This is a genomic window from Serratia sp. CY47280, assembly GCF_052168655.1.
In the GTDB taxonomy this organism is placed as follows: Bacteria; Pseudomonadota; Gammaproteobacteria; order Enterobacterales; family Enterobacteriaceae; genus Serratia; species Serratia bockelmannii.
The window spans coordinates 171,315-228,710 of the sequence record NZ_JBJNMG010000005.1; the positions used below are offsets into that span (position 1 = coordinate 171,315).

Annotated in this window: 53 protein-coding genes, 1 other RNA gene and 2 pseudogenes (1 of these 56 cut by a window edge); 21 read left to right on the forward strand and 35 right to left on the reverse strand. The window is 57.2% G+C overall.

Features of this window, described 5'->3' with window-relative positions:
• Positions 1–136 precede the first annotated feature (136 nt).
• From glnB to purL, 6 genes are all read right to left on the reverse strand, one after another.
• Entirely contained in the window at positions 137–475 is a 339-nt protein-coding gene (glnB, locus tag ACJ8J4_RS19240; protein ID WP_004847623.1) for a nitrogen regulatory protein P-II, read from the reverse strand.
• An 11-nt stretch (positions 476–486) separates the two neighbouring features.
• Positions 487–2,109, reverse strand: a complete 1,623-nt coding sequence (locus tag ACJ8J4_RS19245; RefSeq protein WP_025303930.1) for an NAD+ synthase — start codon at positions 2,107–2,109, stop codon at positions 487–489.
• Between the two features lie 130 nt (positions 2,110–2,239).
• Positions 2,240–3,580, reverse strand: a complete 1,341-nt coding sequence (gene glrR, locus ACJ8J4_RS19250) for a two-component system response regulator GlrR (protein ID WP_025303931.1) — start codon at positions 3,578–3,580, stop codon at positions 2,240–2,242.
• Positions 3,577–4,449, reverse strand: coding sequence for a two-component system QseEF-associated lipoprotein QseG (qseG, locus tag ACJ8J4_RS19255; protein WP_050505132.1), 873 nt, complete (start codon positions 4,447–4,449; stop codon positions 3,577–3,579). Before qseG ends, glrR begins: the two co-directional genes overlap by 4 nt.
• Positions 4,450–4,452: 3 nt before the next feature.
• Positions 4,453–5,889 (reverse strand): sensor histidine kinase, encoded by a 1,437-nt coding sequence (locus ACJ8J4_RS19260; RefSeq protein ID WP_025303933.1) that lies wholly within the window; start codon positions 5,887–5,889, stop codon positions 4,453–4,455.
• Between the two features lie 882 nt (positions 5,890–6,771).
• Positions 6,772–10,665 carry a phosphoribosylformylglycinamidine synthase gene (purL, locus tag ACJ8J4_RS19265; RefSeq protein ID WP_197836422.1) on the reverse strand — a complete coding sequence of 1,298 codons (3,894 nt, stop codon included), beginning with the start codon at positions 10,663–10,665 and terminating at the stop codon, positions 6,772–6,774.
• Between the two features lie 275 nt (positions 10,666–10,940).
• On the opposite strand from purL, the gene mltF reads away from it, so the two are divergent.
• Entirely contained in the window at positions 10,941–12,401 is a 1,461-nt protein-coding gene (gene mltF, locus ACJ8J4_RS19270; protein ID WP_025303935.1) for a membrane-bound lytic murein transglycosylase MltF, read from the forward strand.
• Here mltF and tadA read toward each other — a convergent pair whose 3' ends face one another.
• Positions 12,402–12,908 (reverse strand): tRNA adenosine(34) deaminase TadA, encoded by a 507-nt coding sequence (gene tadA / locus ACJ8J4_RS19275; RefSeq protein ID WP_033644114.1) that lies wholly within the window; start codon positions 12,906–12,908, stop codon positions 12,402–12,404.
• A 117-nt stretch (positions 12,909–13,025) separates the two neighbouring features.
• On the opposite strand from tadA, the gene ACJ8J4_RS19280 reads away from it, so the two are divergent.
• Positions 13,026–14,078, forward strand: coding sequence for a DUF2157 domain-containing protein (locus tag ACJ8J4_RS19280; protein WP_025303937.1), 1,053 nt, complete (start codon positions 13,026–13,028; stop codon positions 14,076–14,078).
• Positions 14,079–14,123: 45 nt separating this feature from the next.
• Here the strand turns inward: ACJ8J4_RS19280 and yfhb are convergent, their stop codons facing one another.
• The 3 genes from yfhb to murQ are packed head-to-tail and all read right to left on the reverse strand — an operon-like array spanning position 14,124 to position 17,063.
• A complete protein-coding gene (gene yfhb / locus ACJ8J4_RS19285) occupies positions 14,124–14,780 on the reverse strand; it encodes a phosphatidylglycerophosphatase C (protein ID WP_043138142.1) in 657 nt (218 codons plus the stop codon).
• A 3-nt stretch (positions 14,781–14,783) separates the two neighbouring features.
• Positions 14,784–16,151, reverse strand: a complete 1,368-nt coding sequence (locus tag ACJ8J4_RS19290; protein ID WP_197836398.1) for a PTS transporter subunit EIIC — start codon at positions 16,149–16,151, stop codon at positions 14,784–14,786.
• Between the two features lie 18 nt (positions 16,152–16,169).
• Entirely contained in the window at positions 16,170–17,063 is an 894-nt protein-coding gene (gene murQ / locus ACJ8J4_RS19295; RefSeq protein WP_049209567.1) for an N-acetylmuramic acid 6-phosphate etherase, read from the reverse strand.
• A gap of 167 nt (positions 17,064–17,230) precedes the next feature.
• Here murQ and ACJ8J4_RS19300 point away from each other — a divergent pair, with 167 nt between their 5' ends.
• From ACJ8J4_RS19300 to ACJ8J4_RS19310, 3 genes are all read left to right on the forward strand, one after another.
• Positions 17,231–18,079 (forward strand): MurR/RpiR family transcriptional regulator, encoded by an 849-nt coding sequence (locus ACJ8J4_RS19300; RefSeq protein ID WP_016929788.1) that lies wholly within the window; start codon positions 17,231–17,233, stop codon positions 18,077–18,079.
• Positions 18,080–18,222: 143 nt separating this feature from the next.
• Positions 18,223–19,779, forward strand: coding sequence for a phosphoethanolamine transferase (locus tag ACJ8J4_RS19305; protein WP_197836396.1), 1,557 nt, complete (start codon positions 18,223–18,225; stop codon positions 19,777–19,779).
• A 91-nt stretch (positions 19,780–19,870) separates the two neighbouring features.
• Positions 19,871–20,131 carry a YfhL family 4Fe-4S dicluster ferredoxin gene (locus ACJ8J4_RS19310; protein ID WP_025303942.1) on the forward strand — a complete coding sequence of 87 codons (261 nt, stop codon included), beginning with the start codon at positions 19,871–19,873 and terminating at the stop codon, positions 20,129–20,131.
• 44 nt (positions 20,132–20,175) lie between these two features.
• Here the strand turns inward: ACJ8J4_RS19310 and acpS are convergent, their stop codons facing one another.
• The 7 genes from acpS to lepA all read right to left on the reverse strand — a co-directional run bounded on the left by acpS (position 20,176) and on the right by lepA (position 26,727).
• The gene (gene acpS, locus ACJ8J4_RS19315; RefSeq protein WP_004929169.1) at positions 20,176–20,556 is read right to left on the reverse strand and encodes a holo-ACP synthase; all 381 of its coding nucleotides are present in this window, start codon (positions 20,554–20,556) and stop codon (positions 20,176–20,178) included.
• Positions 20,556–21,287 (reverse strand): pyridoxine 5'-phosphate synthase, encoded by a 732-nt coding sequence (gene pdxJ, locus ACJ8J4_RS19320; protein ID WP_025303943.1) that lies wholly within the window; start codon positions 21,285–21,287, stop codon positions 20,556–20,558. The genes acpS and pdxJ overlap by 1 nt, the downstream gene beginning before the upstream one ends.
• A gap of 71 nt (positions 21,288–21,358) precedes the next feature.
• Positions 21,359–22,090 (reverse strand): DNA repair protein RecO, encoded by a 732-nt coding sequence (gene recO / locus ACJ8J4_RS19325; protein ID WP_004929165.1) that lies wholly within the window; start codon positions 22,088–22,090, stop codon positions 21,359–21,361.
• 6 nt (positions 22,091–22,096) lie between these two features.
• Entirely contained in the window at positions 22,097–23,005 is a 909-nt protein-coding gene (gene era, locus ACJ8J4_RS19330) for a GTPase Era (protein ID WP_025303944.1), read from the reverse strand.
• Entirely contained in the window at positions 23,002–23,682 is a 681-nt protein-coding gene (rnc, locus tag ACJ8J4_RS19335; RefSeq protein WP_004929158.1) for a ribonuclease III, read from the reverse strand. Before rnc ends, era begins: the two co-directional genes overlap by 4 nt.
• A 235-nt stretch (positions 23,683–23,917) precedes the next feature.
• Positions 23,918–24,895 carry a signal peptidase I gene (gene lepB / locus ACJ8J4_RS19340; RefSeq protein ID WP_015378805.1) on the reverse strand — a complete coding sequence of 326 codons (978 nt, stop codon included), beginning with the start codon at positions 24,893–24,895 and terminating at the stop codon, positions 23,918–23,920.
• Positions 24,896–24,927: 32 nt separating this feature from the next.
• Positions 24,928–26,727 carry a translation elongation factor 4 gene (gene lepA / locus ACJ8J4_RS19345; protein ID WP_025303945.1) on the reverse strand — a complete coding sequence of 600 codons (1,800 nt, stop codon included), beginning with the start codon at positions 26,725–26,727 and terminating at the stop codon, positions 24,928–24,930.
• A 519-nt stretch (positions 26,728–27,246) separates the two neighbouring features.
• Between lepA and ACJ8J4_RS19350 the strand changes: the two genes are divergently transcribed.
• Positions 27,247–28,083 (forward strand): hypothetical protein, encoded by an 837-nt coding sequence (locus tag ACJ8J4_RS19350; RefSeq protein ID WP_025303946.1) that lies wholly within the window; start codon positions 27,247–27,249, stop codon positions 28,081–28,083.
• Here the strand turns inward: ACJ8J4_RS19350 and rseC are convergent.
• The 4 genes from rseC to rpoE are packed head-to-tail and all read right to left on the reverse strand — an operon-like array spanning position 28,080 to position 30,771.
• Complete coding sequence (gene rseC, locus ACJ8J4_RS19355; protein WP_004929144.1) at positions 28,080–28,556, reverse strand: SoxR-reducing system protein RseC; 477 nt, start codon at positions 28,554–28,556, stop codon at positions 28,080–28,082. The two genes, ACJ8J4_RS19350 and rseC, sit on opposite strands and share 4 nt — an antisense overlap.
• A complete protein-coding gene (rseB, locus tag ACJ8J4_RS19360) occupies positions 28,556–29,512 on the reverse strand; it encodes a sigma-E factor regulatory protein RseB (protein ID WP_025303948.1) in 957 nt (318 codons plus the stop codon). The genes rseC and rseB overlap by 1 nt, the downstream gene beginning before the upstream one ends.
• Positions 29,512–30,165, reverse strand: coding sequence for an anti-sigma-E factor RseA (rseA, locus tag ACJ8J4_RS19365; RefSeq protein WP_016929795.1), 654 nt, complete (start codon positions 30,163–30,165; stop codon positions 29,512–29,514). Before rseA ends, rseB begins: the two co-directional genes overlap by 1 nt.
• Positions 30,166–30,195: 30 nt before the next feature.
• Complete coding sequence (gene rpoE, locus ACJ8J4_RS19370; protein WP_004929136.1) at positions 30,196–30,771, reverse strand: RNA polymerase sigma factor RpoE; 576 nt, start codon at positions 30,769–30,771, stop codon at positions 30,196–30,198.
• A gap of 214 nt (positions 30,772–30,985) precedes the next feature.
• Here rpoE and nadB point away from each other — a divergent pair, with 214 nt between their 5' ends.
• Positions 30,986–32,587, forward strand: coding sequence for an L-aspartate oxidase (gene nadB, locus ACJ8J4_RS19375; protein WP_192839712.1), 1,602 nt, complete (start codon positions 30,986–30,988; stop codon positions 32,585–32,587).
• A gap of 38 nt (positions 32,588–32,625) precedes the next feature.
• Here nadB and trmN read toward each other — a convergent pair whose 3' ends face one another.
• Positions 32,626–33,405, reverse strand: coding sequence for a tRNA(1)(Val) (adenine(37)-N(6))-methyltransferase TrmN (gene trmN, locus ACJ8J4_RS19380; RefSeq protein ID WP_049209572.1), 780 nt, complete (start codon positions 33,403–33,405; stop codon positions 32,626–32,628).
• A gap of 99 nt (positions 33,406–33,504) precedes the next feature.
• Between trmN and srmB the strand changes: the two genes are divergently transcribed.
• Entirely contained in the window at positions 33,505–34,827 is a 1,323-nt protein-coding gene (srmB, locus tag ACJ8J4_RS19385; RefSeq protein ID WP_025303951.1) for an ATP-dependent RNA helicase SrmB, read from the forward strand.
• A 53-nt stretch (positions 34,828–34,880) separates the two neighbouring features.
• Here the strand turns inward: srmB and ACJ8J4_RS19390 are convergent, their stop codons facing one another.
• From ACJ8J4_RS19390 to grcA, 3 genes are all read right to left on the reverse strand, one after another.
• Complete coding sequence (locus ACJ8J4_RS19390; protein WP_049209574.1) at positions 34,881–35,636, reverse strand: ankyrin repeat domain-containing protein; 756 nt, start codon at positions 35,634–35,636, stop codon at positions 34,881–34,883.
• Positions 35,629–36,591: a DUF2974 domain-containing protein gene (locus ACJ8J4_RS19395; RefSeq protein WP_025303953.1), complete on the reverse strand. Its 963-nt coding sequence runs from the start codon at positions 36,589–36,591 to the stop codon at positions 35,629–35,631. The genes ACJ8J4_RS19390 and ACJ8J4_RS19395 overlap by 8 nt, the downstream gene beginning before the upstream one ends.
• 183 nt (positions 36,592–36,774) lie before the next feature.
• Positions 36,775–37,158 carry an autonomous glycyl radical cofactor GrcA gene (grcA, locus tag ACJ8J4_RS19400; RefSeq protein ID WP_004929114.1) on the reverse strand — a complete coding sequence of 128 codons (384 nt, stop codon included), beginning with the start codon at positions 37,156–37,158 and terminating at the stop codon, positions 36,775–36,777.
• A gap of 346 nt (positions 37,159–37,504) precedes the next feature.
• Between grcA and ung the strand changes: the two genes are divergently transcribed.
• On the forward strand, positions 37,505–38,188 hold the full coding sequence (ung, locus tag ACJ8J4_RS19405) for a uracil-DNA glycosylase (protein WP_033635636.1): 684 nt from the start codon (positions 37,505–37,507) through the stop codon (positions 38,186–38,188).
• Positions 38,189–38,244: 56 nt separating this feature from the next.
• Here ung and grpE read toward each other — a convergent pair whose 3' ends face one another.
• Positions 38,245–38,829, reverse strand: coding sequence for a nucleotide exchange factor GrpE (grpE, locus tag ACJ8J4_RS19410; protein WP_025303955.1), 585 nt, complete (start codon positions 38,827–38,829; stop codon positions 38,245–38,247).
• A 125-nt stretch (positions 38,830–38,954) separates the two neighbouring features.
• On the opposite strand from grpE, the gene nadK reads away from it, so the two are divergent.
• The 3 genes from nadK (at position 38,955) to bamE (ending at position 42,160) form a co-directional block, all read left to right on the forward strand.
• Positions 38,955–39,833 carry an NAD(+) kinase gene (nadK, locus tag ACJ8J4_RS19415; RefSeq protein ID WP_019452304.1) on the forward strand — a complete coding sequence of 293 codons (879 nt, stop codon included), beginning with the start codon at positions 38,955–38,957 and terminating at the stop codon, positions 39,831–39,833.
• A gap of 86 nt (positions 39,834–39,919) precedes the next feature.
• Positions 39,920–41,581 (forward strand): DNA repair protein RecN, encoded by a 1,662-nt coding sequence (gene recN / locus ACJ8J4_RS19420; RefSeq protein WP_197836392.1) that lies wholly within the window; start codon positions 39,920–39,922, stop codon positions 41,579–41,581.
• Positions 41,582–41,821: 240 nt separating this feature from the next.
• On the forward strand, positions 41,822–42,160 hold the full coding sequence (gene bamE / locus ACJ8J4_RS19425) for an outer membrane protein assembly factor BamE (protein WP_004929101.1): 339 nt from the start codon (positions 41,822–41,824) through the stop codon (positions 42,158–42,160).
• Between the two features lie 118 nt (positions 42,161–42,278).
• On the opposite strand, the gene ACJ8J4_RS19430 is transcribed toward bamE, so the two are convergent.
• The gene (locus tag ACJ8J4_RS19430; protein ID WP_039568596.1) at positions 42,279–42,563 is read right to left on the reverse strand and encodes an RnfH family protein; all 285 of its coding nucleotides are present in this window, start codon (positions 42,561–42,563) and stop codon (positions 42,279–42,281) included.
• Positions 42,556–42,990: a type II toxin-antitoxin system RatA family toxin gene (locus ACJ8J4_RS19435; protein ID WP_197811334.1), complete on the reverse strand. Its 435-nt coding sequence runs from the start codon at positions 42,988–42,990 to the stop codon at positions 42,556–42,558. The genes ACJ8J4_RS19430 and ACJ8J4_RS19435 overlap by 8 nt, the downstream gene beginning before the upstream one ends.
• Before the next feature lie 161 nt (positions 42,991–43,151).
• Here ACJ8J4_RS19435 and smpB point away from each other — a divergent pair, with 161 nt between their 5' ends.
• The 5 genes and pseudogenes from smpB (at position 43,152) to ACJ8J4_RS19460 (ending at position 46,454) form a co-directional block, all read left to right on the forward strand.
• Positions 43,152–43,634 carry an SsrA-binding protein SmpB gene (gene smpB / locus ACJ8J4_RS19440; RefSeq protein ID WP_016929804.1) on the forward strand — a complete coding sequence of 161 codons (483 nt, stop codon included), beginning with the start codon at positions 43,152–43,154 and terminating at the stop codon, positions 43,632–43,634.
• Positions 43,635–43,683: 49 nt separating this feature from the next.
• Positions 43,684–44,047: a transfer-messenger RNA gene (ssrA, locus tag ACJ8J4_RS19445) on the forward strand.
• Positions 44,048–44,250: 203 nt separating this feature from the next.
• A pseudogene (locus ACJ8J4_RS19450) lies at positions 44,251–45,491 on the forward strand (integrase).
• Between the two features lie 127 nt (positions 45,492–45,618).
• Entirely contained in the window at positions 45,619–45,939 is a 321-nt protein-coding gene (locus ACJ8J4_RS19455) for a hypothetical protein (RefSeq protein WP_264383720.1), read from the forward strand.
• A complete protein-coding gene (locus tag ACJ8J4_RS19460) occupies positions 45,939–46,454 on the forward strand; it encodes a hypothetical protein (RefSeq protein WP_264383721.1) in 516 nt (171 codons plus the stop codon). Before ACJ8J4_RS19455 ends, ACJ8J4_RS19460 begins: the two co-directional genes overlap by 1 nt.
• Positions 46,455–46,571: 117 nt before the next feature.
• Here the strand turns inward: ACJ8J4_RS19460 and ACJ8J4_RS19465 are convergent, their stop codons facing one another.
• The 5 genes from ACJ8J4_RS19465 to ACJ8J4_RS19485 all read right to left on the reverse strand — a co-directional run bounded on the left by ACJ8J4_RS19465 (position 46,572) and on the right by ACJ8J4_RS19485 (position 53,300).
• Entirely contained in the window at positions 46,572–47,681 is a 1,110-nt protein-coding gene (locus ACJ8J4_RS19465) for a caspase family protein (protein WP_442516099.1), read from the reverse strand.
• Positions 47,682–47,711: 30 nt separating this feature from the next.
• Positions 47,712–50,174: a GAP1-N1 domain-containing protein gene (locus tag ACJ8J4_RS19470; RefSeq protein WP_442516100.1), complete on the reverse strand. Its 2,463-nt coding sequence runs from the start codon at positions 50,172–50,174 to the stop codon at positions 47,712–47,714.
• Positions 50,171–51,025, reverse strand: coding sequence for a hypothetical protein (locus ACJ8J4_RS19475; RefSeq protein ID WP_264383724.1), 855 nt, complete (start codon positions 51,023–51,025; stop codon positions 50,171–50,173). Before ACJ8J4_RS19475 ends, ACJ8J4_RS19470 begins: the two co-directional genes overlap by 4 nt.
• The gene (locus tag ACJ8J4_RS19480; protein ID WP_442516101.1) at positions 51,025–51,792 is read right to left on the reverse strand and encodes a TRAFAC clade GTPase domain-containing protein; all 768 of its coding nucleotides are present in this window, start codon (positions 51,790–51,792) and stop codon (positions 51,025–51,027) included. The genes ACJ8J4_RS19475 and ACJ8J4_RS19480 overlap by 1 nt, the downstream gene beginning before the upstream one ends.
• 194 nt (positions 51,793–51,986) lie before the next feature.
• The gene (locus ACJ8J4_RS19485) at positions 51,987–53,300 is read right to left on the reverse strand and encodes a GTPase-associated system all-helical protein GASH (protein ID WP_264383726.1); all 1,314 of its coding nucleotides are present in this window, start codon (positions 53,298–53,300) and stop codon (positions 51,987–51,989) included.
• 1,296 nt (positions 53,301–54,596) lie between these two features.
• Here ACJ8J4_RS19485 and ACJ8J4_RS19490 point away from each other — a divergent pair.
• The 4 genes and pseudogenes from ACJ8J4_RS19490 to ACJ8J4_RS19505 form a co-directional block, all read left to right on the forward strand.
• Positions 54,597–54,707: pseudogene (locus ACJ8J4_RS19490) on the forward strand (JAB domain-containing protein); the annotation flags it as partial.
• On the forward strand, positions 54,704–54,925 hold the full coding sequence (locus ACJ8J4_RS19495) for a DUF987 domain-containing protein (protein WP_264383727.1): 222 nt from the start codon (positions 54,704–54,706) through the stop codon (positions 54,923–54,925). The pseudogene ACJ8J4_RS19490 and the gene ACJ8J4_RS19495, both read left to right, overlap by 4 nt.
• A 25-nt stretch (positions 54,926–54,950) precedes the next feature.
• Positions 54,951–55,316, forward strand: a complete 366-nt coding sequence (locus ACJ8J4_RS19500) for a type IV toxin-antitoxin system YeeU family antitoxin (protein ID WP_264383728.1) — start codon at positions 54,951–54,953, stop codon at positions 55,314–55,316.
• Between the two features lie 38 nt (positions 55,317–55,354).
• On the forward strand, positions 55,355–55,684 hold the full coding sequence (locus ACJ8J4_RS19505; RefSeq protein WP_264383729.1) for a toxin: 330 nt from the start codon (positions 55,355–55,357) through the stop codon (positions 55,682–55,684).
• Between the two features lie 277 nt (positions 55,685–55,961).
• Here ACJ8J4_RS19505 and ACJ8J4_RS19510 read toward each other — a convergent pair whose 3' ends face one another.
• On the reverse strand, positions 55,962–56,309 hold the full coding sequence (locus ACJ8J4_RS19510; RefSeq protein ID WP_043138333.1) for a DUF6404 family protein: 348 nt from the start codon (positions 56,307–56,309) through the stop codon (positions 55,962–55,964).
• Positions 56,310–56,412: 103 nt separating this feature from the next.
• Positions 56,413–57,396: the 3' portion of a DUF2534 family protein gene (locus tag ACJ8J4_RS19515; RefSeq protein ID WP_264383730.1), read on the reverse strand. 678 nt of this gene lie beyond the right edge of the window; the window shows 984 of its 1,662 coding nt (coding positions 679–1,662); the start codon falls outside the window, past its right edge — the gene reads right to left on this strand; the stop codon is at positions 56,413–56,415.

A 57,396-nucleotide genomic window follows, 5' to 3' on the forward strand; every position in this document is an offset into this window, starting at 1 on the left:
TATCAAAAACGCGATAGCGTTCGCTTTTTTAGAATGCTGACAGGCAAAAAGGGGGAAACGGCGAGGCGAAGAAGCATGATGCGCGGAGGACAGAAATGACAAGGGCGCAGCACGCTGCGCCCTTGATGGCAGAGGATCAGATCGCTTCTTCGTCCTGCTCGCCGGTACGGATGCGCACCACGCGCGCCACGTCGAAGACGAAGATCTTGCCGTCGCCGATCTTGCCGGTCTGCGCGGTCTGCATGATGGTTTCCACGCAGGTGTCAACGATGTCGTCGGCAACCACGATCTCGATCTTCACCTTAGGCAAAAAGTCGACCATGTACTCGGCACCGCGGTATAGCTCGGTGTGGCCCTTCTGGCGGCCGAAACCTTTCACTTCGGTGACCGTCATGCCGGTGATGCCCACTTCGGCCAGCGCTTCGCGGACGTCATCCAGTTTGAACGGCTTGATAATCGCGTCGATCTTTTTCATCTTCTTTCCTTTTACCAATTTTTGCGGCCAAAACCGGATGTGATGGGGTAGCGGCGGTCTTTGCCGAAGTTACGGGCGGTGATGCGCGGCCCGACGGCGGCCTGACGCCGCTTGTATTCGTTGATGTCCACCAGGCGGATCACCTTGCGCACGATCGCTTCGTCGAACCCTTCGGCCACCAGATCGGCGACCGACTTGTCACGCTCAACGTAGCCTTCCAGGATCGCATCCAGGATATCGTACGGCGGCAGGCTGTCCTGATCGACCTGATCCGGCGCCAGCTCGGCGGACGGCGGACGATCGATCACCCGCTGCGGGATCACGTAGGAGACGGTATTACGGTATTCGGACAGCTTGAACACCAGTGTTTTCGGCACGTCTTTCAACACGTCGAAACCGCCGGCCATATCGCCGTACAGCGTGGCGTAACCCACCGCCATTTCGCTCTTGTTACCGGTGGTAAGCACGATGCTACGGCGTTTGTTAGACAGCGCCATCAGCACCACCCCGCGGCAACGCGCCTGCAGGTTTTCTTCGGTGGTGTCACGCTCGGTGCCGGCGAACATCGGCGACAGCTGGCCCATAAAGGCGTCGAACATCGGTTCGATGGAGACGATATCGAACTCCACGCCAAGGATTTCCGCCTCTTCCTTGGCGTCGGCGATGCTGATATCCGCGGTATAGCGGAACGGCATCATCAGCGCCTGCACCTTGTCTTTACCCAACGCATCCACGGCAATCGCCAGCGTCAGCGCCGAGTCGATGCCGCCGGACAGCCCCAGCACCGCGCCTTTAAAGCCGTTTTTGGTCACGTAGTCGCGCACCGCCAGCACCAGCGCCTGATACACCTGCGCCAGCTGCGGCAGTTCAGCGGCCGGATCGGCCATCGGCACCACGGCCAGCTCGTTGAATTCCAGACGAGTCACCTGCTCGTCGAAGGCCGCCAGACGGTGGGTCATGGTGCCGGCGGCGTCGAATACCTTGGAGCAGCCGTCGAAGATCAGCTCATCCTGGCCGCCGACCTGGTTGAGGTACACCAGCGGCAGCTGGGTGCGCTGGCAGTGGCCGGCCATCAGCGTTTTACGGATATATGGTTTTTCGCGGTTATACGGCGAGGCATTGATCGACAGGATAATCTCCGCGCCGGCCGCCTTGGCGGCGTCGATCGGCTCAGGGAACCACAGATCTTCGCAAATCAGCAGCCCCAGACGGTAGCCTTTCAGCTCCACCACGCAGGTGTCGTTGCCGGCATGGAAATAGCGCTTCTCATCAAACACGCCGTAGTTCGGCAGCTGCTGCTTGAAGTAGCGGGTCAGCAGGCGCCCTTCGGCAAACAGCGACAGCGCGTTATACAGCTTGTCGCCTTCGCGCCACGGGTGGCCGACCAGGATCGCCGTCTCGGCGGAGGCCTGCTGCAGGCGCAGCAGCTGCGCGTCGCAGCGCTGGTAGAAATCATTGCGATACAGCAGGTCTTCCGGCGGGTAGCCGGACAGCGCCAGTTCGCTGAACATGACCAGATCGGCTCCCGCCTTCTGCTGCTCCTGCACGATTTGCAACATGCGTTCGGTGTTGCCTTCAATGTCGCCGACCAGCAGGTTCAGCTGGGCCAGGGCGATGGAAAGTGATCTGCTCATTTGTGTACGATCCCGCTTAATACGTTCCATGGTGCTCTACGCCGGGGCGCGCCGCGGCAAAGAGAACGGAGTGTAAATCATTCCGCCGGATTTGTTGAGAACCTGCGTGGCAGGCACCGGCGGGAATCTGTCATTCTTTGAAATCGTTGGCGTCCAGCTCGTGACGCGACAGCAATTTGTAAAACTCGGTGCGGTTGCGGCCCGCCATGCGTGCGGCCTGGGTCACGTTGCCCTTGGTGATCTGCAGCAGCTTGCGCAGGTAGTGCAACTCAAACTGGTTGCGCGCTTCGGCAAAGGTCGGCAGCGCGGTGTTTTCTCCTTCCAGCGCTTGCTCCACCAGGGCTTCGCTGATCACCGGCGCCGAGGTCAGCGCCACGCACTGCTCGATGACGTTGACCAGCTGACGCACGTTGCCCGGCCAGCTGGCGGTCATCAGCCGCTTCATGGCGTCGGTCGAGAAGCTGCGCACGAACGGCTTGTGCCGCTGAGCCGCTTCGCGCAACAGGTGGTTGGCCAGCAGCGGAATGTCTTCGGCGCGCTCGTTGAGCGCCGGGATCTTCAGGTTCACCACGTTGAGGCGGTAGTAGAGATCCTCGCGGAACTCGTTCTTCGCCATCGCCTTTTGCAGATCGCGGTGGGTGGCGGAGATGATGCGCACGTCGATGTCCAGATCGCGGTTGCTGCCCAGCGGCCGCACCTTGCGCTCCTGCAGCACACGCAGCAACTTCACCTGCAGCGACAGCGGCATATCGCCGATTTCGTCGAGGAACAGCGTGCCGCCCGCCGCCGCCTGGAACAGCCCTTCGCGGCTGCTGACCGCGCCGGTAAAGGCGCCCTTGGCGTGGCCGAACAGTTCGGACTCCAGCAGCTGCTCCGGCAGCGCGCCGCAGTTGATGGCGATGAACGCCTTGCCGGCGCGCGGGCTGGCGGCGTGGATCGCCTGCGCCACCACCTCTTTGCCGGTGCCGCTCTGGCCGTTGATCAACACGCTGACGTCGGACTGCGCCACCATTTTCACCTGCTCCAGCAGGCGCAGCATCAGCGGGCTGCGGGTGACGATGTCTTCCCGCCAGGCCTCGTCGCCGGCCGGGGTGGCCGACAGCGCGAGCGCCTCGTCGATGGCCTTGTACAGCGCATCGCGATCCACCGGTTTGGTGAGGAAGCTGAACACCCCTTGCTGGGTGGCGGCCACCGCATCGGGAATCGAACCGTGCGCGGTGAGAATGATCACCGGCATGCCCGGCTGATGTTTTTGGATCTCGGCGAACAGCGCCATGCCGTCCATCTCGTCCATACGCAGATCGCTGATCACCAGATCGATCTGTTCGCGCGCCAGCAGGCGCAGCGCTTCCTGGCCGCTTTCGGCGGTGGTGACGTGAAAACCTTCACTGGTCAGGCGCATGCCCAGCAGCTTCAGCAGGCTGGGATCGTCGTCAACCAATAACAGGTTGGCCGGTTTGCGTGCGGTCATTGCGCGTGGGACTCCTTATTGGCAGGGGGCGGCGTATAGGTGTCTTCCGGTTCAACCGGCAGCGCGGTGCCCTTTTCCGGCTCGTCCTGCGGCTCAGCCCCTTTGGCGGCCGCGCCGTTTTTACCGGCGGCTTCGCCCTTTTGCGAGCCCGCGCCGTTGTCCGGGATTTCCCCTTGCAGCTGCTTGCGCGAAGAGAGCTGGCGCTCGATGTCGGTCAGGTTTTCCAGCTTGCGCGAGGTGTCCTGCAGCTGCGATTGCAAACGCGCCTGGCTCTGGCGCAGCGAATCGATCTGGCTGTCGCTGCTCTCCTGCAGATGCTGATAGCGCGCTTTCTCATCGAACAGCGTGATCTGCAGCATCTGCTGCTGGCGCCACAGCTGCGTCAGTGGACGCAGCGAGCCGGGGAACTCCATCCGGTAGCTGTTGATCCTGTCGATCATCTGGCGGCGTTCGCCGGAGGTCGGCTGTGCGCTACCCAGCAGGATGCTCTGTTTGAAAACGCCGGACCAGCTGTCACCAGGCACCGTTTTCGCCAGCGCGCGCGCCTGGGTCGACCCGATGCGATCGGCGCAGTCCATCGCGCGCAGCCAGTAGAGCGCATTATCCAGCGCATCCTTGTCGTCCAACTGCCACAGGGTATCGCAAGCCGCGGTGCGGTAATCGATCACCTTGGTATCCGGGATCGCCTCTTGCTGCTGAGAGTTCAGGCCGCCGCTGACGGCGCGATCGACGCAGCCCGCCAGCAACAGCGGCATAAAGAAGACTGCGCCCAACCAGCTGATCGGGCGTTTGCCGAGCGGCGCTCTGTGCGTGGCACGCGGTGAACGTTCGGTCTGTGAAAGACGAAGGCGCTTAGACCATGTGTACATTATTTATTCATTCTCGGCGGTTAACGGCAGTTCAATGCGGAAGCAGACGTCTGCACCGGCGACCGTCGCCAGTTGCAGCTCACCGCGCATGCGACGGATACAGTCCTGAGCGATGCTCAACCCCAGTCCGCTTCCTTTTACCGCCCCTTTTCGCTGGTGACTACCCTGGAAAAAAGGCTCGAAAATCATGGCTCTTTCAGCCTCGGGGATCGGCGTGCCGGTATTGGCGACGTCGATTTGCACCCGTTGTCCAACCTGACGGCTGCGGATCCAAATGTTACCGGATTCCTTGCCGTAGTGCACCGCATTGGAGTAGAGATTATCCAGCACGCGCATTAATAGCGTAGGCTCTGCCCAGCAGATTTCCGCCTCCAGCACGATTTCGGTGGAAATCATCTTCGCCCGCGCCGGCAAACTGTGCGCGGCGACCACCAAATCGACCATCTCGCGCAGCTCGACGTTCTCGTGTTCCGCCGGGCCATCGGCCAGTTTGCGGTTGTAATCCAGCAGTTGTTCAATCAGCTGCTGCAGGTGGCGACTGCTGTTGTCGAGGATCGTCACCACCTCTTTCTGATCGGAAGTCAGCGGCCCCGCCACCTCGTCGGCCAGCAGCTCGGTGCCTTCGCGCATGCTGGCCAGCGGCGTTTTCAACTCGTGCGAGATATGGCGCAAGAATTCGTGGCGCTGCGATTCCAGCCACGCCAGCCGCTCGCTCAGCCAGATGATGCGCTGCGCCAGCGAACGCAGCTCGCGCGGCCCTTTGAACGATGCAGTGCTGCCCAACGCGCGCCCTTCCCCCAGGCGGTTGATCATCCGTTCCACGGCCTTGACCGGCCCGATGATCATGCGGGTAAACAGCACCACCAGCAGCACGCTGACCAGGAACAGCAGCAGCGCCTGCCAGCCGAAGAACTGGCCACGCTCGGCGATGGCCTGCTGCAGCTGCTGGCCGCGCGAGAACACCACCGCGCGCGTGGCCTGCACCATTTCGGCGTTGGAACGGGAGAACGATTCGAGCAAGGCCGAAGCCTCTTGGTCCGGCCCGCTGTTATGGCATTTGATCGCCGCCAGCTGGGTCAGCAACTGACGCAGCGTTTGGTAGTAGCGCTCGTCCGGCAGAATCGGCGCGTGGGCGTCCAGCATCTGCGAATATTGCTTGCGCTGGTTCTGGTACAGCTTCTGCAGCGTAGGATCGACCAGCACGCAGTACTGACGATAGCTGCGCTCCATCTCCAGCGCCACGCTGGTCATCGCCTCACTGCGCCGCGCGTCCACCAGCGTGGTGCGGTTGATGTCCGCCGCCTGCGCGCTGAGGTGATCCAGGCTCTGGTAGGCTTGATAGGCCAGCACCAACAGCGGCAGCAGCACCAACAGAAAGGCCAGCAGCACCAATTGCCGCAGCGAACGGGGAAATAAACGCCATTTTTTCAACGAAATCATCTCATTCTCTCAGCTCTGTCACGATGCTAACTGACTCGCCGGAAAGAAAAAAGCCCGGCAAGGGAGAATCCTGAACGCACAAGGAAAAAGCCGCGGGATTGGTGAACCGCGCCCATAGGCCTGCCGACGGCATGCGGCCCCGGTAATATCAACCGGTGCGAAAACGAGAGTGTGGGGAGAGCGTCTGCGTTCGAGGGCATAGGCAACGAAACAGGGATAAGCGCAGCGTTGAGAATTGACATCGGGGCAAGAAACTTGCCCCAACGCAAGGAAAGTGTGGATGCCCTTGAACCTCGTCCCCAGGGTGATGTAGCGCAGCGGCTGGCATCGAACAGGACGAATAGCATCCGTAAGTATCCAGGATTGATGAACCCTTCATCACAGTTGGATACAGGCGGTGCCTCACTCCACGTGTCGCCCGATGCTTGATAAAGCCGCTTGCACGGTCTGTTATCGGTTTAGTTGGACGATAGGCACCATTTCTTTGGCATCATTCGGAGGCTTATGAGGCGATTTGCCGTCTAATGACGGCGCCGTCATAAAAAGTTGAATGAGCAACTGACGAGAATAATGCACGTTGCGTGCCAACTTTGCAATTAAAATTATAATCACATGATTTTATTAAAAAATAAAATTATATCAGCAAATTTCTTTGCGCATCACGCCCCGATGAGCGATGAAAAAAACGCCGCGCTGTCGCCAAATGCAGACAACTAAAGCCAAACCCGCTTACCACCAATAAAATCAAACGGTTAAATGTCTCCATTTAGCGACAGGGAAAATAGCGCCTGTCGCAAAATGCAGACACTGCCGCCATTCGGCGAACGCCGGCCATAAAAAAGGGCGCAATTGCTTGCGCCCTCTGTACGGTGGTGGCCGTTTTTAGCCCAGCTGCTTACGGGCGTTGCGGAACATGCGCATCCACGGGCTGTCCTCGCCCCACTCTTCCGGGTGCCAGGAGTTGCTGACCGTGCGGAACACGCGTTCCGGGTGCGGCATCATCACCGTGGCACGTCCGTTGGCGCTGGTCACGGCGGTAATGCCGTTCGGCGAACCGTTCGGGTTAGCCGGGTAAGCTTCCGTCACCTGACCGGCGTTGTTGACGAAACGCAGCGCCACCAGACCATGGCTTTCCAGCGCCGCCAGATGCGCCGCATCGCGCACTTCGACGTGCCCTTCACCGTGGGAAACGGCGATCGGCATGCGCGAACCGGTCATACCTTGCATGAACAGCGACGGGCTGGCCGCCACTTCCACCAGGCTGAAGCGCGCCTCGAAGCGATCCGACAGGTTGCGCACGAAGCGCGGCCAGTGTTCGGCGCCCGGGATCAGCTCGCGCAGGTTGGACATCATCTGGCAGCCGTTGCATACGCCCAGCGCCAGCGTCTGCGGACGGTGGAAGAACGCCTCAAACTCGTCACGCACCCGCTCGTTGAACAGGATAGACTTCGCCCAGCCTTCGCCGGCCCCCAGTACGTCGCCGTAAGAGAAGCCGCCGCAGGCCACCAGCGTGTGGAAGTCCTGCAGATCGCGGCGCCCGGCCAGCAGATCGCTCATGTGCACGTCCACCGCGTCAAAGCCGGCGCGGTGGAACGCCGCCGCCATTTCAACGTGGGAGTTCACCCCCTGCTCGCGCAGCACCGCTACTTTCGGGCGAGCGCCCTTGGCGATGTACGGCGCGGCGATGTCTTCCTCGGGGGCGAAGGTCAGTTTCACGTTCAGGCCAGGATCTTGTTCATCCTGCTTGGCCTGATGTTCCTGATCGGCGCACGCTGGGTTATCGCGCAGGCGCTGCATCTGCCAGGTGGTTTCCGCCCACCAGGTGCGCAGCGTATTGCGGCTTTCGCTGTACAGCGCCTTGCCGTGCTGGGTGATGACGAAACGATCGCCGGCCTGCACGCTGCCGATGTGATGCACGTTGTCGGTCAGACCGTGCTGCGCGAACGCCCGCTTCACGTCGTCGAGGCGTTCGGCGCTCACCTGGATCACCGCGCCCAGCTCTTCGTTGAACAGTACCGCCAGCGCATCGTCGCCGAGGCCATCGAGGTTAACCTCTACGCCGCAGTGACCGGCGAAGGCCATCTCCGCCAGCGTCACCAGCAGGCCGCCGTCGGCGCGATCGTGGTAAGCCAGCAGCGCGCGATCGGCCACCAGCTGCTGCATGGCGTTGAAGAAGCCCGCCAGCTGCGCAACGTTGCGCACGTCGGCAGGTTTGTCGCCCAGTTGGCGGTAAACCTGCGCCAGCGCGGTGGCGCCCAGCGCGTTATGGCCGTTGCCCAGGTCGATCAACAGCAGCGCGCTGTCGCCCTTATCGGTGCGCAATTGTGGCGTCACGGTGTGGCGCACGTCTTCCACGCGAGCGAAGGCGGTGATGACCAGCGACAGCGGCGAGGTCATTTCACGCTGTTCATTGCCTTCCTGCCAGCGGGTTTTCATCGACATGGAGTCTTTACCCACCGGAATGGTGATGCCCAGCGCCGGGCACAGCTCTTCGCCCACCGCTTTCACCGCTTCGTACAGGCCGGCGTCTTCACCCGGGTGGCCGGCGGCGGCCATCCAGTTGGCGGACAGCTTCACGCGCTTCAGACTGCCGATTTCCGTGGCGGCCAGGTTGGTCAGCGCTTCCCCGACCGCCAGGCGGCCGGAGGCGGCGAAGTCCAGCAGCGCCACCGGCGCGCGTTCGCCGAGCGACATCGCTTCGCCGTAATAGCTGTCCAGGCTGGCGGTGGTGACCGCACAGTCGGCCACCGGGATCTGCCACGGGCCGACCATCTGGTCACGCGCCACCATGCCGGTAACGGTGCGGTCGCCGATGGTGATCAGGAAGGTTTTCTCCGCAACGGCCGGCAAATGCAGCACGCGTTTCACCGCGTCGGCCAGCGTGATGTTCTCACGCTGCACCGCCTCGCCATGCGCCTGCAGGCGGGTAACGTCGCGGATCATTTTCGGCGTCTTGCCGAGCAGCACGTCCAGCGGCATGTCGATCGGCTGGTTGTCGAAGTGGCGGTCGTTCAGCGTCAGGTGCTGTTCTTCGGTCGCTTCGCCGATCACCGCATAAGGTGCGCGCTCGCGGCGGCAAATCTCGTCGAACTGTGCCATCTGCGCCGGGGCAATCGCCATCACGTAACGTTCCTGCGATTCGTTGCACCACACTTCCAGCGGACTCATGCCCGGCTCGTCGTTGAGGATATCGCGCAGCTCGAAGCGGCCACCGCGGCCGCCGTCGCTCACCAGCTCCGGCATGGCGTTGGACAGGCCGCCGGCACCGACGTCATGGATAAACAGGATCGGGTTCTGGTCGCCCAGCTGCCAGCAGCGGTCAATCACTTCCTGACAGCGGCGCTCCATTTCTGGGTTGTCGCGCTGCACCGAAGCGAAGTCCAGATCGGCATCGGACTGGCCTGACGCCATCGACGAGGCTGCGCCGCCGCCCAGGCCGATATTCATCGCCGGGCCGCCCAGCACCACCAGCTTGGCGCCGACGGTGATTTCCCCTTTCTGCACGTGATCGGCGCGGATGTTGCCGATACCGCCCGCCAGCATGATCGGTTTGTGATAGCCGCGCAGCTCAACGCCGTTATGGCTGTTGACGCGCTCTTCATAGGTACGGAAGTAGCCCAGCAGCGCCGGACGACCGAATTCGTTGTTGAATGCCGCGCCGCCCAGCGGGCCTTCGGTCATGATATCCAGCGCGGTGACGATGCGTTCCGGCTTGCCGAAATCCTGCTCCCACGGCTGTTCAAAGCCGGGAATGCGCAGGTTGGACACCGAGAAGCCCACCAGGCCGGCCTTCGGCTTGGCGCCGCGGCCGGTGGCGCCCTCGTCGCGGATCTCGCCGCCGGAGCCGGTCGCGGCGCCCGGCCACGGTGAGATCGCCGTCGGGTGGTTGTGGGTTTCTACCTTCATCAGGATGTGCGCGTCTTCCTGATGGTAATCGTACGTGCCGTTCTCCGGCGCGGCGAAGAAGCGACCGACCTGCGAGCCTTCCATCACGGCGGCGTTGTCTTTATACGCCGACAGCACGTAGTCCGGCGTCTGCTCATAGGTGTTCTTGATCATTTTGAACAGCGATTTAGGCTGCTGTTCGCCGTCGATGATCCAGTCGGCGTTGAAAATCTTGTGGCGGCAGTGCTCGGAGTTGGCCTGCGCGAACATATAGAGTTCGATATCCGTCGGGTTGCGCCCCAAACCGGTAAAGGCATTCAGCAGGTAGTCGATCTCGTCCTGCGCCAGCGCCAGGCCGAGCCGGACGTTGGCCTGCTCCAGCGCGGTGCGCCCTGCGCCCAGCACATCGACCGACTGATACGGCGCCGGCTGATGGTGCGCGAACAGCTGTTCGGCCTGTTGCAGCTCGCTGAAGACGGTTTCCATCATGCGATCGTGCAGCAGCGCGGCGAGCTGGCGCCACTGGGTTTCCGTCAGCTCGGGCGCCTTGACGTAGAACGCCAGGCCGCGTTCCAACCGCAGCACCTGTTGCAAACCGCAGTTGTGGGCAATATCGGTGGCTTTGGAAGACCAGGGAGAAATAGTGCCCGGACGCGGCGTAACCAGCAGCAACCGGCCTTCGGGAGCGTGTTCGGCGAGAGAAGGACCGTACTTGAGCAGACGCTGAAGCTTGGCGTGTTCTTCGGCACTTAGCGGTGCACTAACATCGGCAAAGTGGACGTACTCGGCGTAGATATCACTGACGGGCAGGTGAGCGTCCTGGCAGCGGGACAGCAGTTTGGTAATGCGAAAAGCCGATAAAGCGGGCGAACCACGCAGAATTTCCATAATCAAAGTTCTCTCGTCTTCGAAGCGACGGATAAGACGCTTCATTGGGCGCAACAGGGGAAAACGCGCGTCATTATAGAGAATCCTCGCCGCCGACGAAACCGTTTGCGTAGGGATTATTGATAAAAGCGTGCCACACCGACGAATTGTCATAACGTGTCAATAAAGTTGCACACTGGCGTTTTGTTGCGCAAAATGCCCCCCGCACTGGTGATTTAACCATGAGAAAAGTCGCGGTTGTCGTCGCCGGTGTACCTGTGCCACCACTGGATAACTATTTGAAACGTCTTAAAATAAACTACATCCTCATCGGCGTTGTCACCCTGCTTCTGGCTCTCGCGCTGTGGCCCAATATCACCTGGCGCAGCGGCCAGGGCGGGCAACTCCAGGAGATCATCTCCCGCGGCGAGTTGCGTATCAGCACGCTGAACTCCCCGCTGACCTATTTCAACACCAAGCAAGGGCCGGGTGGGCTCGACTACGAACTGGCCAAGCGCTTCGCCAACTACCTCGGGGTGAAGCTGGTGGTGATCCCCCATCAGAACATCAATGACCTGTTCGACGATTTGGACGACGACGACGCCGACCTGCTGGCGGCAGGCCTTATCTACAACCAGGAACGCCTGAGCCGCGCACGCACTGGCCCGGCCTACTACTCTGTTTCCCAACAGTTGGTGTACCGACTGGGCACCCCGCGGCCGAAAAGCTTCGCCGACATCAAAGGCAAGCTGGCGGTCGCCTCCGGTTCTGCGCACGTCAGCACGCTAAAGCAGCTCAAGCAGGATAAATACCCGGATCTCACCTGGGAGTCCTCCAGCGATCTCACCTCCAAAGAGCTGCTGGAGCGGGTTGCCGACGGCAAGCTGGACTACACCCTCGGCGATTCGGTGACCATCGCGCTGCTGCAGCGCATCCATCCGCAGCTGGCGGTGGCGTTCGACGTCACCGACGAAGAGCCGGTCACCTGGTATCTCAAACGTGACGGCGACGACAGCCTGTACGCAGCGATGCTGGATTTCTACAGTCAAATGGTGGACGACGGCACCCTGGCGCGGCTGGAGGAGAAATACCTCGGCCACGTCGGCAGCTTCGACTATGTGGACACCAAAACCTTCCTGTCGGCCATCGACTCGGTGCTGCCCAACTTCCGCCCGCTGTTCGAGAAGCACGCCAACGAGATCGACTGGAAGCTGCTGGCGGCCATCGCCTACCAGGAATCGCACTGGAATCCGCAGGCCACCTCCCCCACCGGCGTGCGCGGCCTGATGATGCTGACCCGCGCCACCGCCGACGGCCTGGGGGTCAACGACCGCCTCGATCCGGAAGAGAGCATTCAGGGCGGCGCGCTCTACCTGCAGCGACTGATGGCCAAGGTGCCGGACAGCGTGCCGGAAGACGAGCGCATCTGGTTCTCGCTGGCGGCCTACAACATGGGCTGGGGCCATATGCTGGACGCACGCAAGCTGACCAAAACGCAAAAAGGCAATCCGGACAGCTGGGTCGACGTCAAACAGCGCCTGCCGATGCTCAGCCAAAAGCGCTACTACCCGCAGCTGACCTACGGCTATGCGCGCGGGCGTGAAGCCTACAACTATGTAGAGAACATCCGCCGCTACCAGGTCAGCCTGGTGGGTTATCTGCAGGAAAAAGAGAGAAAGGCGGCGCAAGCGGCCGCCGAGCAGGAAGCGTTGGGGAAAGGCTATCCGACGGTGATGCCGGAACTGGCGCTCAACTACTGATTATTCCGGCTTATCCGCCGCCCGCTGCGCCAGCTTGAGCGCTTTTTTCTGTTCGCGGCGCAGGCGGAAGAAATTGCTCAGGGTGGCGGCGCATTCGTCCGCCAGCACGCCCGAGACGATCTCCACCTGATGGTTCATGCCCGGGTGGCGCAAAATGTCCACCAGCGAACCGGCCGCGCCGGTTTTCTCGTCGGCGGCGCCATACACCAACCGGCGGATACGGCTGTGCACCATCGCACCGGCGCACATCACGCAGGGCTCCAGCGTGACGTACAGCGTGGCGTTCAACAAGCGGTAGTTTTGCAGCACCGCGCCGCCCTGGCGCAGCGCCATGATCTCGGCGTGCGCGGTTGGATCGTGTCGACCGATCGGGCGGTTCCAGCCCTCGCCGATGACCTGATTGTCCAGCACCAGTAGCGCACCCACCGGCACCTCGCCCTCTTCCTGTGCGCGCAGGGCCAGCTGCAATGCCTGACGCATCCAGTACTCATCGTTATATTCAGTCATCGCATAATTCCTCGTGCGCTTTTGCGGCGGGCATTATACACACTAGCCTCCCTTTGTCGTAGCCGCCCGCCAATGGCTATACTGGCCGAATCAGCGTGTGATTCAGGGACAAGAAACATGAAACTCAGTAAAAAGAACGCCGTCGTGGTGCGCAAGGCGCTGGACGGCTGGGTTGGGGAAGGCGCCTTGACACCCGAGCAACGGCAGCAGTTGCTGCTGCATGTGGACGTACAACCTTTCGACTGGCGACGGCTGGCGCGCTATGCGTTTCTCGCCGCGCTGGCCTCGTTGCTGATCGCCGTCACCAGCCTGTTCGCCGACAGCGCACTGCTTGAATGGCTGAGCGAACTGTTCCGCTTCGACGCGCCGGTGCGCATGGCGATCGCCGGCGTACTGGCGGCGCTGGCCTACGTCTGGGCGCTGCGCCGCCGCCAACGGCGCCCGGAAAAACGCTACGGCAATGAGGCGGCGCTGTTTGTCGCCGTGTTGCTCACCGCCTGCGCCTTATGGCAGTTGGGGGTCTGGCTGGATAACGGCAGCGGCCGGGTTTCCGTACTGCTGCTGGTCGCCGCGCTGCTGTACGGCGCGATCGGCTGGTTCAGCCGCTCCGGGCTGGTGTGGTGGTTCGCCCTGCTGTCGCTCGGCAATGCCTTCGGCGCCGAAACCGGCTACCTGTCCGGCTGGGGCGCCTACTGGCTCGGCATGAGCTACCCGATTCGCTTTATCGCCTTCGGCGCGGTGCTGATCGCCGCCGCATTGCTGCTGCGGCCGCTGTTGGCGCAGCGCGGCCTGCAGCGGGTGTCGCTGGCGATGGGCCTGCTGTACCTGTTCATCGCGCTGTGGCTGCTATCCATCTTTGGCAACTACGGCGATCTCGACAACTGGTACCGCGCGCGCCAGATTGAGCTGTTCCACTGGAGCCTGCTGTTCGGGCTGGCCGCCCTCGCCGCCATCTGGCTGGGGTTGAAGCATGACGACGCCATGCTGCGCGGTTTCGGGCTGACATTCCTCGGCATCAACCTCTATACCCGCCTGTTCGAGTTTTTCTGGGACAGCATGCCGAAGGCGATTTTCTTCGCGCTGCTCGGCCTGAGCCTGTGGGCGTTGGGGCATTATGCGGAGAAGATTTGGCAACTGGGGCGCAAACCGCACGACGTAACCGACGACTGATCGCGGTAGCGATAACAGCAAAGGGCGGAATTCTCCGCCCTTTGTTTATTCCAGCTGCTGCAGCTCGCCCTGCTTGCTTACCCGCCAGCGGTGTTCGCAAAAAAACAGCAGCGGGTTATCCTGCTTGCTGTCGCTGTAACCGCTGTACAGCTTCAGCGGCGCACCGAGCCGTTGCTCCAGCTGCACCACTTTTTGTACGCCCAGACAGCGCAAGGTCAGCACCCAGCCGCCATAGCGGCGCGCGATGCGGCTGCCGACCAATCGCACCCGCGGCAGAAACGCCGAATCCCGATAGACCTGCGCCACCAGTTGCTCCGGCGAGCCGGTAATCAGCCACACCTCGGCATCGTGCTCATCCAAATACTGCCGCAAGCGCATTTGCACCACCGGAAACGCGGTCACCTTCTGGCGGAAAACCTCGATAAACTGCCGCTCCAACGCCTTCAGCGTCGCTTCGGAGCGCCCGAAGGTGATCGCCCACAGCAACAGGCTCATCGGCCAGCGCGCGGCGCGCCCCAGCAGCAACAGCGCCAGGCCAATCAATGGCAACAGCGGTATCACCAGCAGCAGATTCAGCGGTAAACGGCGCAGCAGGAAGCGCAAGAAACTGCCGAACATATCCTCCTGATGCAGAGTGCCGTCCAGATCGAAAAAGACCACGCGGCGCCCTTCTGCGGCCGATGGTTGCTGCTTGTCGCTCAAACGCTACTCCTCGGGATCGTTGAACCCCATCATCCAGGTGAAGAGAAAACCGGCGATAATCGTAATCAGCATCCCCGCCAGATACAACATCACCTTACCTGAGACGATGGTCAACGCCAAAGGCAGCCCCGAAATGCCGAAGGTGATGACCGTCGCCACCTTCCAGTAGCTGATCAGCGCGCCGCCGACCGCACCGCCGAGGCAGGCGCCGATAAACGGCCGCCCCAGCGGCAGCGTCACCCCGAAGATCAGCGGCTCGCCGATGCCGAGAATGCCGACCGGCAACGCCCCTTTGATCACCTTCTTCAGCCGCGCATTGCGGGTTTTCAACAGCACCGCCAGCGCCGCCCCCACCTGACCGACGCCGGCCATCGCCAGGATCGGCAGCAGCGGGTTGGAACCGTGCGCCTGCACCAGCTCGACGTGGATCGGCACCAGCCCCTGATGCAGGCCGGAGAGCACCAGCGGCAGGAACAGCCCCGAGAGCAGCGCCCCGACAAGCAGCCCGCCCTTGTCGATCGCCAGATTGGCGCCGTGGGCGATGGCATCGGAAATACCCCCCCCGACCGGCTGCAGGATCAGGATCGCCAACGAGGCGGTGACCAGCGTGGTCAGCAGTGGGTTAAGGATCAGTTCGACCGACTCCGGCAACAGCGTACGCAGGCGTTTCTCCACCCAGCACATCAACGCCACCACCAGCAGCACGGCGATCACCCCGCCGCGCCCCGGCTGCAGCGCCTCGCCGAACAACGTGATCTGCGCCAGCGCAGGGCTGGAGAGGATCCCGGCCATCACGCCGCCCATCGCCTGTGAGCCGCCGAACACCCGCGCGGCGTTCACCCCAACCAGAATGTTCATGATGGCGAATACCGCGCTGCCGAATATCGCCAGCAGCCCCAGCACGTTCGGGTAGTCCACGGCCAACTGACCGGCGATGTCGGGCCGTTTCAGCAGGTTGATGATGCCGGTGATCAGCCCCGAGGCGATAAACGCCGGGATCAGCGGAATAAAGACATCGGCCAGCTTTTTCAGCGCGCCGCTCATCGGCGCAGCGTATTTTTGCTTAGCCTGCGCCTTGGTGCGCGCCGCATCACCGACGGCGGCAGCGGGCTGTGCATTGCCGCTCAACAGCCCGCGCATGGCGTCCACCACCTTGGCGGCGGCGCCCGGGCCGACGATAAACTGATGCTGCTCACCCTGTTTGATATAGCCTTTCACGCCGGGCAGCTGCTTGAGGGCGGCCAGGTTCAGACGCTGCTCGTCGCTGACCTCAACGCGCACCCGCGTCATGCAGTTCTCCAGTTTGAGGATATTGCCCTCGCCCCCCACACCCGCCAAGATCTGTGTCGCCAATGCCGTTGTCTTGTCCATCGCCACCCCCACCGTGAATTAACGCGCCAACGCCGCGCGCAGGTAACCGTCGTGCCGCTGCAGCCGCTGCTGCGCCTCTTCGGCGCTGACGCCGGCCAAAATCATCAGGATCGCCGGTTTAACCTCAAAGCCAGTCTGCGCCAGCGCCGCCTCCGCCTGAGCGCGTTCGGCGCCGGTGGCCTCCACCACGATGCGGCAGGCGCGATCCACCAGTTTGACGTTGGTGGCCTTCACATCCACCATCAGGTTCTGGTAGACCTTACCCAGCTTGACCATCGCGCCGGTCGACAGCATGTTGAGCACCAGTTTCTGCGCGGTGCCGGATTTCAGGCGCGTCGAACCGGTCAGCGCCTCTGGCCCCACCACCGGCGAAATCGCCACCTGCGCTTCGTGCGCAATCGGCGAATCCGGGTTGCAGGAGATGGCCGCCGTCGGGCAGCCCAGCCCGCGTGCATAGCGCAGTGCGCCAATCACATAAGGCGTGCGCCCGGAGGCCGCCAACCCCACCACCATATCGACGGCGGTGAGGTTCAGCGCCCGGAGATCGGCTTCGCCCAGGGCCTCGTCGTCTTCCGCCCCCTCCACCGCTTTGAGCAGCGCGCCCGGCCCGCCGGCGATCAGCCCCACCACCACGCCGTGCGGCACGCCGAAGGTCGGCGGGCACTCGGAGGCATCCAATACGCCCAGGCGGCCGCTGGTGCCGGCGCCCAAATAAATCAGCCGGCCGCCGGCCTTCAGCGCCGCCGCAGCCAAATCGACCGCCTGCGCAATCGCCGGCAGCACCTTTTCAATCGCCTCCGGCACCTTGCGGTCTTCCTGGTTAAAGCAGCGGACCATGTCCAACGTCGACATCTCATCCAGCCCCATGGTGGCCGGGTTGCGGGTTTCCGATACCAGTGCGCCTAAGTTCATCTGTTCACCTTTGAATTTTTAATTCACAAAATTAAATCAATATTTGAATATTTTATTCAACAAAGCGAGCGCTATTTGCTATTTTAACGGTAAGCTCACAAAAATTTTCACCGCGCGTTTTCGCCCTCTGCATGGCAAAATGGCCGCTGGTTTCCAGGGAAAGAACAATGAGTACCCTTCTGCGCATTCGCCAGATGTATCCGACACTGGCGCAAAACGACCGCAAGCTGGCGGACTTTCTGCTGAATAACGCCGAGCAGGCGCGCCATCTCAGCTCGCAAAAGCTGGCCCAGCTGGCCGGCATCAGCCAGTCGAGCGTGGTCAAGTTCGCCCAAAAACTGGGCTATAAAGGTTTCCCGGCGCTGAAGCTGGCGCTGAGCGAGACGCTGGCCCAGCCGCAGGCAGAACCGGTAGTGACCGTCCACAACCACATCCTCAGCAGCGACACGCTGAAAACCGTCGGTGAAAAGCTGCTGGCGGAAAAGCAGGCGGCGCTGCGCGCGACGCTGGACATCAACAGCGAAGAGCGGCTGCATCAGGCGCTGGACATGCTGCGCCAGGCGCGCCGGGTGATGCTGATCGGCATCGGCGCCTCCGGGCTGGTGGCCAAGGATTTTTCCTTCAAGCTGCTGAAAATCGGCGTGATGGCGGTGGCCGAAGCGGACATGCACGTCCAGCTGGCGGCGGTGCAGGCGCTGGACAAACGCGATCTGCTGCTGGCGATCTCCTTCAGCGGCGAACGGCGTGAAATCAATCTGGCGGCGGAAGAGGCGCGCCAGGCCGGCGCCAGAGTGCTGGCGCTGACCAGCTTCTCGCCCAATGGTCTGCAGCAGCGCGCGGACCACTGTCTCTATACCATCGCCGAAGAGCCCCATACCCGCAGCGCGGCCATCTCCTCCAGCACCGCCCAGTTCGCCCTCACCGACCTGCTGTTTATGGCATTGATCCAGCACGATCTCGATCATGCCCGCGATCGCATCAAGCACAGCGAACAGTTAATGAAAAAGTTGGTTTGACGCGTATAATGGCGGCCGATAAAACGCCGCCAGTTCAATTATTTCCCTTCTCTGCATTCGAAAAATAATGTGCGGGCGGTGACCTGTTCAATTATTGATCAATAATTGGGCGTGCATGGACAGCATTATTTAACGATACCATTATGAATACACACACTGTTATTTTAGATAAGTTGCGGCATTCCGTGGCGCATCCGATTCTGCGTACCTTTTTACTCTATGTCATTACTGCATTGATTCTAATCAAGGCGATGGGATACAGCGGTGGAAAAGGTATTGATATTCTTTTTATTGCGCTTACTTTGCTATTATTATCTATTCATTCGCTTACCCGATACGGCCTGATTATTCCGTTTATTCTGCTGTGCGCGCTGTATGCGCCGGTCGGGGCCATTTACGGTACCCCTTCCGCTGCCGTGATGTCCGCCCTGTTGCAAACCAACCTCATAGAAGCGAGGGAGTTTTTGCAGACCCTGCCGGCCAGTTGTTATCTGCTGCCCGCCGCCATTCTGGTTATGCTGGCCATTCTCGGCCTATTTATTTGGCGGCAAGCCATTTCAAAAAAAACTATACTTCCCTTGCTAGCCCTGCTGATGGTTATCATTATCGCCAGAGCCTTCAATGGCGGTGTGGCGAATCTTAAATTGCCTGACTTCTTTTTATCCCTCTACTCGGCTTACCATCAATACCAACAGCAGGTTGATGAATTAAGTGCCGGTGCTACAACACCGGATACTTGGTCAATAACCGCAGGCGCACCGACGAATGAAAACTATGTCATTATCGTCGGCGAAAGTATGCGCAAAGATCATATGTCCTTATTTGGTTATCCGGTGTCCACTACGCCGTTTCTGGATAATGCCAATGGACGATTTTACAGCAATTATATTTCCACTGCGCCAAATACGTTCGAATCGCTTCCTCGCACGCTGGCTTTGAGCAACGGCCACAACATTGCCATCGGAGATAATATCATCACCCTGGCAAAAGCCGCCGGTCTCAAAACCCACTGGCTGTCCAATCAGGGCATGTTCGGACAATTCGATACGCCGGTATCAAAAATCGCCATGTTCAGCGATAGCCATTATTTCCTGAAGAAAGGCGACTTCCAATCGCGCAATACCGATGACGATGCGCTGCTGCCGATATTTGACCCATTATTGCGTCGCCAGGGACAAGGCAATCTGTATGTGCTGCATCTGATGGGCTCGCACGCCGACTTTTGCGAGCGGCTTAACGGCGAACCGCCGAGCGTCGAGTCGCCGAATAAGGAGCTGGCCTGCTATCTCTCTACCTACCGCAAGACCGACCGTTTTATCGAGCAGGTTTATCACAGCCTGAAACAGAGCGGCGCACCGTTTAAACTGTTCTATTTCTCCGATCACGGCCTTTCCCACAAGGATATCGGCGGTGGGCGTTCTTTACGCCACAGCGGCGATACCCGGCAGAATTACCAGGTGCCGTTGCTGGTACTGAGCGATCGCGACCAACAGCACCAGATCATTGATGATCCCTTAAGCGCGTTCGATTTTATCGGGTTGTTTGCCCAAGAGGCGGGAATACGGATTGCCCATCCCGAAGTGATGCCTACGATACGTATCGCAGATGCAGATGCAGATGCAGATAAACGCTGGGTGTTTGACGGGCAGAGAATGGTTGATTTCGATCAGTTGGCTGACGATCCGCCTGAGTTACCCTAAGCGGTAAGATGACGAAAAAGTGCCCGTTGCGCGGCGATTCTATGATAGATTGCGCGCCAGCCCGAGCACACCGATGGAAAGATAACTGACAATGGCACTGCTGATTACCAAGAAATGCATCAACTGCGATATGTGCGAGCCGGAATGCCCGAACCAGGCAATTTCGATGGGCGATGAAATTTATCAGATAGATACCGACCGCTGCACCGAGTGCGTCGGCCATTACGATACGCCGACCTGTCAGCAGGTCTGCCCGATCGACAACACCATCATTACCGATCCGCAGCACCGCGAGAGCAACGAACAGCTGTGGGACAAGTTCGTGGTGTTGCACCACGCCGATCGCATTTAATCGCCGCAGGACTGACAAGGGCGCCATAGGCGCCCTTTCTCTTTTCAGCTTTCGACGATCACCGTCGCGCAGGCATAACGCCGCTCGTCGGCCAGCGAAACGTGGATCGCGGTGACCCCCATCTCCCCCGCCAGCTCGGCGGCGCGGCCGTGCAAACGAATATTCGGCTTGCCCAGCGCATCGTTGAACACTTCGAACTGATTGAACGCCAGGCCGTTGCGAATGCCGGTACCGAACGCCTTGGCAGCGGCCTCTTTCACGGCGAAACGTTTGGCCAGAAAGCGAATCGGCTGCTGGTGCTGCTGATACAGCGCCCACTCGGCGTCGCTCAGCACGCGGCGCGCCAGACGATCGCCGCTGCGCTCCACCACCGCCTCGATACGCGCCATCTCGACGATGTCGGTACCCAGCCCGAGCACCGCCATTACCGGCGCGCTTCCCGCATCAGCACTTTCATGTCGGCAACCGCGGCCGGCAGCCCGCTCATCACCGCCTGGCCGATAATCGCATGGCCGATGTTCAGCTCGTGCATTTCCGGCAGCGCGGCGATCGGCTGCACGTTGTGATAGGTCAGGCCGTGGCCGGCGTTGACCTTCAGCCCCTTCTCGGCCGCGTAGGCGGCGGCGACCGCGATGCGGCGCAGCTCGGCCTGTACCGCCAGCTCGCCCTGCGCTTCGGCGTAGGCACCGGTGTGAATTTCGATATACGGGGCGCCCACCGCCACCGCCGCGTCGATTTGGCGATGATCGGGATCGATGAACAGCGAGACCAAAATGCCCGCCTGCGCCAGGCGCTCAACCGCCACGCTCATTTTGTCCAGCTGACCGGCGACGTCCAGGCCGCCTTCGGTGGTCACTTCTTCGCGTTTTTCCGGCACCAGGCAGCAGAAATGCGGCTTCAGCTCAATGGCGATATCCAGCATCTCGTCGGTCACCGCCATCTCCAGATTCATGCGCGTCTGGATGGTCTGGCGCAGCAAGCGCACGTCGCGGTCGGTGATGTGGCGGCGGTCTTCGCGCAGATGCACGGTAATGCCGTCGGCCCCCGCCTGTTCGGCAATGAATGCCGCCTGAACCGGATCCGGGTATTGGGTTCCGCGCGCGTTACGTAACGTGGCGATGTGATCGATATTGACGCCCAGCAGCAAATCAGCCATGACAACCTCTAAATACGATTTTCAGTGTCAGCAGTTTACACGCGGGCGCAGGGCGGCAAAAGGGGAAAAGGTCAGGCGTCGTCGACCGGCGTATTCGGCTGTTTGCGCACAAACTGGCGGAACAGTTCGCGGCTCTTCAACGGCTTGCCGCCGAGGTAGGGTTTCAGCGCCATGCGGGTGAAACGCTTGGCGGCGCGCAGCGTCTCGGCATCGGGAAACTGACGCTCCGCCAGCGCGCGCAGTTCGCGCCCGGTGAAGCTGTAGTGATCCACCACCAGGCTGGCGATAAAGCCCTTCTCTTCGCGGTAGCGGTAGGTCATGGCATCATCCACCGGCAGGCCGCTGCCGGCGCAGTGCAGGAAATCGAGGCCGTAACCCAGGTGGTGCAACAGGGCCAGCTCGAACTGACGCAGCGCCTGTTCCGGCGAACTGTCTTCCGCCGCCAGCGCCTGCAGGCATTGCAGGTAGTCGAAGAACAGCACCGAGTAGTTGGTTTCCTGCTCCAGCACGCGCGCCAGCAGCTCGTTCACATACAGGCCGCTGTAGAGCATCATGCCGCTGAGGGGTAAACCAAGGGAGACCGCTTCGGCGTTGCGCAGCGTTTTCACTTCGCCACGCCCGCCCCAGCGCACTAACAGGGGGGTAAAGGGCTGCAGGCAACCCTTCAGATTGGAGCGGCGGCTGCGCGCGCCTTTCGCCAGCAAGCGCACCCGCCCATGACCTTCGGTAAACAGATCCAGCATCAGACTGGTTTCACTGTACGGCCGCCCATGCAGGACGAAAGCGCGCTCCCAGCCGTCCACGGGTCGTTACTTCAGATCGTCAACATAGCCCAGGCTGCGCAGCGCACGTTCGTCGTCCGCCCAACCGGATTTCACTTTCACCCACAGCTCCAGATGCACTTTGGCGTCGAACATCTTTTCCATGTCCTGGCGCGCTTCGATGCCGATGGTTTTGATCTTGGCGCCTTTATTGCCGATGACCATTTTCTTCTGGCCTTCGCGCTCGACCAGGATCAGGCCATGCACATCGTAACCGCCGCGATCGTTGGCCACGAACTGTTCGATTTCTACCGTCACCGAATAGGGCAGCTCTTCGCCCAGGAAACGCATCAGCTTCTCACGGATGATCTCGGACGCCATAAAGCGCTGGGAGCGATCGGTGATGTAGTCTTCCGGGAAGTGGTGTTCCGCTTCCGGCAGCAGCTTGCGCACGATGCCGGCGATGGTGTCGACGTTCATCCCCTTCTCGGCGGAGATAGGCACCACGTCGAGGAAATTCATCTGCTGGCTGAGGAAGGCGATGTGCGGCAACAGCTTGGATTTGTCAGTGACGTTATCGACCTTGTTGATCGCCAGCAATACCGGGCAGCGCAGGCTGCGCAGCTTGTTGACCACCATTTCGTCGTCGGCGGTCCAGTTGGTGCCTTCGACCACGAAAATCACCAGTTCGACGTCGCCGATCGAGCTGCTGGCCGCGCGGTTCATCAAACGGTTGATGGCGCGTTTTTCTTCGATGTGCAGCCCAGGGGTATCGACGTAGATCGCCTGATAGGCGCCATCGGTGTCGATGCCCATGATGCGGTGACGGGTCGTCTGCGGCTTACGCGACGTAATGGAAACCTTCTGCCCCAGCAGTTGGTTCAGCAACGTCGATTTGCCCACGTTCGGGCGGCCGACGATGGCGATAAAACCGCAGTGTTGTTTTACTTCACTCATTCAAGCTCCAGCTTTTTCAGCGCTTGTTCCGCTGCCGCCTGCTCGGCTTTACGGCGGCTTGAGCCGGTGCCCACCACGGGCTCGCTCAAACCACTCACCTGGCAGTGGATGGTAAACTCTTGGTCGTGCGCTTCACCGCGAACCTGCACCACCAAATAAGAAGGCAACGGCAGATGACGCCCCTGCAAAAATTCCTGCAAACGGGTTTTCGGGTCTTTCTGCTTATCACCGGGGCTGATTTCGTCCAACCGGCTGCGATACCAGTCCAAAATCAGGCGCTCGACGGTCTGGATGTCGCTGTCCAGGAACACGCCGCCGATCAATGCCTCCACCGTATCCGCCAGGATTGACTCGCGGCGGAACCCACCACTTTTCAATTCGCCCGGCCCAAGCCGCAGACATTCGCCCAGGTCAAACTCGCGTGCCATCTCCGCCAGCGTATTGCCGCGCACCAGCGTGGCGCGCATGCGGCTCATGTCGCCCTCGTCTACGCGAGGAAAGCGATGATAGAGCGCATTGGCGATGACAAAGCTCAGAATCGAGTCACCCAGAAACTCAAGACGTTCATTGTGTTTACTGCTGGCGCTGCGGTGAGTCAAAGCCTGCAGTAAAAGCTCCTGCTGTTGAAAAGTGTAGCCCAGCTTCCGCTGCAGCCTGTTTATTACGATGGGGTTCATGAGTTACCAATAGATCAAGAATGCGTCAAAAACTTGCAGCATACGGAACAGGCCTGCTTCGCCGAAAGCCGATCCAAAGCTGTTTCGTTTGCAGTGGCTCCCAGCAGGGGCCAACTTTTTATCGCTCGAGAAAGTATTCTACAACGAGTGGAAACATAATGCTGTGTTTATATCCCCTTAATCTTTCACGCCGCAGTAGGCTGCGGCGTGAAATTAACAGGGAATCAGTCAGCGATTAATGAATACCGCCGATCCGGCTGAAACGCACGCCGGTAGGCCACTCACCTTCCTGTTTTTCAAAGCTCATCCAGATGGCCGTGGCTTTACCCACCAGATTCTTCTCCGGCACAAAGCCCCAGTAACGGCTGTCCGCGCTGTTATCGCGGTTGTCGCCCATCATGAAGTAATGCCCGGCCGGCACCACCCACTCCGCCAGCGGTTTACCCGGCTGTTGGTAGTAAGCGCCCACCCGATCCTGCGCGTCCGGCACGGTCAGGATGCGATGCGTGACGTTGCCGAGGCTTTCCTGGCGCTCACGCATGCGAATACCGCCCGACGGCACGTTATCGTTCAGCGGGATCTGATAGAAGCCGTTGCTGGCCTCGCCCATGCCGCTGCGGCTGAACAGCTGCACGAAGTCGCTCGGCTGCGCATCGGCGTAGGTCACGGCCAGCGCGGTATCGCAGGACTGCCCGCTGTTGCAGGACGGCTGCACCGTGACGCGCTTATTCACCGGATCGTAAGTAATACGGTCGCCCGGCAGGCCAATCACGCGCTTGATATAATCCAGCTTCGGATCCAGCGGATATTTAAATACCGCAATATCGCCACGCTTCGGATGGCCGGTTTCAATGAGCGTAGTCTGGGTAATCGGATCTTTAATGCCGTAGGCATATTTCTCCACCAGAATGAAATCGCCAATCAACAGCGTCGGCATCATTGATCCGGACGGGATCTGGAACGGTTCGTAAATAAACGAGCGCACCACAAAGACCAGCAGCAACACCGGGAAGACCGATGCCCCGGTCTCTACCCAGCCTGGCTGCTTCGCCACTTTCGCCAGCGTTTTATCGTCTACTGCGCCCGCGGTCTGCTCGTTGACCGCCGCAATCTTCGCGCGGCGGGCCGGCGCCCATTTAAAGCGCTCGAAGCACCAGATGATCCCGGTGACCAGGGTGGCCAACGCCAGGATCAGGGCAAACATATTCGCCATGCAAACTCCCTCGTTTCGCGAACTCGTCGCGGTTACTTGCCGTCTTTACCGACGTGCAGAATGGCCAGGAACGCTTCCTGCGGCAGCTCGACGTTGCCGACCTGCTTCATGCGCTTCTTACCGTCTTTCTGTTTCTGCAGCAGCTTTTTCTTACGGCTGACGTCACCGCCGTAGCATTTCGCCAGCACGTTTTTACGCAGCTGCTTCACGGTGGAGCGCGCGATGATGTGCGTGCCGATCGCCGCCTGAATCGCAATGTCGAACTGCTGACGCGGGATCAACTCTTTCATCTTCTCCACCAGTTCACGGCCGCGGTACTGCGAGTTGTCGCGGTGGGTGATCAGCGCCAGCGCATCCACGCGCTCGTTGTTGATCAGCACGTCCACGCGCACCATGTCGGAGGCCTGGAAACGCTTGAAGTTGTAATCCAGCGACGCATAACCGCGCGACGTGGACTTCAGGCGGTCGAAGAAGTCGAGCACCACTTCCGCCATCGGGATTTCATAGGTCAACGCCACTTGGTTGCCGTGGTAAACCATGTTGGTCTGCACGCCGCGTTTCTCAACGCACAGGGTGATGACGTTGCCCAGGTATTCCTGCGGCATCAGCATGTGACATTCGGCGATCGGCTCGCGCAGTTCCTGGATGTTGTTCAGCGGCGGCAGCTTGGACGGGCTGTCGACGTAGATCACTTCTTTGCCGGTGGTTTCCACTTCGTAGACTACCGTCGGCGCGGTGGTGATCAGATCCAGATCGTATTCACGCTCCAGACGTTCCTGAATGATCTCCATGTGCAGCAGACCGAGGAAGCCGCAGCGGAAGCCGAAGCCCAACGCGGTGGAGCTTTCCGGCTCGTAGAACAGGGACGCGTCATTAAGGCTCAGCTTGCCCAGCGCATCACGGAAAGATTCATAGTCGTCGGAGCTGATTGGGAACAGACCGGCGTACACCTGCGGCTTCACTTTCTTGAAGCCCGGCAGCGCTTTATCCGCCGGCTGACGCGCCTGCGTCAGGGTATCGCCCACCGGCGCGCCGAGGATGTCTTTGATCGCACAGACCAGCCAGCCCACTTCGCCGCAGTTCAGCACGTCGCGATCGACCTGCTTCGGCGTGAAGATACCCAAACGATCGGCGTTATACACCTGGCCGGTGCTCATGACCTTGATCTTGTCGCCCTTGCGCAGCGTGCCGTTCTTGACGCGCACCAGAGACACGACGCCCAGGTAGTTATCGAACCAGGAGTCGATGATCAACGCCTGCAGCGGCGCATCCGGATCGCCCTGCGGCGCAGGAATGTCGCGCACCAGACGCTCCAGTACCTCAGGCACACCGACGCCGGTTTTGGCCGAGCAGCGCACCGCATCGGTAGCGTCGATGCCGACGATGTCTTCAATTTCCTGCGCGGCGCGATCCGGATCGGCGGCCGGCAGGTCGATTTTGTTCAACACCGGCACCACTTCCAGATCCATTTCGATCGCGGTGTAGCAGTTGGCCAGCGTCTGGGCTTCTACGCCCTGACCGGCGTCCACCACCAGCAGCGCGCCTTCGCAGGCCGCCAGCGAGCGGGAGACTTCATAGGAGAAGTCAACGTGGCCAGGGGTGTCGATAAAGTTAAGCTGATAGGTCTGCCCATCCAGCGCTTTATAATCCAGCGTTACGCTCTGCGCCTTGATGGTGATGCCGCGCTCGCGCTCCAGATCCATGGAATCGAGCACCTGCGCAGCCATTTCACGGTCGGACAAGCCACCGCAGATTTGGATAATGCGGTCAGACAGCGTCGACTTACCGTGGTCAATATGGGCAATAATGGAGAAATTTCGTATATGCTTCATTATAAAAGTTTTTCTGCCTTGGTATTTCTGAATTACTCGCCTATAGAAACCCGCATGGACCTAAAGCGACAGTGAATGGGTGAGGCCGTCTTGCACCTGAATCGCTGCATTCTACATGCCACACCACTGAAAACCTAGCGATCGGTGCAGTGAAGGCATTCTATTATGCGCCGCTAAATGTTACAGGTCGCCCCGGCGGGTGAAAACAGATGTTAACGCGGACAATACAGCCTGAACCCGAGGCTTGCCGGTGCTCCGTGGCCATCAAACTCCGGTGCTAATACATAACCGGCCGCAGCGCAATAAACCCCTTCTGAAATTATCGAAAAAGAATATTTGGATCAACCTCTTAGAATTCGATTTTGCCCCACATCCTTTAGGAAAAACCCCATATACGCCACCACCGTCCCTCGGATAGAAAGGGCGTGAACTCCGCGACAAAACATTATTCCGGGCACTACATCGGCAGCCCACCGGGGTTCACCAGCATATCTGCGTACGTTGATTGGAAGGTGCATTATGATCGATAAAGGGCAAATGCTGAGCCGGCACGATTTTTCGAAGGTCAACTGGGGCATTCTGGCAGCGGCGGCGCTGCTGTTTAGCGTGGGGGCGGCGCTGTTGGTGCTGCCGCTGCTGAGCAGCATTGACGAGAGCGAGGTCATCACGCTGTTGCAGGCCGGCGCGGGCACGATTTTACTCGGCTGTACGCTGCTGGCGCTGCGGCATTATCTGCGTCCGACGCTGACCTATCGCCTGTACGAGCACGGCGTGCGGGTCTTTGACGACCACCATCACAAAGAGCGTTTCATCCCGTTTGAGAAGATCGGTGATATCTATCGCTTTCGCGGCGGCAAGGCTTTTGGCGGGCTGTTTGACGTCACGGCGTTTCGCACCGGCGCAGATCAGCCCTGGTGCACGGTTTTCAGCAATATCGCCCATTCGTGGCGGTTGGCGGACGTGATCGTCGACCAACAGCTGCAACAGCGCGGGCCGCTGGCGTTGAATGCGCTCTATCAAGGGGAGACGGTGTCGTTTCACACCGTTGAGGGCGACGCGCGCTGGCTGTGGCAGCTGCTGCTCGGCAAGCGGCAAGGCACGCCGACCGAAACGCTGCGGCTGAGCGCCACCTTGCTGACGACTGAACGGGGAAACGTGCCGATCGAGCAGATCCGCACCTTGGAAAACCATCCGCAGCGCGGCATCCGCTTGCTCGACGGCCAGGGAAATCTGCTGTTCGCGATTAACTACGATTCGCTGCTCAGCGCCGATCTGTTCATCGCGCTGTTGGAGCATATGATCCACAACCGCATCACCGCCTATCATAACCCGGCGATGACGCGACCGTCGGTTTAAATCAGCGGGGAGTTTTCCGCCTGCATGCGCATCGCGGTAGGCGGCAACCCAATCTGCAGCACCACCGGCTGGTAGTCGGCCTGCTCACCCAGACGTCGAGCCAACCGGCGCGCCAGCATAAAGGCCGCCCCGCCGCCCAGTACGGCGCCGACTGCCGCCGAGGCGTCGCTGCCGAAACAATATTGCAACAACGTGCCGCCCAGCATCATGCCCAGCAGCGGCGTCAGGTAAACCAGCATGGCGGAGCGCAGCAGGCTGCCTTCCGCGATGCCGACCTCGACGCGCTGCCCCGGTTCGAGCGGCTGATCGATATGCACCTGCAGCTGATGCTCGGTTTCCGGCACCAACTCGTTCAACGCACGCGCGCCGCAGCCGGAACGCGCGGTGCAGCTGCCGCAGCCGGCCTTGGGTTCACAGCGCAGCAGCGCTACGCCCTGTTGCCACGAAACCACCGTGGCCCACTCTTTCATCATTACGGCGATACCTTGAAAGAAATGCTGTCGGCGATGCGCTTGGCCGTCGCCGGCGGCAATTCGCCCACAATCGTGATTTCGTTGCCCGCGCGCACTTCGGTCTGAATGGTGCGGCGCCCCTGACGGTAGTACTGCTGCCCGGCTCCGCTGCCCGCCGGGCTGACGTTGACCGAGAAGCTGAACAGGCCGTCGCTGTAGAGCCGGGATTCAACCGGCACGGCGACATTCGGCAATTTGCGGCGATTGCGCGCCACCTCGTCCACGCCGGCCGGCAACCAGCCGGTGCTCCAGCTCAGCTGGACGTTTTCCACCGCCGGCAGCGACAGCAGCGGCGGCAGGTTGGCTTTGAGCAGCCCCTGCATCGCGCCCTGCACGTCGGCGCCGACCGCGAAGGAGATCACCCGATATTGCTCCAGCGTTTCGCCGTCGCGATCGAGCAAATCCACCCGCAGCGGCAGCTTGGTGTCTTCGTCCATCCAGACGATGTAACTGTAGCGGGAACCGTCGCGCGCCACTACGCGCAGCACTTCACACGGCCGATCGGCGATGCGGGTGCTGCCCACGGAGATGAAGTCGTAATACTTGGCCAGACGAGTGAAATCGGCATAGACGATCGCCGGCAGCGCATCGACGATGTGATCGCCGGTGAGCGTGAACGGTTCCAGACCGGGTTCGAAGTAGCTGATCCCGCCGCCGCGCTGCAACACTTCGCGACGCGGGCCATCCATATGCAGCAGCTGGCCGAGCGGCACGTTGCCGATCACCGCATGGCGATAGCGCAACGACTCGATTCCCTGCTTGCTGATGCTGATGTAGGCGAGCTCGTAATTGAGAGAACGGCTGGCGCTGCTCATCTGTTGCAATAACGCCCCGGACGCAGTTGGCTGCGCCGGGGCGATGCTGGAATAGAGCAGGCTGCCCGTCAATAAACAAACGGAGAACCAGATTTGCTTCATTACTGCTGTTGCATTCCTAAAGACTGAGTTCCGGGAACCTGAATGGCAGCCTGTTGTGGGTTGCCTTGCTCAAGCTGCAGCTGATCCGAATGCAGGCGACGTTGCAGCTCATAGTCCTGCAGCATGGCGTTGATACGCTTACGCTGTTCCTGCACCTGCTGCTGTTGACCGCTGCCGGTAGAGAAACTGTCGGCAGGCACGCCCAGGCTGACCGGCGAGGCCTGGCCCATGATCGGCAGCGTGGTGAAGGCCGGCGATTCGGACGCGTTCGATGGCGCAGAAGGCTGGTTGTACTGCTGCACGCCGACGATCACCGCCAGAGACACGCAGGCCGCCATACCGATTTGCGTAATCTGGCTCGCCCAAGGACGCACTTTGTCCCAGAACGGCATTTTCTGCCAGGTGTGAGGCTGCGGCTGAGATTCCTGAACGGCGGAAGGTACCAGCCGGGCGGGTTCTTTCTCAAGTGCAGCGGCTACGCGATCGGCGATGTCGAGATGCATCACTTGTCCGACATCACCTCGCAGTGTGTCACGTATCAGGTGATAGCTCTGCCAGCTTTGTTGAAGCGTTCGATCTTGCGACAGAGAACTCAACAGCTCGCTGTCGAACGATTCACCATCCATCAGAGCGGAAAGCTTTTCTTTCTGCATGCCTAAGTACCCTTCCTGTGCCCGCCATTGCTAACGCTGGATCAGCGGTTGAACTTTATTATCGATAGCTTCCCGGGCGCGGAAAATACGCGAACGTACGGTTCCGACCGGGCAATCCATGATGGCGGCTATCTCTTCGTAGCTTAGACCATCCAACTCCCGCAAGGTAATCGCCATGCGAAGATCCTCAGGGAGAGACTCAATGGTACGGAAAACTATCTGTCTCAGCTCTTCTGACAACATTAAGTTCTCAGGGTTCGAAATTTCTTTCAGTGCGCCCGCACTTTCGTAATTTTCCGCATCGTTGGCGTCCACATCACTGGATGGCGGACGGCGCCCCTGAGCAACCAGATAATTCTTTGCCGTGTTCACGGCGATTCGATACAACCAGGTATAAAAAGCGCTGTCGCCACGGAACGATTCCAGTGCGCGATAGGCCTTGATAAACGACTCCTGCACCACATCGGGCACATCGCCCTGCGGCACATAGCGGGAAACGAGACTCGCCACCTTATGCTGATAGCGCACTACCAGTAGGTTAAACGACTTCTGATCGCCCTTTTGGACCCGCTCGACCAGAACTTGATCCGTTAACTGCTCGCTCATCCGAGGTAAACTCTCCCCAAATCCGTCTCCACGCGTAAAATTGTACTGCCAGCCATACATTATTTTCCTGAGCAAGCACTCGCTTGGAGTTCATATAGAACACGAAGTTCCATATCGCCATTGTTTTTTCTGTTGATGTCACCCTATCCGTGGCTTTTGCCCGGACAGTTAGGCTAACATGAAATTCACTCTTCTTCTGCACACATCATACGTTATGCAACCATCATCTGAACATGTTAGCGATGTCCTGATCGTCGGCAGCGGCGCTGCGGGCCTGTCACTGGCGCTGCGCCTGGCGCAGCATTGTAAGGTTACCGTTCTCAGCAAGGGGCCGCTCAGCGAGGGGGCCACCTTTTACGCCCAGGGCGGGATCGCCGCGGTGTTCGATGAGACGGACAGCATTGCCTCACACGTTGATGACACTTTGATTGCCGGTGCCGGCCTGTGTGACAAAGAGGCCGTCGAATTCATCGCCGGCAACGCGCGCCACTGCGTGCAGTGGCTGATCGATCAGGGCGTGCTGTTCGACACCGAGATCAACGCGCAGGGCGAGGCGCATTATCACCTCACGCGCGAAGGCGGCCACAGCCATCGCCGCATCCTGCACGCCGCGGACGCGACCGGTAAGGAAGTAGAGACCACGCTGGTGGGGAAAGCAAGCGCTCACCCCAATATTTGCGTGATGGAGCGCCGCAACGCGGTTGACCTTATCACCTCGAATAAAATCGGCCTGCCGGGCACCCGCCGAGTCGTGGGCGCTTACGTCTGGAACCGCGAGCTGGAGCAGGTGGAAACCTACCGCGCCAAAACGGTGGTGTTGGCGACAGGCGGCGCGGCCAAGGTGTACCAATACACCACCAACCCCGATATCTCCTCCGGCGACGGCATCGCCATGGCCTGGCGCGCCGGCTGCCGGGTCGCCAACCTGGAGTTCAACCAGTTCCACCCAACCTGCCTGTTCCACCCGCAGGCGCGCAACTTCCTGCTGACCGAAGCGCTGCGCGGCGAAGGCGCTTACCTGAAGCGCCCGGACGGCAGCCGCTTTATGCCGGATTTCGACCCGCGCGGCGAACTGGCTCCGCGCGATATCGTCGCCCGCGCCATCGACCATGAAATGAAGCGCCTGGGCGCCGACTGCATGTACCTGGACATCAGCCACAAGCCGGCGGAGTTCATCACCCAGCACTTCCCAATGATCCACGAAAAGCTGCTGACGCTGGGCTTCGATCTGACTCGGCAACCGATCCCCATCGTCCCGGCGGCGCACTACACCTGCGGCGGCGTGATGGTCGATCAGCACGGCCGCACCGATCTCGACGGGCTGTACGCCATCGGCGAAGTCAGCTACACCGGCCTGCACGGCGCCAACCGCATGGCGTCGAACTCGCTGTTGGAATGCCTGGTTTACGGTTGGTCGGCGGCGGAAGACATTCTGCAGCGCCTGCCGTTCATCCAGCAGGCCAAACAGGTGCCACACTGGGATGAAAGCCGGGTGGACGATGCGGACGAACGGGTGGTGATTCAGCACAACTGGCACGAGCTGCGGCTGTTCATGTGGGATTACGTCGGCATCGTGCGCACTACCAAGCGGCTGGAGCGCGCCCTGCGCCGCATCAACACGCTGCAGGCGGAAATCGACGAGTACTACGCGCACTTCCGCATCTCCAACAACCTGCTGGAGCTGCGCAATCTGGTGCAGGTGGCCGAGCTTATCGTGCGCAGCGCCATGGCGCGCAAAGAGAGCCGCGGCCTGCACTACACGCTGGACTACCCGGATTTGCTGCCGGAAGCGCTGCCGACCATTTTGCAGCCTTAAACTCTGCGACAGGGCGCCTTATCGGCGCCCTTTTCTTTTCAGTAGAACAGATAGAAATCAGCGATCAACCGGCGGAAATCATCGGTATAGCTGCCGTCAGCCTGTTTGATCGCCAGCGCCTGCTCACGCAGCGGCGTTTCCTTACGCGTCAGTGCCAGCAGCACCCGGTGCAGCGGCGTATCGGCCCGATCGCTGACGTTCACTTTCGCCGCCGTGTGCCAGCCGCTTTGCTGCGCCAGGCGTTCGAATTCGGCGCCGATGTCGTGCGGCAGCACCACGCAGAACGTGCCTTGCGCCGCCAGCAGCTGCGCGGCGCAGGCCAACAGCGCCTCGTGCGTCAGGGTTTCGGTGTAGCGCGCGTTGTGGCGCGCCTGGTCGCGGCAGGCCACCGCCGGCTCGAAATAAGGCGGATTGCTGACGATCAGATCATACTCAGCGGCATGCTGCTGCGCATAATGGTGAATATCCTGCGCATGCACGCGGATGCGCTGCGGCCACGGCGATTCCGCCGCGTTTTCGCGCGCCTGGCCGGCGGCGGCTTCATCCAGTTCCACCGCGTCGATGGTCACTTCGTCGCCGCTGCGCTGCGCCAGCATCAACGCGATCAGCCCGCTGCCGCTGCCGATGTCCAGCACCCGGCGCGCCTGCCCCAGCGGCGCCCAGGCGCCGAGCAGCACCCCGTCGGTGCCCACTTTCATGGCGCAACGATCGTGGGCGACAAAGAATTGTTTAAAGGTAAAACCCCCGCGGCGCGGGGTAAAATCGGCTTTCGATCGCTTGCTCACACTCACCACCTGGCTATAAAACTGGCGTAGCATAAGGCAATCTGATCGGCGGGAAAAGAGCGGCTTTCCGCTTAAATAGGTGAAGATCGCGGCCAACCCGTCTATAATCGGCGCCCCAAGTAGAGGTAGACCATGACAGCAACCACTTTTTCCGAACTCGAACTCGATGACCGCCTGATCGACGCGCTGCGCGACAAAGGCTACGATCGCCCCACCGCCATTCAGGCCGCAGCGATCCCGCCGGCGATGGACGGGCGCGACGTCTTAGGTTCGGCTCCGACCGGCACCGGCAAAACCGCCGCCTTCCTGCTGCCCGTTTTGCAGCACCTGCTGGACTTTCCACGCAAAAAATCCGGCCCGCCGCGCGTGCTGATCCTGACGCCAACGCGTGAACTGGCGATGCAGGTCGCCGACCAGGCGCGTGAATTGGCTGCTCATACCTCGCTGGATATCGCCACCATCACCGGCGGCGTCGCTTACATGAACCACGCGGAAGTGTTCAGCGAAAACCAGGACGTGGTGGTCGCCACCACCGGCCGCTTGCTGCAATACATTAAAGAAGAGAACTTCGACTGCCGCGCGGTGGAAACCCTGATCCTCGACGAAGCCGACCGCATGCTCGACATGGGCTTCGCGCAGGACATCGAAACCATCTCCGCCGAAACCCGCTGGCGCAACCAAACGCTGCTGTTCTCCGCCACGCTGGAAGGCGAAGCGATCCGCGAATTCGCCGAGCGCATCCTGAAAGAGCCGGTGGAAGTGGAGGCCGATCCGTCGCGCCGCGAACGCAAAAAGATCCTGCAGTGGTACTACCGCGCCGATGACGTGCAGCACAAAACCGCGCTGCTAATCCACCTGCTGCAGCAGCCAGACGTGCAGAAATCGGTGATCTTCGTGCGCAAGCGCGAGCGCGTGCATGAGCTGGCCACCTGGCTGCGCGAAGCGGGCATCAACACCTGCTATCTCGAAGGCGAAATGGTGCAGGCCAAACGCAACGAAGCAGTCAAACGCATGATGGATGGCCGGGTTAACGTGCTGGTCGCCACCGACGTTGCCGCACGTGGCCTGGATATCCTCGATATCACCCACGTGTTCAACTTCGACATGCCGCGCACGGCGGATACCTACCTGCACCGCATCGGGCGTACCGGCCGCGCCGGGCGCAAAGGCACCGCCATTTCGCTGGTGGAAGCGCACGACCATCTGCTGCTGGGCAAAGTGGGCCGTTACCTGAACGAGCCGCTGAAAGCGCGCGTGATCGACGAACTGCGGCCGAAAACCAAGGTGCCGAACGAGAAGAGCAACGGTAAACCGTCGAAGAAAGTGCTGGCCAAGCGCGCGGAAGATAAAGCGAAGAACAAAGAGAAGGCCAAGGTGAAAGTGCGCCATCGCGACGCCAAAAACGTCGGCAAACGCCGTCAGGCGAAGGCCAAACCGGCCGGCGACGCGGAATAACCACCGCTGCCTAAGAAAAAACCGCCTGTACAGGCGGTTTTTTTTATGGGCGTTTACTGCTGCGCGTAGTGCGTGGCCAGACGGTGCCCCTGCAGCCATTTATCCAGTTCGCGGAACTGCGCCTTCAGCTCGTCATTCTGCAAATGCGCCGGCGTTTGCGAGAAGTAAAACTGGAACACGACGCCCTGCTGGTTGCGTGCCCGGGCATCGGCCCCGGCCTGCAACAGCAGCAGCGCCAGGTGCGGCGCGTTAATCTTCGCCGCCAGATGCAGCGGAGTATCCCCCAGCCGATCGCTCAAGGTGGTGTCCGCTCCGGCCGCCAGCAACAGCCGCAGTTGCTCTTCGCGCCCGGCCAGCACCGCCGCCGCAAGCGGCGTGGCGCCGGTAACGGCATTACGCACGTTCACCTGTGCCCCTTCGGCCAGTAACAGCCGCAGGTACTGCGCATCTTGCAACATCGCCGCGGTGTGCAACGCGCTGTTGCCGTCCAGCCCCGCTGCCGCCGGGTCTGCCCCGAGCGCCAGCAACGCCTGCACGCTACCCGGCTGCTGCGAAAGCACCGCCCACTGCAACAGCGTGACCTGCCGATCGCCCCGTTCGCGCAAGCGATCCTGCGTGGCCTGCGCACGGATACCCTGCGTATCGCCACGCGCCACCGCCTGAGCCAGCGCCAGATTGCTGCGACCGTCAAACGGCGAAATCTCCTGCCCCATCTGTTGCTCCTTAGCCATCATCAGTAAACCGGTCACCGCGACCAGCGCCAGTAAGGCTATCGCCAGCGCCCGCCGCAAGCGACGCCCTTCAGGCATTGGCCTTCGCCTCCCACGGCTTTTGTTCCGCCATCGAGCTTATCACCTTGTCGATGCCGTGCGCCGTCAGGCTGCGATCCAGATGCTTGCTCGGCCGCCAGTCATCGATGCCAGTCAGGGTATCGTTGTTGGCCAAGGTGATGTTATGGCCGATGGCGTCCGGGATCAGCGAAGTCGACTCCTGGGTGCTGGTCAGCATGTCATATTGCTCGCTGTAGCGGCGAATGCCGCCGGCTTCGGCATCTTTCTTCGCCGCCGCCGGATCGATACCCAGGCGATTCAGGGTGTAATCCGAAACCCCAGCCGCGTTGAAGGTGACCGCGACGGTACCGGTCGCCAGCGCAGCCGTGGCCGCCAGGCCACCGCCAAGCGAATGACCGGCGATCACCAGCGCATCGCCAAAGGCCGCCTTGGCGCTTTTGGCAGCGGCAACCGCCTGATTGTACTGCACATCGTCATAGCCCGTCGCCTGCCGCACGTTGCTCAGCCAGTCGCGCCAGTCGTTGGTGCCGGCGAACGCCAACACATACTGCTTGTCGTTGCTGTAAACCCCGGCCTGGAAACCGCTGCCCGCGTCGTGCAGGCTGGCGGGATCGATGCCAAAACCGAGCAGCGCGCTGTCGCTCAGGCGGTTGAACCCGGCAGCGCCCTGGCCGTTCAGTGAATAAACGTCCTTGGCCAACAGCGCCAACGCATAATCACCTTCCTGCGATTGTTGCCCCCGTGTCACGCCCGGCGCTGCCGCCGCCGTCGGGGCCGCCGCGGAGATATCGCCGACCAGCGTATTCAACAGGTTCTGCGCATTGAGCGTGTTCTGAGAAGGGGTGGCCACCGGCGCTGGATTTGCCGGCGCTGCCGCAGGCTGCGCCGCCGTCGCCGTCTCGGCAGCGGCGCGAGGTGTAGGGATCGCGGCCACCGGGGATACTGCAGAGGTAAAACTTAAAGGCATACTCATGCCGACTCCTTGTCGATAGACTTTTTATTGAGCACCTGAATAGGTGCTGATTTAGCTATCGGCAGGTCGGATGAGTTCTGTATTAGAAATGCTTATCTTTGTACAGAATGTGATCCGCGTTCGGTTTTCGGCCACCAAACGCAGAAAAGGGAGCCGAAGCTCCCTGATTGACTGCGCCGCAAATTACAGGCTTTCGGTAAAGGTGCGGGCGATAACGTCGCGCTGCTGTTCCGGCGTCAGAGAGTTGAAGCGTACCGCATAACCGGACACGCGGATGGTCAGCTGCGGGTATTTTTCCGGGTGCTTGACCGCGTCTTCCAGGGTTTCGCGACGCAGCACGTTGACGTTCAGGTGCTGACCGCCTTCCACGCGCACGGTCGGCTGCATTTCCAGCGGCACTTCACGGTATTCGATCTGGCCCAGGTCGCTCACTGCGACAACCTGATCTTCCGCGTAGTTGGCCTTGGCGCACACGCAGCGGGCTTCCGCTTTTTCATCGTCCAGCAGCCAGAAAGAATTCACCAGCGCCTGGTCGTTCGCTTTGGTAATTTGAATACCGGTAATCATTATGTTGCCTCCGTACAAGGGCGTAAAAATTCACGTCGTGAGAAAACCCAATTCTGGTTTCGGCCATTTGGTAAAACCATTGTTGTCTTGTTGTTCTGTATACCAGCCTGACCGGGCCAGTTCCTTGATTAAAGTCAATTTTTACCGGGTAGGCACAGGGCATGAAGGGGCAAATTTATGTTTTATATCAATTTTCCCACTGCGGAAAAAACCAATTATTTTTGTAAATTTTCAAAAATAATTGCATTACGCGTGACAGTGAGAAATGAAAAGCGGGTTTCGCTGCGCGTGCCGAAACGGTAAGCTATAGCCCATGAATTGCTAAAGAAAACAAAGGAGAGCGTTTATGGCCACCTCCCTCACCTGGCATGACGTGATCGGCAAAGAGAAAGAGCAGCCCTATTTTGTTGAAACGCTCGCCTTTGTTGCCGCTGAGCGCCAGGCCGGTAAGACCATTTATCCACCGCAGAAGGACGTGTTCAACGCTTTCCGCTATACCGAGCTGGCGGACGTCAAGGTCGTCATCCTCGGCCAGGATCCGTATCACGGGCCCAATCAGGCGCACGGCCTCTCTTTCTCGGTGCGCCCCGGCGTGCCGGCGCCGCCGTCGCTGGTGAACATGTATAAAGAGCTGGCGACCGACATTCCCGGCTTCGAACGCCCGGATCACGGCTACCTGCAAAGCTGGGCTGAACAGGGGGTGCTGCTGCTCAACACCGTGCTGACGGTGGAAGGCGGCCGCGCGCACTCGCACGCCAACCTGGGCTGGGAAACCTTTACCGATAAGGTGATCGCCGCCCTGAATGAGAACCGCGAAGGCGTGGTGTTCCTGCTGTGGGGCTCGCACGCGCAGAAGAAAGGCAACTTTATCGACCGCAACCGCCACCATGTGCTGAAGGCGCCGCACCCGTCACCGCTCTCCGCGCACCGCGGTTTCCTCGGCTGCCGCCACTTCTCGCAGGCCAATCAGCTGCTGGAGCAGCAAGGGCTCACGCCGATCGACTGGATGCCGCGCCTGCCGCAGGCATAGTCCAGTGACAAAAAAGGCACCCTCGGGTGCCTTTCTTTATGCCGTTGCCGGGGCGATTACGCCTTGGCTTTGGAGACCGCGACCATCGCCGGACGCAGCAGGCGGCCGTTCAGCGTATAACCTTTCTGCATCACCATCATCACGTGGTTCGGCTGGTGATCGGCGGATTCCATCATGCTCATCGCCTGATGCACTTCCGGGTTGAACGGCACGTTGACGTCGCCGACGATTTCGATGCCATACTTGCGCACCACGTCCAGCAGCGATTTCAGCGTCAGCTCGATGCCTTCGATCATCGCGGCCAGTTCAGGATTGTTTTTATCCGCCAGATCCAGCGCGCGCTCCAGGTTGTCGATCACCGGCAGCAGATCGCCGGAGAATTTCTCCAGGGCGAACTTGTGCGCTTTCTCGACGTCCAGTTCGGCGCGGCGGCGGATGTTTTCCGCTTCAGCTTTGGCGCGCAGCAGGCTGTCGCGCTCGTGCTGCTGCGCTTCCGCCAGTTGGGCTTCCAGTTCGGCGATACGCGCATCGCGCAGATCGACGCCTTCCGCCGCTTCCGGCAGCGTATCATCGTGATGAGCGTGTTGTTCCATTTCTTCCGAGACTTGCTCGTTTGGCGTCTTCTGTTCTTTACTACTCATGAATATCTCCGCGTTTTAGCATTAATCTCGCAACTTGGCTTATTATGGGGATCAAAACCGGGGTTTCAAGTCAACCGGTCACAATGTGGGGCATAAACGGGTCCCGGTGAGGAAAATCACAACAAATGAATAAAAAATTCGCCTGTATTGGCATTGTTGGCCACCCGCGTCACCCTTCAGCGCTGGCAACCCACGAGATGCTGTTCCACTGGCTGGTCGCCCGCGGCTATTCAGTGATGGTCGAACGCCAGATCGCCCATGATTTGGGGCTGAAAGACGCCGTGACCGGCAGCCTGGCGGATATCGGCCAGCGCGCCGATCTGGCGGTGGTGGTCGGCGGCGACGGCAACATGCTCGGCGCCGCGCGCGTGCTGGCGCGCTACGACATCAAGGTGATCGGGGTCAACCGCGGCAACCTCGGCTTCCTCACCGATCTCGATCCCGACAACGCCCTACAGCAGCTGGCGGACGTGCTGGAAGGCGAGTACATCGACGAACAGCGTTTCCTGCTGGAAACCATCGTGCATAAAGAGCACCAGCAGTGCCGCATCAGCACCGCCATCAACGAAGTGGTGCTGCACCCCGGCAAAGTGGCGCACATGATCGAATTCGAAGTGTACATCGACGATCGCTTCGCCTTCTCACAGCGCTCCGACGGCCTGATCATCGCCACGCCGACCGGCTCCACCGCCTACTCGCTCTCCGCCGGTGGGCCGATCCTCACCCCGTCGCTGGAGGCGATCGCGCTGGTGCCGATGTTCCCGCACACCCTTTCCGCCCGGCCGCTGGTGATCAACGGCGACAGCACCATCCGCCTGAAGTTTTCGCAGATCGGCAGCGATCTGGAGATCAGCTGCGACAGCCAGATCGCGCTGCCGATCCAGGAAGGCGAAGAAGTGCTGATCCGCCGCAGCGATTTCCACCTGAATTTGATTCACCCGAAGGACTACAGCTATTTCAATACGTTAAGCACCAAGCTGGGCTGGTCGAAAAAATTGTTCTAAAATCTGCGCCGGCCACTTTACTGTATATAAAACCAGTTTATACTGTATGAAACTACAGTTATGTGTTTATACACAGGAAGGTTCCCATGCTGGCGCAATTAACCATCAGCAACTTTGCTATCGTTCGTGAGTTGGAAATCGATTTTCAACCGGGTATGACGGCGATCACCGGTGAAACCGGCGCCGGCAAATCCATCGCCATCGATGCGCTGGGGCTGTGCCTCGGCAACCGCGCCGACGGCAACGTGGTGCGCCAGGGAGCCGCCCGCGCCGACCTCTGTGCCCGCTTCTCGCTGGCGGACACCCCGTCCGCGCGCGAATGGCTGGAGCAGAACCAGCTGGACGACAGCAACGAATGCCTGCTGCGGCGGGTGATCAACGCCGACGGCCGTTCGCGCGGCTTTATCAACGGCACCGCCGTGCCGCTGTCGCAGCTGCGCGAGCTGGGGCAGCGCCTGATTCAAATCCACGGTCAACACGCCCATCAGCTGCTGCTCAAACCGGAGCACCAGAAAGCGCTGCTCGACGCCTACGCCGACGAACCCGCCCTGCTGGCGGCGATGAGCCAGGCCTACCAACGATGGCACCAGAGCTGCCGCGAGCTGGCGCATCATCAGCAGCAGTCCATCGAGCGCGAAGCGCGCAAGCAGTTGCTGCAATACCAGTTGAAAGAGCTGAACGAATTCGCGCCGCAGGCCGGCGAGTTCGAGCAGACTGACGCCGAGTACAAGCGCCTGGCCAACAGCGGCCAGCTGCTGACCCTCAGCCAGCAGACGCTGCAGCTGCTGGCCGACAGCGACGAGAACAACATGCTCAGCCAGCTCTACAGCGCCAAGCACCTGCTGCTTGAACTGGCCGGGCTGGACGACAAGCTCGGCGGCCTGCTGGACATGCTGGAAGAGGCTTCTATCCAGATCAGCGAAGCCAGCGACGAGCTGCGCCACTACGCCGATCGCATGGATCTCGATCCCAACCGCCTGCACGAGCTGGAACAGCGCCTGTCGCGCCAAATCAGCCTGGCGCGCAAACATCAGGTCACGCCGGAAGAGCTGCCGCAGCTGCATCAGCAGTTGCTGGATGAACAGCAGCTGCTTTCACAGCAGGAAAGCGACCATGAACATCTGAACGAGGCGGTCACCCTGCATCACCAGCAGGCGCTGGCGCTGGCGGAGCAGCTGCATCAGAAACGCCTGCACTACGCGGCCGAGCTGACCACGCTCATTACCGACAGCATGCAGGCGCTCTCCATGCCGCACGGCAAGTTCCACATCGACGTGCGTTTCGAACCGCAGCATCTGAGCGCCGAAGGGGCCAGCCGCACCGAGTTCTGCGTCTCCACCAACCCGGGGCAGCCGCTGCAGCCGCTGGCGAAGGTCGCCTCCGGCGGTGAGCTGTCGCGCATCGCGCTGGCCATTCAGGTGATCACCGCCCGCAAGATGGAAACCCCGGCGCTGATCTTCGATGAGGTGGACGTGGGCATCAGCGGCCCGACCGCCGCCATCGTCGGCCGTCTGCTGCGCCAGCTCGGCGAATCCACCCAGGTGATGTGCGTCACTCACCTGCCGCAGGTGGCCGGATGCGGGCATCAGCACCTGTTCGTCAGCAAACAGACCGACGGCACGGTCACCGAAACCCAGATGGCGCCGCTGGATAAACGCGCCCGGCTGCAGGAGCTGGCACGCCTGCTCGGCGGCAGCGAAGTCACCCGCAATACGTTGGCGAACGCCAAAGAACTGCTGGCGGCATAAAAAAGCTCAACTTTTTCACTTTCCTGCGGTCTGACAGTGACGCTGTTGACCCGAAAGATATCTAAAGTGCGGCGCGGCGGTGATCTTAAGCCCCCTAAACGGCCTGAAACAGGCCAAGCGCTTGAGGTGCTGAAAGAAAGCCAACGCGTCGCAACGTGAAAGATGAAGGGTATAAAGGTTTCCAACTGCCGCAAGGTCTATTATCATCGGCATCCTATGCCCTAAAGGAATGTGATTACTATGCGCTGTAAAACGCTGACTGCCGCCGCTGTAGTTCTTGTGATGCTGACTGCAGGCTGTTCTACTTTTGAAAAGGTGGTTTATCGTCCTGACATCAACCAGGGGAACTACCTGACGTCGACCGACGTGGCGAAAATTCAGAAAGGGATGACCCAACAACAGGTCGCTTACACATTGGGTACCCCAATGCTGCAAGACCCGTTCGGAACTCAGACGTGGTTCTATGTGTTCCGCCAGCAGCCTGGCCATGAAGATATCACCCAGCAGACGCTGACGCTGACCTTCGACAGCGCAGGCGTGTTGACCGATATCCAGAACAAACCGGCGCTGACCAAGTAATCGGTGCCGCCCGCTCTTCCGGCCCATGAGGGGGCATGGTGTTCCTCATGACAGTCGCAGGCTGCAACGCGGAAGAGAAAATCAGTTTCAGATAAAAAAATAAGGCGCTCATAGCGCCTTATTTTTTTGCCTTTTCTGCCCGTTGCCGGCGCAGCTCTTTCGGATCGGCGAGCAACGGCCGGTAGATCTCCACCCGGTCGCCGTCGTTCAGCGTATCGCCCAGCTTGGCCGGGCGGCTGTAGATGCCGATTTTGTTGCTCTTGAGATCGATATCCTGGCGCAGCTCCAGCAGGCCGGAAGCCTGGATCGCCTGCTCGACGCTGCTGCCCTCGGCCAGCTTCACCTTGCGCAGGTACTGACGCTCCGGCAAGGCGTACACCACCTCGACCTGGATGTCAGACACTGTAGACCTCTTTCGCCCGCTGGGTGAATGCCTGCACCATGTTGCCCGCCAGCTCTTTGAACACCTTGCCGAACGCCAGCTCAATCAGTTTGTTGGTGAACTCGAAGTCCAGGTGCAGCTCCACCTTGCAGGCCTCTTCGCTCAGCGGCGTGAAGTGCCAGCCGCCCATCAGCTTGCGGAACGGGCCATCGACCAGCTGCATATTGATGCTCTGGTTATCCAGCAGCGTATTGCGCGTGGTGAAAGTCTTGCTTATACCGGCCTTGGCGACGTCCACCGCGGCGGTCATTTCGTTGGAGGTAGCGTTAAGCACCCGGCTACCGGTGCAGCCTGGCAGAAAATCGGGGTAAGAATGAACATCGTTAACCAACTGATACATCTGCTCGGCGCTGAACGGCACTAATGCAGACCGACTGATCTGGGGCATATCATTTCCTGTAAGACATAAAACGTACAGATAATACCATTTATCTGGCGGCAAACAAAAAATCTGCTAAGGGATGAGGGCGCCAAAAATGCGAAAAATTGCGCAGGTGCTGAACGGGAAAGGATTTCTTTCGCTGAAGCATCCAGTATAATGAACGCACTATGACAAAGAAAAAAGCACACAAACCCGGTTCCGCCACCATTGCTCAAAACAAGCGCGCGCGTTTCGAATACTTCATTGAAGAAGAGTTCGAGGCGGGCCTGTCGCTGCAAGGGTGGGAAGTTAAATCGCTGCGTGCAGGCAAAGCCAACCTCAGCGACAGCTACGTGACGTTCCGTGACGGTGAAGCCTATCTGTTTGGCGCCACCATCACCCCGCTCAACGTGGCTTCGTCGCATGTGGTGTGCGATCCGACGCGTACCCGTAAACTGCTGCTGAACCGACGCGAGCTGGATACCCTGCTCGGCCGCGTCAACCGCGACGGTTACACCGTGGTGGCCTTGTCCCTGTATTGGAAAAATGCCTGGAGCAAGATCAAGATCGGCGTAGCCAAAGGCAAGAAAGAGCACGACAAACGCGATGACATCAAAGATCGCGAATGGCAGACGGCGAAAGCCCGTATCATGAAGCACGCCAATCGTTAAGCCGCTGGCTTATCGAGGTAAACTTCTGGTATACTGCACAAAGTTACTTGGGGCTGATTCTGGATTCGACGGGATTTGCGAAGCCCTAGGAGCATGCCGAGGGGCGGTTGGCCTCGTAAAAAGCCGCAAAAAAATAGTCGCAAACGACGAAAACTACGCTTTAGCAGCTTAATACCCTGCTTAGAGCCCTCTCTCCCTAGCCTCCGCTCTTAGGACGGGGATCAAGAGAGGTCAAACCCAAAAGAGATCGCGTGGATGTCCTGCCTGGGGCTGAAGCGTTAAACTCAATCAGGCTAGTCTGTCAGTAGCGTGTCCATCCGCAGCTGGCCGGCGAATGTAAAGATTGGACTAAGCATGTAGTGCCGACGGTGTAGTAATTTCGGACGGGGGTTCAAATCCCCCCAGCTCCACCAAAATTCTCCATCGGTGATTACCAGAGTCATCCGATGAAGTCCTAAGAGCCCGCACGGCGCAAGCCCTGCGGGCTTTTTTGTGCCCTCAATTTGTCCCGCGAAGTCCGAAGAGAACTAATTAAATCCGAACCTTTTAGGCCCATTGATAGGCCCAACGAAAAGCTCTATTGTTTTCGTTGGGCCTAAACGCATGGAGACTCCCCATGGCAAGAAAAACCAAGCCGTTAACCGATACGGAAATCAAGCCGCCAAACCTAAAGATACCGATTACCAGCTGTATGATGGTGATGGGCTTACTCTGCTAATCAAGTCCAGCGGTAGTAAGCTCTGGCAATTCCGTTACTATCGGCCTCTAACCAAGCAGAGAACCAAACAGAGCTTCGGTGCCTACCCTGCCGTCTCGCTTTCTGATGCACGTAAACTCAGAGCCGAATCTAAAGTTTTATTGGCGAAAGACATTGATCCGCAGGAGCATCAGAAAGAACAGGTCAGAAATTCACAAGAGGCCAAAACCAACACTTTCTTGTTAGTCGCCGAACGTTGGTGGAATGTGAAGAAAGCCAGCGTAACAGAGGACTATGCCGACGATATCTGGCGCTCGCTTGAGAGAGATATTTTCCCGGCAATCGGTGATATCAGTGTCACTGAGATTAAGGCGCATACTCTGGTTAAAGCAGTTCAGCCGGTTCAGGCAAGAGGTGCATTAGAGACTGTTCGCCGCCTTTGTCAGCGTATTAACGAAGTCATGATTTATGCGCAGAACACAGGCTTGATTGATGCAGTTCCCAGCGTAAACATCGGGAAAGCGTTCGAGAAACCGCAGAAGAAAAACATGCCTAGTATCCGCCCGGATCAACTACCACAACTAATGCAGACTATGCGCACGGCAAGTATCAGCCTGTCCACACGATGCCTGTTCATGTGGCAGCTTCTCACCATTACCCGCCCTGCCGAAGCTGCTGAAGCTCGATGGGATGAGATCGATTTTGATGCTAGCGAATGGAAAATTCCTGCTGCTCGAATGAAGATGAACCGGGACCATACGGTTCCCTTATCTGATGGAGCGCTCGCTATTCTGGAAATGATGAGGCCTCTCAGTGGTGGCCGAGAGTTTATCTTTCCCAGTCGCATCAAACCAACCCAGCCAATGAACAGCCAAACAGTTAATGCCGCACTTAAGCGTGCTGGCTTAGGAGGCGTACTCGTATCACACGGTTTACGTTCTATCGCTAGTACGGCACTCAATGAGGAAGGATTTCCGCCTGATGTCATTGAAGCTGCACTGGCTCATGTAGACAAAAATGAGGTACGTCGCGCTTACAACCGCAGCGATTACCTTGAGCAACGTCGTCCGATGATGCAATGGTGGGCTGATTTCGTAATGGCTGCGGATCGTGGAAGTATGATTGATGGCGGGATAAAGGTGATACGACTGATAGCATAGCTGGAATTAGTAACACCAGTTAGGCTAGCATCAAAGCTCATACCAAATCTCTTGTTCTTTTGATTTCTTAGCTTAAAATAATCGGGCTTTCGTCTTAATCCTATTGCCATCAGCAAGGAGCTACCTAGTGCCAACTTACAAAGAATTAGCCGATGAATATGCAAAACGAATAGCTAGGCATAAAACCCCTCAAGAACGCGAGCGAGAACTTGAGAACATCAGGTTAGAGATTAGACGATTAACATCTGATGGCATTCCTCTCAGTGAGAAGCAGATCGCTCGCATGCTCAGAGAACTTAAAGGTTCTCTGAAAGAACTTGGTTTTGATGAAGGCATCCTTGCTTTAGAGCACTATAAGGGTGCCGAAGAATTATCAAAATCTTCATCAATAAGCAACGACGAGTTGCTTGCTCTAATGAGTATGGTTTCGCGGGGTCCGAAGAATTAATGACTAATGAGCACTTCAATTTCATAACCATAGGTATGTCTGTCTTAGCACTGCTCGTATCGGCATACTCAGCGTTTCAGTATCGTAATGCCAATAAAAATGCAGAAACAGCAAATACTAACGCTCAAAAAGCAATAGACATGCAAAAAACAGCCTTAAATTTGCAGGAAGCTGCTCTTGAAAGTGAAATTGCGAATACTATAGCAACAGCAACCAAAGAGGTAAGAGAGGCAGTATTAGCTTTATCTAATGTCCATGATTCCGCCCCTAACTACCCTATTGTCTATAAAAACTTCACTTCTGCACAAGAAGTTTGGCTGAACGCCCATGATCAGGCTTGCATGAGCTATCGAGAAAATAAATTAAACAAAGATACTTTCAAGAAGACCTATCATGTACCGATTAGAACTCTTTTTGAGGACAAGGACTTACAGCATTTCTTTAGCCCGGTCGATACTTCTAAATATCCATCTATCATTGCCGTTTATCGTGAGTGGGAAACATCTCAACGTTAAAATTAATGCAGGCCCGAATGAAAGAAGTCTTTCTGGCCTGCTTTAACATTCAATTTAAATATCAACCCCAGCTTACCTAAAGGTTTTATGCATTGTATGTTACGTGTAAAAAACATACTACATTTTATGTGTTTTCAATTTTTGATGATTTGGGAAATCATTTAAAGCCTCTTCAATTAACGAGGCTATAGTTATATTTTTACCTCCTCCTCCTTGTCGTAAGACACGTAATGCGGCAAACCAATTTGAGCGACCAGTCCCTGATAGTCGAAGCCGAGAAATATCACCACCGGAACGAACCCATATATCTTCATCTTGTGGCCCTGCGGGGTAAAGCTCGCAAAAAATCGTGACTAATTCATCCCCGCCATCTTGTTTTACGCTAGGAATCATTGCTTCAGATAGATTCTTAACTCCACCACGATCTAATGCTAATGGAAAATTATCCTCAAGATCGCTAGCCTTAAATATTGGATGTTGTCTCCCCTGTGCCGCTAAACGAACTTGCTCCGATACATAATTAAACAACTCAAATACCCTGATAAATCCATCACCATTACTACTTATTCCACCACGAAAAGCATTCAGCAAGTGCTCAGTAAACAGGCTATTACGAGCACCGTTGAATACGAGTGAATATTCAGAGGCACGTGATGAGGCAATTAATACACGACCAGTCCCCTCAGTCAATCTATCCAAAGATTTTTCAGTATATCCAAGAATAGCAGGTTTCCCCCCTGAACTTTTGAAACTTACTGATGCACCTGAGTGGCAAGCATCTATAAAAACAACAACCCTACTAGCTTGGATGCTTTTTAGTGCTAAAGAAAATTCCTGCTCAGACAATACACTCTCAACAAAATTATCCATGGAACAGTCAAAAGGAATTAGTGAACTCCATGCATCTGTCCCTTCATCTGAGCGAGCACCATGCCCAGAAAAGAAAATCACTACGGTATCGCCGGACTTAGCACGAGCAGCTAGCGCCTTCAGTTCCTTCCGTATCGCAAATAGCGTTGCATCACTGTCCAGCAATATGGCAACGTTTTGGATGCTAAAACCACACTTCGACGGAGAGGTTAGTGTCGAAAAAATATCTCTGCCATCATTGAGCACAGAGGAGGGCAATGGATTAACTTCAGGATAGTTAGCTATAGAAATAATAAGCGCGTGTCCTTGAGTAAAATTATTTTCCTCAACCTGCACGTTTTCCACCTGTTCGTTCATTTTATTCTCAATTCGTTTATTGAAATTTTTCTAAAAATACCAAGATGCCTGTAAAATTTTCACTTGCTCATTCTGAGGATAATCGTTAAGTATTTCTTCAAAAAGCCTCCTTACATGAGGACCACGCCCTCTCTGTAGATAATAAAGAGCTTCATGCCATCGAGTCCTACCCGATCCATACACCATCAAGTCAGCATCCTCCCCTCCTGAACGGTCCCAAAGACCCAAATCATTTGGTCCGTTTGGGTATAACCCAACCACAAGCTCTTCGAGTACGGCCCATCTATCATCTTTTGAATTTGATGATAATTTTAGAATAAATCGCCAAAATCTCCCAACCATGGTATTGCACACTATAAGAACAGGCTTGAGGTCATGACGCTCTTGACGAGTGAGTCTAATTAAGCTCTCTACAATTTGATGCCACCGTCGACTTAAAATGATGCGTCCTAATTCCTGCGCATCACCGCTTCGTAATGGTTGAGTTAATATATGTTTATTTAACAGATGCAGCATGTAAGTTTCTTCGATATTTGGTAAGACCTTTATAATACTTAAAAATTTACCAATATCAGTATTGTGACTGCACAACGTATCTTCCAAATTACCAGCAGCTAAAATAGCCATTTCGAGCGCACTATCTGGCGTATCGATATCTCCTTCCAGAGCACATCGAAGCCAACCATTAGCCGTTGCACGGAGGCAATTACCTCTGGCGTGTGCAGAAAGAAATGTCCAAACATCTGCACGCCTAGAAAATTTACTGAGATCTGCCAACGGAGTGGAAGAAAGTGTATCAATTAATTTTGTACTTGTTTCAGATCCATCTATTAAACTCTGGATAACTAAGGCAAATGCGCTGCATGGATCTTGAGGTCCTTTCCAAGCTTGAGGATTTATTGATAACGCATGACACCATATGTCTTGAACATATCTGGAAGTAAAATCTAGTGTTTGTAATAGAGCTGGTTTTTTCGCTATTCTCTCTGCTGCAATCTGAAGCAATCGAGCTTCATCAGGCTTAGCTAAAGCCAACTCTATTACTTCCATAGAGGCAGCTTTCCGCAATGCCGCACGCAAACCTTCTAATTCTGTTGCTTTAAGATCAACTGAAAGCTGACGAACGATTGCATCGAAAGGCTCAAGGCAAGCGCTCGCTGCAGCACCATGGATTTTCAGCCAGTTTTTACTTTCAGCCAAAGCCATTACGAAATTACCAGTATTAACGTCAAGAATCTGTGGCGCTGATTTAGCTATTTGATTCTCAAATGCATCGTCTATCGGCAGATACTTTGCTAGTTCTGTTAATACTTTTGAGCATAACTTGGCCCAACGCCAGAAGGCATTAGCTAATACGTCAGGAGATTCTTGCGAGCCGGAGATTAAGCCATTAATTATAGAAAGCCGCCAAGGTTCTACAGCAGCAGGAGTAACAAGCGCATCAGTAAGAATAGAAAGCATCCCCGTATCTTCTGAAGCTGCTAATGAATTAGTCACAGTCCAGTTTTTTAGGGCGTCCCATATCTTTGATGCATCTGGAAGCCCTACCATGCCGAGATTTCTTAATAATAAAACGTTTTCAATAGATGCTTCTGGCAAACGTAGGACAAGCCTATTTATAAATAGGCTTTTGCGAGCCAAACCTTGCTCAGGATTAGGAGAAAGTTTTTCCAAAATACGCAGTGCTGACACACATTCATCAAACTGTGGATTTATGCTTTCATCAATCTCATAAATACGCTGCAATAATGGGAGATCAGAAAAATGAAGTATTTGCGCTCCCACTTGCTCAGCCAACTTAACGACAGGAGCTGCTTCTGCTTCCCCATATAGGATCCCGGCAGCGAGGGAAGATGAATGAATAACATTTCCAACCACACGGTATGATGACCAGCGAGAGGCAAGAGAATTGGGTGTGCAGATAACTGATGGTGTAATCTCATCGATAATATCTTGCGGTCCGAAACTCAGCCGAAATGAAAATTTCGAACGCATTTCAGGCCATAAATGAACCCAAAGAGATGCTATCAATTCATCGAATTTCTGCAATCCAAATCTAACCACAGGCCCCCGCCCACGAGTTACTAACGCATCAGCAAGCGAAACCAATTCAGGAATGGTCTGTTGGGATTTCACTAAAGCAGGGAACTCGAGAACTTCAAGTACTTCCGGAAGTACAGGTTCGGTGAGCAACATTTCGAAAAGTGGGCTCAGATCAGGCAGGTTAATGATTTCTTCAAGCGGGACAATAACTGCATGTGAAAACACCATACCAGGTCGAGTTGCTGCTGGATCAGCAAATGTGCGAGCTAGAACATAGTATTTTCCATGTGGGAAACCACTCACAAAAGGGGACCAATTTACACCAAGGGGTGCTGCGTCAGGTAAATCTAAATATGAAGTCAGAGCGGAAATAATTGGAAGATCGGAACTTGATAAACGGAGGCCATGTCCTCCACGAGACTCACCATAAATAGCTTGCTCGACCTTCACGCCTTGACCTCTTTTACAGAACTATTATCTAACAACTGCTGTATAGGGAACGTTAGATCACTGGTTCTCTGCCCATCAGGAAGAACAATGTAACCAAATTGCTCAGGACCCCGTACTGAGTATTCCATATCTCTGTCCATACTAGTCAAGGATCGTTCAAGGGCTGACAAACCCAGTACCAAAGGCTCCTTCCAAGTGCTCTTTAGGAAATTGAAAAACATCGGAAGCCGTTCACGCAAAACTGCTTCTGGCTTCTCCTGAATATCTGTCCCTAATTCATCCCAACAGCTTAGAAGTACGCATATACGTGGGCTATCTAGACTAGTGGTTCTAATTGCGCCCCGAACGTAAAGTAATACTTGTAATAATTCTATCAACCGAGCTTGATCGGAAATCTGAATTTGATGATTTTCTTCGCCACTGCCACAGATATCATGTAGCGGTTTTGAAAAAATGTCATCGTTCGACCTTATTTGCTGTAATCGAACAAGTAATAACCACGCAGGAGAATTGATAACTCGGCCGCCCCAAGCTACGGGAACGCGTCGAGTTGTAGACATAGCTTTAATCTGCTCACCACCATAATCAGGCCAAACCAATTCGGCTTGCGTACCATTAGAGTCAGATATCGGCCAAATACTATCAATATAAAGTGTCGTAGGAGTATGGTCTGCTGACATTCCTTCATTCAGCTTTTCCATTGCACCTTCAAAAGGTTCCAGATTACTAGCAGCTCCATCCATACGTAACTGCCCATCCCCCTTCATTAGCCTTTTTAAAAGCTGTGCTCCGTAATGTGTCTTACCTACTCCTGATTCACCAATTAACAGAATCGAGTTTTCGTTTGTCATTATCTGGTACCAAACATAAACAGAGGGTCAGAAACAGAAGATTGGATTGGAGGTAAGCTAACAAAGTCACGCCGAATCTCTAATGTCCAATCGAGAAGGTCTTGAAGGCCACTTCTAATATCAGGGTCTCCCTCGGCATCAGCCTGAACACTTACAAAAAACTCTGGAGTATTCGGCATGAGATTAAACACTGTCTCTCGTACCATCGCTTCCATTTCAGGAGCAATTGAAATATCTGATTTAGTCCAGACAAGTGCAACAGGTCTGCTTCCAGCTTCAACAGAAAGGCGACGAGCTAGTAATTGAAATGAATTACGCGCACTTCCCATGTTTGGCCCGGATAGCGCACCTCGATCCGCAATTAATAGAAAAACATCAGCATACTTTGCTACCCAACGAGCCCCTTCCCCATCAACTGCTTCGCGATTGATAGCCCATTTCTGGAACCACTCTCCAGGAGCATCAGCAAAAAGGTAACCACAGTCCTTGCCAGTCAAATCTCTAAATCCAAGATGTAAGAGGCCAGGAGTGCGTCCCCCACGACTAGTTGTATGTGGAGGAAAGTTTGGTGGTTGTCCTGGGCTCCATCGGAGTGCATTTGCAACGGCTTCCCAGCCAGCGAAGGAATAAGATCCCGAGAAACACCGCTTACCAGCGCGAGCAAGACCTCGAGATAAAAGCAAGTACCAAGCAGCAAGCAATGTAGTTTTACCAGCATTCTGTGGTCCAACAATCCCAACCAGTAATGGTTTTTGACGTGCTGCCACAAATCCTAAATCCGTAAGCCCCAAGGCACTTCCTGACCATGGGAGCAATAACTCATTAGTTGCTAATTCCCCTCGGTGCCCTTCAGCACCGCTCTTTTTTTTCCAGGCCGAGCAGCAAGTATGATCCAAATGGCCTAAATCACATGTGCTATCTGGTGCGAAGCATGTCGTTCGCGAACAAGTTATCATTTGTCTTAACTCCCACGCTTCTTAGCCTTAGTAACACTTTGCGTAGCTTCAGCAGCTTGTAATTCGCGGAAGAACCAAGACGCCCATTCGGGTAAGGTCAGTGAGGTCCCTGCTGGAATACCGATCTTCTCACGCAAGCGCTCATCATCAAGGTCAGAACGAATGATATCTAATGAACCTAAAATGGGTCTACGTCCGTCATTAGCAGGCAGTAACTGAGACGCTACGTTGCGTAACTCACTCAATTTATCTGAACTAATTAACTCGCTTAGAAGGCTACGAACTGAAATTTGTTCATCGTTATCGATGCCAGGTAAGCTCAGTACTGTTTCGTAGAGGAAGGCAACAACACTTGCAGGAGAGAAAATAGGTACTTGTTGATGCAAATCATAAGCCATAAGCACAGCAGCGGTGGGCTTTGGCAATCTTCGATAGCTTATACGCGCTGAAGGGGAATAAAGAGTTTCTTTCCACCAAATCAGGTTTGTACGCCGCTGCAAACCTGACGTAGCTATACCCACTGACTTAATTGCATCTTCAACGTAATGTGTAATGGTCTGAGATAACTGAAGATAATCCGTAGATAGGTCAATTTTTCCCAGATTTGAATCCTCAATTGCGGTTTCAACTGCATTAGTGATTGCAAAGGCAGCTCTTGTCCCAAACTCAGTTACCCATGCTTGGTTTTGGCTATGTGGAGAAGCATTAGGATTACCATTAGTAGGGCCTGCATTCGTAGTTGGCCCTGCTGCTGCATGAAGTTCTTTCTCTAACAGTTGCTTATCAACACCAAACTCTGCCACAGTTATTTCGATTGGTGCTGGCGTCACGACTGGCATTGAGGAGACTTTTATTGACTGTGGGGTTGACCATTCATTCTCAGCACGTGCATCAACCCGCTGCTCGATATCTGCAACCACATCTACCCAGATTGATTGCTCGTTTGCAGCCTCCATATGAGGCAGTACGTTACGAGCTGATGATATAAAAGCTAGGCCAATTTTATCATCGCTTGATGCTTGGACGAGTGCTTCAAGCAAAATAGCTCTAATAACCGTCACTGGCGAGCCTGCAAACGTGTTTATGTAAGTAGGCCAACGCTTGATCAAAACCGCGGTAGCTTCCGTAATAACAGGATCATCAACTGGTGCCTGAGGATCGAATGCAATTAAGCAAAACGGAGTTGCCTTTTCGGGCGTTTTTTTTAAGATACCTGCAAGATCTCTTGCTGCATCCTGCAGTTTTTCTAATTTGGTATCATCGCTGTTAAGTTCCAGAAGACCTGCTTTAAGAAACCCCAGTAACACTTGATTACTCATATCGATTTCATCCCTTTTTATCCGCAGTAGTGCTAATGTTACTATAAGAAAAAAAATACACAACATACTGATGTAGAACAATAATCAACTCCGAAGATGAATCTACAACTCGAAGCATTTTCTCTATTGTATTTGTGATAATTGGCTCGGAATACGTATTCTCTTAAAGCACCTTCTTAAAAGCAGCTTTCACATTTTCATCCTCTGCTAGCCACCGAAGCACTGTGCGTTCCAACTCGTGATAGATTAGTATAGGTTTTCACCTTTTATTGTTTGTGCCTCAATAAAAGGCCACAACTCATCCTCAATACAATCAAACACTTAGAATCAACCTCTCTAGCCCAAGTCTAAGCAAACACCCAAGCAAGGTTGATCACATGAACAAAATAGCATCAGCAAGCAACACTCGCTCGAATTTCGTCAGGAAGCTCTCTGAAAATATCGGTATGATCACTGCCGCTCGTAAACTCAGTCAGTATGAATCACAACTCTATACCTAACATTATAAGCAACAGTAGGCTTTCTCCAGCTTTGAACGGGAGAAGTTCGGCTTCATGTAATTTTCTTGGCAACTGCTTTTGATGATGATTGTCGTCTGTCAAGCCACTCCCGTTAGCCCTGCTGCTGACGGACTTTAACTTTTGCCTGGTACAATTGTCCAACCGTCAAATCGGTGATCACAGGGCTCGTTATTCATTGCCTTCACCACGCAGCTCTTTCGGGTTGTCATCGAGGACGTTATAACCGGGTTCAGTTGCGAGCTGACGTGCGGGGTGCCGAGGTGAACCTTCTCTTTCTGCCGCTCATCCTGCAGACGCAACTCATATTGCGCCGGTGTGCGCAGGATATTGCGCTTGTAATTCACACTGGTGACGGGGTCAGGGGTGTCGTGAGTCGTGTAGCGCAAAGGCGATGAACGGTTTATACGGATGGCCGCCGTCAAACATCACGAAGATTTCAGTACCCACCAGCAGCCGTCGTAGGTGTCCCCGGCGTAAGGCCGGGCCAGACGTACCCACGGGCTTTCATATCCCGGCTTCCAGCTTACAAGGTCGAAGTCGAACTTAACTCGGTAACGGCCCGTCTTGTCGATATGGCTATAAATATCATTGCTGGTGAAGCTGGTAAACCGCCGTACTGTTGGTCAGAAAGTCAGAGCTGGAAGGTTCTTTCTCGAATGAAGGGGTATTAAGCAGATACATCACGTTTTTACTCACCGGAGACCATCAGCAACTAGCAACACTGTTTCAGCAGTCTGTCCTGCAAGTCACGCTGACTGAGCTGGACAATGGCTGGTTGACTGACAGGCTAAAGGAGGTACTGAGCCTGGTCGATGTGAAGACGCTCGATCACCTGGTTGTCGGTCAGGATGGCATTGTGTCGTTTGCAGAACGAGGTTGGATATGAAAATCATCAGTAAACGCCAGGCCATGGCCTTGTACCGACAGCATCCAGACTCCCGACTGTTTCGCTTCTGTACCGGCAAATATAAATGGTCTGGCAGCATCTGCCATTATGCTGGCCGGGAAGTTCAGGACATATGCGGCGTTCTGGCCGTGTTTGCTGAACGTCGTCAGGACCACAATGGCCTTTATGTCATTCTTCGAAGTGTCACTCTCAATTAATCCTTCCCTTTAATCAGGAACAATAATGAACAATCACTCAGAATCCGGCACCAGGCCGGAGAATCCCGCCATCCAGCAGTGGGGACTGAGGCGCGATATAACACCGTGTTTTGGCGCACGTCTGGTACAGGAAGGCAACCGACTGCACTATCTGGCTGACCGAGCAGAATTTAGCGGGGCGTTCACCGATGATGTTGCAATGCGCCTTGACCAGGCATTTCCGCTCATGATGAAACAACTTGAACTGATGCTGACCAGTGGAGAGCTTAACACTCACCACCAGCACCGCGTTACGCTACACCACAACGGCCTCACCTGCGAAGCCGACACACTCGCCTCCTGTGGCTATGTCTACATTGCTATCTATCCTGAGCAGACTGAGCCGCAGTAACCCCCTGCTTATTCCCTTAACATCACAGAGTAAACATCATGCAAACCATATCATCACACCCGACGCGGGCGACTCAGCCCTGCCTGTCACCCGTTGAAATCTGGCAGTTGCTGCTAACTCATCTGTTATCGCAGCACTATGGCCTGACGCTGAATGACACACCATTCAGCAATGGCTCCACCATCCAGGAACATATTGATGCTGGAATATCGCTCAGTGATGCAGTGAACTTTCTGGTAGAAAAATACGGGCTTGTGCGTATCGATCGGAAAGGATTTTCGTGGCAAGAACAAACCCCATATCTTTCCGTAGTGGATATTTTGCGAGCAAGGCGCTCTACCGGCTTGCTAAAAACCAACGTGAAATAAACACATGAATACAGAGCAGACTGAAGGAAAGCAAAATGCTAATCTCACAAACGAAGAGACTCCTACTGTAACCCCACCTCCCCTGCAAAAAACCTGACATTTTCTTTTAGGACCAACAATGGGACCAAAATGAAAATTGAACTGAATATTATCAAATACTAAACAACAAGTTACACAACCAATTCAGACTCCCCAGTGCAGATAGACCCGGCGATAATAGCGAAAAAGCCCACAACTTCGGTTGCGGGCTTTTTTGTGTCTGTTCGTCACCAACGTGTCAAAGCGAGTTCCAGTCCGGCAGCCTGTTCGCCTTTTTCCGCCTGTAGTGGAAAAGCGCCATAAAAAAGCCAAACAACAGGCCGGCGGCGAGGCTTAATGTCAGGGCCTCTTCACCGGTATATCCCTGATTTTTCCATACCATGAACCACATCAGCACGCCCCACAGCGGGCCAAACCAAATGCCGAAGAACAGCATATTCAGCCAGAAAGGCGCAAACGGCGGCGGTGGCATATTCACATCCATTCGCCACAGCAGGCGCAAGATTGGCGGCGCATAGTTGCTCCGCCACATCTTCTTTTCCTCCATCAGCGCTATCGCCTTGTCCCTTCGTTGTTCAAACGTCATCGTTCGCTTCCTTTCAGTGGAAATTGCCTATCTGGTGAGATGATACGCGCTTAAGCCCTATTCCCAAATATCCGGCATGCCCGCAGGCATGCCGGACGCTACCTCACCGCCCCTCTTTCTCCCCCAGGAAGAAATACCACAGCGGAATGGAAAGCAGCAGGGTGAACACCAGCGTATACAGCAGCACCATCAGGCTCTGCATGATCACCATCTGTGCGCTCCAGTCACCGAACGGCAGCTGAAACTGTTCGACGGTGCCGCCGAGGATCGCCCGGCCCATCACGCAGCCGACCGCCACCGCCACTGTCGCCACCGCCGCGCGGAACTTGCGCACCTCGGCGCGGCGGGCGGCCGCTTCCGGCGTTTCGTCCTGAAGGCCTTGCCGCTGCACGCGCCAGCGCCACACGTCCGCCAGCAGCAACGCCGCGAGGCTCACGCCCATTACCGGCAGGCAATAACCCAGTACGGCTGCAACCAGCAGCGTGACGACGCGTGCCGGCAGGGAAAGCGCCAGCCAGGCGGCAACCAGCGTATGCACCGGATGCTGCGCCCCCGCCGCCGGGCGGCGGCTCCACCACATGCGGTAACCCAGCGCAATCATCAGGCACAGCCCGAGGCCGAACGCCGCCAGCAGCAGCTGATTCGGCAAGCCGAACAGAATGCCCATGTGGGCGTCGATGCCCCAGCGGGTCAGCTTGGCGATGAGTGGGAAGGTGTCGAACCGCACCTGATCGATGACGGCGAAGCTTTGCGGCGCGATGGCGACCGCGTCCACCTGCGTCGGCCAGCTGCGATCCACTTCGGTCACCGTCCAGGCTTTGCCCTCGCCTTTCGGCTGGCGCAGCTCGACCTTGGCGGCGTCGATCCCGGCGGCGCGCGCAGCGTGCAGCGCCCGATCCCAATCACCGTTCAACGCATTGGCCTGCGCGGCAGGGCCCATCTTCATGCCCGGCATCATCCCGCGGTGCTCGGCGTGCGGATCGGCCGGCGTCTGCGGCGCATCGGCCTGCAGGCTGGTGTTGACCTGCGGCGTCAGCCAGCCCAGGTTGGCCCGCAGTGCGTCGATGTTGCTGCCGGCCCACTGCGA

Coding starts and splice junctions, on each gene's coding strand:
- ACJ8J4_RS19310 (WP_025303942.1), top strand. CDS start 19,871: ATGGCACTGCTGATTACCAAGAAATGCATCAACTGCGATATGTGCGAG.
- rpoE (WP_004929136.1), bottom strand. CDS start 30,771: ATGAGCGAGCAGTTAACGGATCAAGTTCTGGTCGAGCGGGTCCAAAAG.
- ACJ8J4_RS19300 (WP_016929788.1), top strand. CDS start 17,231: ATGAGTACCCTTCTGCGCATTCGCCAGATGTATCCGACACTGGCGCAA.
- nadK (WP_019452304.1), top strand. CDS start 38,955: ATGAATAAAAAATTCGCCTGTATTGGCATTGTTGGCCACCCGCGTCAC.
- ACJ8J4_RS19475 (WP_264383724.1), bottom strand. CDS start 51,025: ATGACAAACGAAAACTCGATTCTGTTAATTGGTGAATCAGGAGTAGGT.
- trmN (WP_049209572.1), bottom strand. CDS start 33,405: ATGCTACGCCAGTTTTATAGCCAGGTGGTGAGTGTGAGCAAGCGATCG.
- ACJ8J4_RS19245 (WP_025303930.1), bottom strand. CDS start 2,109: ATGAGCAGATCACTTTCCATCGCCCTGGCCCAGCTGAACCTGCTGGTC.
- qseG (WP_050505132.1), bottom strand. CDS start 4,449: ATGTACACATGGTCTAAGCGCCTTCGTCTTTCACAGACCGAACGTTCA.
- acpS (WP_004929169.1), bottom strand. CDS start 20,556: ATGGCGGTGCTCGGGCTGGGTACCGACATCGTCGAGATGGCGCGTATC.
- ACJ8J4_RS19485 (WP_264383726.1), bottom strand. CDS start 53,300: ATGAGTAATCAAGTGTTACTGGGGTTTCTTAAAGCAGGTCTTCTGGAA.
- grcA (WP_004929114.1), bottom strand. CDS start 37,158: ATGATTACCGGTATTCAAATTACCAAAGCGAACGACCAGGCGCTGGTG.
- ACJ8J4_RS19280 (WP_025303937.1), top strand. CDS start 13,026: ATGAAACTCAGTAAAAAGAACGCCGTCGTGGTGCGCAAGGCGCTGGAC.
- ACJ8J4_RS19305 (WP_197836396.1), top strand. CDS start 18,223: ATGAATACACACACTGTTATTTTAGATAAGTTGCGGCATTCCGTGGCG.
- ACJ8J4_RS19390 (WP_049209574.1), bottom strand. CDS start 35,636: ATGCCTGAAGGGCGTCGCTTGCGGCGGGCGCTGGCGATAGCCTTACTG.
- era (WP_025303944.1), bottom strand. CDS start 23,005: ATGAGTGAAGTAAAACAACACTGCGGTTTTATCGCCATCGTCGGCCGC.
- ung (WP_033635636.1), top strand. CDS start 37,505: ATGGCCACCTCCCTCACCTGGCATGACGTGATCGGCAAAGAGAAAGAG.
- srmB (WP_025303951.1), top strand. CDS start 33,505: ATGACAGCAACCACTTTTTCCGAACTCGAACTCGATGACCGCCTGATC.
- ACJ8J4_RS19460 (WP_264383721.1), top strand. CDS start 45,939: ATGACTAATGAGCACTTCAATTTCATAACCATAGGTATGTCTGTCTTA.
- ACJ8J4_RS19260 (WP_025303933.1), bottom strand. CDS start 5,889: ATGATTTCGTTGAAAAAATGGCGTTTATTTCCCCGTTCGCTGCGGCAA.
- ACJ8J4_RS19505 (WP_264383729.1), top strand. CDS start 55,355: ATGCAAACCATATCATCACACCCGACGCGGGCGACTCAGCCCTGCCTG.
- ACJ8J4_RS19395 (WP_025303953.1), bottom strand. CDS start 36,591: ATGAGTATGCCTTTAAGTTTTACCTCTGCAGTATCCCCGGTGGCCGCG.
- pdxJ (WP_025303943.1), bottom strand. CDS start 21,287: ATGGCTGATTTGCTGCTGGGCGTCAATATCGATCACATCGCCACGTTA.
- ACJ8J4_RS19510 (WP_043138333.1), bottom strand. CDS start 56,309: ATGACGTTTGAACAACGAAGGGACAAGGCGATAGCGCTGATGGAGGAA.
- ACJ8J4_RS19495 (WP_264383727.1), top strand. CDS start 54,704: ATGAAAATCATCAGTAAACGCCAGGCCATGGCCTTGTACCGACAGCAT.
- rseB (WP_025303948.1), bottom strand. CDS start 29,512: ATGAAGCAAATCTGGTTCTCCGTTTGTTTATTGACGGGCAGCCTGCTC.
- ACJ8J4_RS19435 (WP_197811334.1), bottom strand. CDS start 42,990: ATGCCCCAGATCAGTCGGTCTGCATTAGTGCCGTTCAGCGCCGAGCAG.
- tadA (WP_033644114.1), bottom strand. CDS start 12,908: ATGACTGAATATAACGATGAGTACTGGATGCGTCAGGCATTGCAGCTG.
- rseC (WP_004929144.1), bottom strand. CDS start 28,556: ATGATGAAAGAGTGGGCCACGGTGGTTTCGTGGCAACAGGGCGTAGCG.
- rseA (WP_016929795.1), bottom strand. CDS start 30,165: ATGCAGAAAGAAAAGCTTTCCGCTCTGATGGATGGTGAATCGTTCGAC.
- ACJ8J4_RS19465 (WP_442516099.1), bottom strand. CDS start 47,681: ATGAACGAACAGGTGGAAAACGTGCAGGTTGAGGAAAATAATTTTACT.
- ACJ8J4_RS19500 (WP_264383728.1), top strand. CDS start 54,951: ATGAACAATCACTCAGAATCCGGCACCAGGCCGGAGAATCCCGCCATC.
- rnc (WP_004929158.1), bottom strand. CDS start 23,682: ATGAACCCCATCGTAATAAACAGGCTGCAGCGGAAGCTGGGCTACACT.
- grpE (WP_025303955.1), bottom strand. CDS start 38,829: ATGAGTAGTAAAGAACAGAAGACGCCAAACGAGCAAGTCTCGGAAGAA.
- nadB (WP_192839712.1), top strand. CDS start 30,986: ATGCAACCATCATCTGAACATGTTAGCGATGTCCTGATCGTCGGCAGC.
- smpB (WP_016929804.1), top strand. CDS start 43,152: ATGACAAAGAAAAAAGCACACAAACCCGGTTCCGCCACCATTGCTCAA.
- recN (WP_197836392.1), top strand. CDS start 39,920: ATGCTGGCGCAATTAACCATCAGCAACTTTGCTATCGTTCGTGAGTTG.
- ACJ8J4_RS19350 (WP_025303946.1), top strand. CDS start 27,247: ATGATCGATAAAGGGCAAATGCTGAGCCGGCACGATTTTTCGAAGGTC.
- lepA (WP_025303945.1), bottom strand. CDS start 26,727: ATGAAGCATATACGAAATTTCTCCATTATTGCCCATATTGACCACGGT.
- glrR (WP_025303931.1), bottom strand. CDS start 3,580: ATGACCGCACGCAAACCGGCCAACCTGTTATTGGTTGACGACGATCCC.
- glnB (WP_004847623.1), bottom strand. CDS start 475: ATGAAAAAGATCGACGCGATTATCAAGCCGTTCAAACTGGATGACGTC.
- murQ (WP_049209567.1), bottom strand. CDS start 17,063: ATGAACTTAGGCGCACTGGTATCGGAAACCCGCAACCCGGCCACCATG.
- ACJ8J4_RS19290 (WP_197836398.1), bottom strand. CDS start 16,151: ATGGACAAGACAACGGCATTGGCGACACAGATCTTGGCGGGTGTGGGG.
- bamE (WP_004929101.1), top strand. CDS start 41,822: ATGCGCTGTAAAACGCTGACTGCCGCCGCTGTAGTTCTTGTGATGCTG.
- lepB (WP_015378805.1), bottom strand. CDS start 24,895: ATGGCGAATATGTTTGCCCTGATCCTGGCGTTGGCCACCCTGGTCACC.